The 57,224-nt window shown below is 71.0% G+C and carries 51 protein-coding genes and 1 tRNA gene; 24 read left to right on the forward strand and 28 right to left on the reverse strand.

What is annotated here, in order from left to right; genetic code table 11:
- Positions 1 to 56 precede the first annotated feature (56 nt).
- From ABZ899_RS14575 to bldG, 5 genes are all read right to left on the reverse strand, one after another.
- On the reverse strand, positions 57 to 1,580 hold the full coding sequence (locus tag ABZ899_RS14575) for a class I SAM-dependent methyltransferase (protein WP_361345787.1): 1,524 nt from the start codon (positions 1,578 to 1,580) through the stop codon (positions 57 to 59).
- A 59-nt stretch (positions 1,581 to 1,639) separates the two neighbouring features.
- Entirely contained in the window at positions 1,640 to 2,221 is a 582-nt protein-coding gene (locus ABZ899_RS14580) for a small secreted protein (RefSeq protein ID WP_361345435.1), read from the reverse strand.
- A 215-nt stretch (positions 2,222 to 2,436) separates the two neighbouring features.
- On the reverse strand, positions 2,437 to 4,842 hold the full coding sequence (locus ABZ899_RS14585; protein WP_361345437.1) for a sodium-translocating pyrophosphatase: 2,406 nt from the start codon (positions 4,840 to 4,842) through the stop codon (positions 2,437 to 2,439).
- 319 nt (positions 4,843 to 5,161) lie between these two features.
- Entirely contained in the window at positions 5,162 to 5,593 is a 432-nt protein-coding gene (locus ABZ899_RS14590) for an ATP-binding protein (RefSeq protein WP_361345439.1), read from the reverse strand.
- A gap of 125 nt (positions 5,594 to 5,718) precedes the next feature.
- Complete coding sequence (gene bldG / locus ABZ899_RS14595) at positions 5,719 to 6,060, reverse strand: anti-sigma factor antagonist BldG (RefSeq protein WP_010986038.1); 342 nt, start codon at positions 6,058 to 6,060, stop codon at positions 5,719 to 5,721.
- 81 nt (positions 6,061 to 6,141) lie between these two features.
- On the opposite strand from bldG, the gene ABZ899_RS14600 reads away from it, so the two are divergent.
- Entirely contained in the window at positions 6,142 to 8,877 is a 2,736-nt protein-coding gene (locus ABZ899_RS14600) for a DEAD/DEAH box helicase (RefSeq protein ID WP_361345441.1), read from the forward strand.
- A gap of 271 nt (positions 8,878 to 9,148) precedes the next feature.
- On the opposite strand, the gene ABZ899_RS14605 is transcribed toward ABZ899_RS14600, so the two are convergent.
- The 7 genes from ABZ899_RS14605 to ssd all read right to left on the reverse strand — a co-directional run bounded on the left by ABZ899_RS14605 (position 9,149) and on the right by ssd (position 14,733).
- A complete protein-coding gene (locus ABZ899_RS14605; protein WP_361345443.1) occupies positions 9,149 to 9,625 on the reverse strand; it encodes an Rv3654c family TadE-like protein in 477 nt (158 codons plus the stop codon).
- Entirely contained in the window at positions 9,622 to 10,014 is a 393-nt protein-coding gene (locus ABZ899_RS14610) for a TadE family type IV pilus minor pilin (protein WP_361345445.1), read from the reverse strand. The genes ABZ899_RS14605 and ABZ899_RS14610 overlap by 4 nt, the downstream gene beginning before the upstream one ends.
- Positions 10,015 to 10,063: 49 nt before the next feature.
- Positions 10,064 to 10,273, reverse strand: a complete 210-nt coding sequence (locus ABZ899_RS14615) for a DUF4244 domain-containing protein (protein WP_361345447.1) — start codon at positions 10,271 to 10,273, stop codon at positions 10,064 to 10,066.
- 101 nt (positions 10,274 to 10,374) lie between these two features.
- On the reverse strand, positions 10,375 to 11,178 hold the full coding sequence (locus ABZ899_RS14620) for a type II secretion system F family protein (RefSeq protein ID WP_361345449.1): 804 nt from the start codon (positions 11,176 to 11,178) through the stop codon (positions 10,375 to 10,377).
- A 39-nt stretch (positions 11,179 to 11,217) separates the two neighbouring features.
- Positions 11,218 to 12,099 carry a type II secretion system F family protein gene (locus ABZ899_RS14625; RefSeq protein ID WP_361345451.1) on the reverse strand — a complete coding sequence of 294 codons (882 nt, stop codon included), beginning with the start codon at positions 12,097 to 12,099 and terminating at the stop codon, positions 11,218 to 11,220.
- Complete coding sequence (locus ABZ899_RS14630; RefSeq protein WP_361345788.1) at positions 12,092 to 13,273, reverse strand: TadA family conjugal transfer-associated ATPase; 1,182 nt, start codon at positions 13,271 to 13,273, stop codon at positions 12,092 to 12,094. The genes ABZ899_RS14625 and ABZ899_RS14630 overlap by 8 nt, the downstream gene beginning before the upstream one ends.
- Before the next feature lie 347 nt (positions 13,274 to 13,620).
- Positions 13,621 to 14,733 carry a septum site-determining protein Ssd gene (ssd, locus tag ABZ899_RS14635; RefSeq protein WP_361345453.1) on the reverse strand — a complete coding sequence of 371 codons (1,113 nt, stop codon included), beginning with the start codon at positions 14,731 to 14,733 and terminating at the stop codon, positions 13,621 to 13,623.
- A 574-nt stretch (positions 14,734 to 15,307) separates the two neighbouring features.
- On the opposite strand from ssd, the gene ABZ899_RS14640 reads away from it, so the two are divergent.
- Positions 15,308 to 16,141 (forward strand): HAD family hydrolase, encoded by an 834-nt coding sequence (locus ABZ899_RS14640; protein WP_361345455.1) that lies wholly within the window; start codon positions 15,308 to 15,310, stop codon positions 16,139 to 16,141.
- A gap of 425 nt (positions 16,142 to 16,566) precedes the next feature.
- Here the strand turns inward: ABZ899_RS14640 and ABZ899_RS14645 are convergent, their stop codons facing one another.
- A complete protein-coding gene (locus tag ABZ899_RS14645; protein WP_361345457.1) occupies positions 16,567 to 17,391 on the reverse strand; it encodes an oxidoreductase in 825 nt (274 codons plus the stop codon).
- Positions 17,392 to 17,536: 145 nt separating this feature from the next.
- On the opposite strand from ABZ899_RS14645, the gene ABZ899_RS14650 reads away from it, so the two are divergent.
- Positions 17,537 to 18,547 carry an ATP-binding protein gene (locus ABZ899_RS14650; RefSeq protein WP_361345459.1) on the forward strand — a complete coding sequence of 337 codons (1,011 nt, stop codon included), beginning with the start codon at positions 17,537 to 17,539 and terminating at the stop codon, positions 18,545 to 18,547.
- Positions 18,548 to 18,601: 54 nt separating this feature from the next.
- On the opposite strand, the gene ABZ899_RS14655 is transcribed toward ABZ899_RS14650, so the two are convergent.
- Positions 18,602 to 19,870, reverse strand: coding sequence for a hypothetical protein (locus tag ABZ899_RS14655; protein WP_361345461.1), 1,269 nt, complete (start codon positions 19,868 to 19,870; stop codon positions 18,602 to 18,604).
- A gap of 388 nt (positions 19,871 to 20,258) precedes the next feature.
- On the opposite strand from ABZ899_RS14655, the gene ABZ899_RS14660 reads away from it, so the two are divergent.
- From ABZ899_RS14660 to ABZ899_RS14685, 6 genes are all read left to right on the forward strand, one after another.
- Entirely contained in the window at positions 20,259 to 22,811 is a 2,553-nt protein-coding gene (locus ABZ899_RS14660; protein ID WP_361345463.1) for a SulP family inorganic anion transporter, read from the forward strand.
- A 330-nt stretch (positions 22,812 to 23,141) separates the two neighbouring features.
- A complete protein-coding gene (gene acs / locus ABZ899_RS14665; protein WP_361345464.1) occupies positions 23,142 to 25,097 on the forward strand; it encodes an acetate--CoA ligase in 1,956 nt (651 codons plus the stop codon).
- Positions 25,098 to 25,278: 181 nt separating this feature from the next.
- Complete coding sequence (gene nhaA / locus ABZ899_RS14670; protein ID WP_361345466.1) at positions 25,279 to 26,712, forward strand: Na+/H+ antiporter NhaA; 1,434 nt, start codon at positions 25,279 to 25,281, stop codon at positions 26,710 to 26,712.
- A gap of 77 nt (positions 26,713 to 26,789) precedes the next feature.
- Entirely contained in the window at positions 26,790 to 27,287 is a 498-nt protein-coding gene (locus ABZ899_RS14675; protein WP_361345468.1) for a phage holin family protein, read from the forward strand.
- Positions 27,284 to 28,219: an alpha/beta hydrolase gene (locus tag ABZ899_RS14680; RefSeq protein WP_361345469.1), complete on the forward strand. Its 936-nt coding sequence runs from the start codon at positions 27,284 to 27,286 to the stop codon at positions 28,217 to 28,219. The genes ABZ899_RS14675 and ABZ899_RS14680 overlap by 4 nt, the downstream gene beginning before the upstream one ends.
- A gap of 131 nt (positions 28,220 to 28,350) precedes the next feature.
- Positions 28,351 to 28,533 (forward strand): hypothetical protein, encoded by a 183-nt coding sequence (locus ABZ899_RS14685; RefSeq protein ID WP_361345471.1) that lies wholly within the window; start codon positions 28,351 to 28,353, stop codon positions 28,531 to 28,533.
- A gap of 31 nt (positions 28,534 to 28,564) precedes the next feature.
- Here ABZ899_RS14685 and ABZ899_RS14690 read toward each other — a convergent pair whose 3' ends face one another.
- From ABZ899_RS14690 to nth, 3 genes are all read right to left on the reverse strand, one after another.
- Positions 28,565 to 29,764 carry a MarP family serine protease gene (locus ABZ899_RS14690; RefSeq protein ID WP_361345473.1) on the reverse strand — a complete coding sequence of 400 codons (1,200 nt, stop codon included), beginning with the start codon at positions 29,762 to 29,764 and terminating at the stop codon, positions 28,565 to 28,567.
- 106 nt (positions 29,765 to 29,870) lie between these two features.
- Complete coding sequence (locus ABZ899_RS14695; RefSeq protein WP_361345475.1) at positions 29,871 to 30,566, reverse strand: CoA pyrophosphatase; 696 nt, start codon at positions 30,564 to 30,566, stop codon at positions 29,871 to 29,873.
- A gap of 70 nt (positions 30,567 to 30,636) precedes the next feature.
- On the reverse strand, positions 30,637 to 31,614 hold the full coding sequence (gene nth, locus ABZ899_RS14700) for an endonuclease III (RefSeq protein WP_361345477.1): 978 nt from the start codon (positions 31,612 to 31,614) through the stop codon (positions 30,637 to 30,639).
- Positions 31,615 to 31,864: 250 nt separating this feature from the next.
- On the opposite strand from nth, the gene ABZ899_RS14705 reads away from it, so the two are divergent.
- From ABZ899_RS14705 to ABZ899_RS14715, 3 genes are all read left to right on the forward strand, one after another.
- Entirely contained in the window at positions 31,865 to 32,539 is a 675-nt protein-coding gene (locus ABZ899_RS14705) for a Crp/Fnr family transcriptional regulator (RefSeq protein ID WP_015658871.1), read from the forward strand.
- 277 nt (positions 32,540 to 32,816) lie between these two features.
- Positions 32,817 to 33,683: an NUDIX hydrolase gene (locus tag ABZ899_RS14710; protein WP_361345479.1), complete on the forward strand. Its 867-nt coding sequence runs from the start codon at positions 32,817 to 32,819 to the stop codon at positions 33,681 to 33,683.
- Positions 33,684 to 33,738: 55 nt separating this feature from the next.
- Positions 33,739 to 34,587 carry an MBL fold metallo-hydrolase gene (locus tag ABZ899_RS14715; protein WP_361345481.1) on the forward strand — a complete coding sequence of 283 codons (849 nt, stop codon included), beginning with the start codon at positions 33,739 to 33,741 and terminating at the stop codon, positions 34,585 to 34,587.
- Between the two features lie 73 nt (positions 34,588 to 34,660).
- Here the strand turns inward: ABZ899_RS14715 and ABZ899_RS14720 are convergent, their stop codons facing one another.
- Complete coding sequence (locus tag ABZ899_RS14720; protein WP_361345483.1) at positions 34,661 to 35,128, reverse strand: RidA family protein; 468 nt, start codon at positions 35,126 to 35,128, stop codon at positions 34,661 to 34,663.
- A complete protein-coding gene (locus tag ABZ899_RS14725; protein WP_003975360.1) occupies positions 35,125 to 35,286 on the reverse strand; it encodes a DUF4177 domain-containing protein in 162 nt (53 codons plus the stop codon). Before ABZ899_RS14725 ends, ABZ899_RS14720 begins: the two co-directional genes overlap by 4 nt.
- A 105-nt stretch (positions 35,287 to 35,391) precedes the next feature.
- Between ABZ899_RS14725 and ABZ899_RS14730 the strand changes: the two genes are divergently transcribed.
- Together ABZ899_RS14730 and ABZ899_RS14735 are read left to right on the forward strand one after the other, a co-directional pair.
- A complete protein-coding gene (locus ABZ899_RS14730) occupies positions 35,392 to 36,372 on the forward strand; it encodes an ArsA-related P-loop ATPase (RefSeq protein ID WP_361345485.1) in 981 nt (326 codons plus the stop codon).
- Positions 36,373 to 36,430: 58 nt separating this feature from the next.
- Positions 36,431 to 37,906, forward strand: a complete 1,476-nt coding sequence (locus ABZ899_RS14735; protein WP_361345487.1) for an ArsA family ATPase — start codon at positions 36,431 to 36,433, stop codon at positions 37,904 to 37,906.
- An 85-nt stretch (positions 37,907 to 37,991) separates the two neighbouring features.
- Here the strand turns inward: ABZ899_RS14735 and wblA are convergent, their stop codons facing one another.
- Positions 37,992 to 38,330 (reverse strand): transcriptional regulator WblA, encoded by a 339-nt coding sequence (gene wblA, locus ABZ899_RS14740; protein ID WP_055625082.1) that lies wholly within the window; start codon positions 38,328 to 38,330, stop codon positions 37,992 to 37,994.
- Between the two features lie 479 nt (positions 38,331 to 38,809).
- On the opposite strand from wblA, the gene ABZ899_RS14745 reads away from it, so the two are divergent.
- The gene (locus ABZ899_RS14745; protein ID WP_361345489.1) at positions 38,810 to 41,125 is read left to right on the forward strand and encodes a transglycosylase domain-containing protein; all 2,316 of its coding nucleotides are present in this window, start codon (positions 38,810 to 38,812) and stop codon (positions 41,123 to 41,125) included.
- 97 nt (positions 41,126 to 41,222) lie between these two features.
- On the opposite strand, the gene ABZ899_RS14750 is transcribed toward ABZ899_RS14745, so the two are convergent.
- Positions 41,223 to 41,687 carry a GatB/YqeY domain-containing protein gene (locus tag ABZ899_RS14750; protein WP_361345491.1) on the reverse strand — a complete coding sequence of 155 codons (465 nt, stop codon included), beginning with the start codon at positions 41,685 to 41,687 and terminating at the stop codon, positions 41,223 to 41,225.
- 141 nt (positions 41,688 to 41,828) lie between these two features.
- Here ABZ899_RS14750 and ABZ899_RS14755 point away from each other — a divergent pair, with 141 nt between their 5' ends.
- The 5 genes from ABZ899_RS14755 (at position 41,829) to ABZ899_RS14775 (ending at position 47,998) form a co-directional block, all read left to right on the forward strand.
- A complete protein-coding gene (locus ABZ899_RS14755; RefSeq protein ID WP_361345493.1) occupies positions 41,829 to 42,755 on the forward strand; it encodes a metallophosphoesterase in 927 nt (308 codons plus the stop codon).
- Between the two features lie 388 nt (positions 42,756 to 43,143).
- Entirely contained in the window at positions 43,144 to 43,962 is an 819-nt protein-coding gene (locus ABZ899_RS14760) for a Pr6Pr family membrane protein (protein WP_361345495.1), read from the forward strand.
- A 33-nt stretch (positions 43,963 to 43,995) separates the two neighbouring features.
- Positions 43,996 to 44,069 (forward strand) — tRNA-Pro (locus ABZ899_RS14765).
- A 485-nt stretch (positions 44,070 to 44,554) separates the two neighbouring features.
- On the forward strand, positions 44,555 to 44,869 hold the full coding sequence (locus tag ABZ899_RS14770) for a YrhB domain-containing protein (protein WP_361345497.1): 315 nt from the start codon (positions 44,555 to 44,557) through the stop codon (positions 44,867 to 44,869).
- A 669-nt stretch (positions 44,870 to 45,538) separates the two neighbouring features.
- On the forward strand, positions 45,539 to 47,998 hold the full coding sequence (locus ABZ899_RS14775) for a PA14 domain-containing protein (RefSeq protein WP_361345499.1): 2,460 nt from the start codon (positions 45,539 to 45,541) through the stop codon (positions 47,996 to 47,998).
- A 93-nt stretch (positions 47,999 to 48,091) separates the two neighbouring features.
- Here ABZ899_RS14775 and ABZ899_RS14780 read toward each other — a convergent pair whose 3' ends face one another.
- Complete coding sequence (locus tag ABZ899_RS14780) at positions 48,092 to 48,460, reverse strand: hypothetical protein (protein ID WP_361345501.1); 369 nt, start codon at positions 48,458 to 48,460, stop codon at positions 48,092 to 48,094.
- Between the two features lie 298 nt (positions 48,461 to 48,758).
- On the opposite strand from ABZ899_RS14780, the gene ABZ899_RS14785 reads away from it, so the two are divergent.
- Entirely contained in the window at positions 48,759 to 49,793 is a 1,035-nt protein-coding gene (locus ABZ899_RS14785) for a glycoside hydrolase family 5 protein (RefSeq protein ID WP_361345502.1), read from the forward strand.
- Positions 49,794 to 50,147: 354 nt separating this feature from the next.
- On the opposite strand, the gene ABZ899_RS14790 is transcribed toward ABZ899_RS14785, so the two are convergent.
- Positions 50,148 to 50,930 carry a DUF5707 domain-containing protein gene (locus ABZ899_RS14790; protein WP_361345504.1) on the reverse strand — a complete coding sequence of 261 codons (783 nt, stop codon included), beginning with the start codon at positions 50,928 to 50,930 and terminating at the stop codon, positions 50,148 to 50,150.
- A gap of 421 nt (positions 50,931 to 51,351) precedes the next feature.
- On the opposite strand from ABZ899_RS14790, the gene ABZ899_RS14795 reads away from it, so the two are divergent.
- A complete protein-coding gene (locus ABZ899_RS14795; RefSeq protein WP_361345506.1) occupies positions 51,352 to 52,335 on the forward strand; it encodes a sporulation protein in 984 nt (327 codons plus the stop codon).
- 78 nt (positions 52,336 to 52,413) lie between these two features.
- On the forward strand, positions 52,414 to 52,869 hold the full coding sequence (locus tag ABZ899_RS14800) for a tellurite resistance TerB family protein (protein WP_361345508.1): 456 nt from the start codon (positions 52,414 to 52,416) through the stop codon (positions 52,867 to 52,869).
- A 66-nt stretch (positions 52,870 to 52,935) separates the two neighbouring features.
- Here the strand turns inward: ABZ899_RS14800 and ABZ899_RS14805 are convergent, their stop codons facing one another.
- From ABZ899_RS14805 to ABZ899_RS14815, 3 genes are all read right to left on the reverse strand, one after another.
- A complete protein-coding gene (locus ABZ899_RS14805) occupies positions 52,936 to 54,303 on the reverse strand; it encodes an LCP family protein (RefSeq protein ID WP_361345510.1) in 1,368 nt (455 codons plus the stop codon).
- Positions 54,304 to 54,481: 178 nt separating this feature from the next.
- Positions 54,482 to 55,414 (reverse strand): M56 family metallopeptidase, encoded by a 933-nt coding sequence (locus ABZ899_RS14810; RefSeq protein WP_361345512.1) that lies wholly within the window; start codon positions 55,412 to 55,414, stop codon positions 54,482 to 54,484.
- A gap of 6 nt (positions 55,415 to 55,420) precedes the next feature.
- Positions 55,421 to 55,828, reverse strand: a complete 408-nt coding sequence (locus ABZ899_RS14815) for a BlaI/MecI/CopY family transcriptional regulator (protein WP_361345514.1) — start codon at positions 55,826 to 55,828, stop codon at positions 55,421 to 55,423.
- A 168-nt stretch (positions 55,829 to 55,996) separates the two neighbouring features.
- Between ABZ899_RS14815 and ABZ899_RS14820 the strand changes: the two genes are divergently transcribed.
- Positions 55,997 to 56,209, forward strand: a complete 213-nt coding sequence (locus ABZ899_RS14820) for a twin-arginine translocase TatA/TatE family subunit (protein WP_361345516.1) — start codon at positions 55,997 to 55,999, stop codon at positions 56,207 to 56,209.
- A 33-nt stretch (positions 56,210 to 56,242) separates the two neighbouring features.
- On the opposite strand, the gene ABZ899_RS14825 is transcribed toward ABZ899_RS14820, so the two are convergent.
- Positions 56,243 to 56,665, reverse strand: a complete 423-nt coding sequence (locus ABZ899_RS14825) for a hypothetical protein (protein ID WP_361345518.1) — start codon at positions 56,663 to 56,665, stop codon at positions 56,243 to 56,245.
- 63 nt (positions 56,666 to 56,728) lie between these two features.
- Positions 56,729 to 57,199 (reverse strand): SHOCT domain-containing protein, encoded by a 471-nt coding sequence (locus ABZ899_RS14830; protein ID WP_361345520.1) that lies wholly within the window; start codon positions 57,197 to 57,199, stop codon positions 56,729 to 56,731.
- Positions 57,200 to 57,224 lie beyond the last annotated feature (25 nt).

Genomic DNA, 57,224 nt, shown 5'->3' on the forward strand with positions numbered 1-57,224 from the left:
CCGGTTCCGGGAGGTTGGCCTGTTTCACCCGCCTCCCGGCCGCGTCCGGCCTCCCGTCACCGGGCCGGTTCGAGGAAGCCCTGCTCCACCAGCAGCCGGATCTGCGCGGGCGTACGGTCGCGCAGCACCACCGGGTCCTCGCTCATCAGCTGGGCGATGGCGTCCAGGATCCGGCCCGCGCTCAGCGAGCCGTCGCACACGCCGGCGAAGCCCGCCCCGACCGTGTCGACCTGGGTGGCCCGCCGCATGCCCCGGTGCTGCCGCAGCACCACGTGCTCGGGGTCCTCGGCGCCGGGCAGCCCGATCTGCTCCTGCACGACCTCGGACACCAGCCGGAAGCGGTCCTCCAGCAGCGCGGCGTCGTCCCGGCCGCGCAGGTAGTCGAGACGCTCGAAGTGCGCGCGCACGGTGTCCCCGAGCGGCTGCTCGACGGGGTGCGGCCACTCCTCGACCGTGATCGACGGCACGGCGGCCGACGTCCGGCGCAGGGTGATCCAGCCGAACCCGACGGCCTTCACCTTGCGGGCTTCGAACTCGTCCAGCCACGCGTCGTACCGCGCCTGGTACGCGGCCGTGTCCCCGCGGTGGTCACCGGCGTCCCGCAGCCACAGCTCCGCGTACTGCGTGACGTCCTGCACCTCGCGCTGCACGATCCACGCGTCGCAGCCGCGCGGCACCCACGCGCGGACCCGGTCCTGCCAGTCCTCGCCCTCCACGTGCTGCCAGTTGGCGAGGAATTGGGCGTACCCGCCCTCGTTCAGGCGGTCGCCCGCCCCCTGGACGACCGAGCGGCACAGGTCGTCGCCGCCCATCCCGCCGTCGCGGTACGTCAGCCGGGCGCCCGGCGAGATCACGAAGGGCGGGTTGGACACGATCAGGTCGTACGTCTCGCCGTCCTGGAGCGGCTCGAACAGCGAGCCTTCCCGCAGGTCCGCCGCCGGGGCGCCGGAGAGCGCCAGGGTGAGCGCGGTGATGTGCAGCGCGCGCGGGTTGAGGTCGGTCGCCGTCACGCGCGTGGCGTGCTGCGCGGCGTGCAGGGCCTGGATCCCGGAGCCGGTGCCGAGGTCGAGCGCGGAGGCGACCGGCGTGCGCACGGTGATCCCGGCGAGCGTCGTGGAGGCGCCGCCGACGCCGAGGACGACCTCCTCGGCCGTGCTCCCGATGCCGCCGGCCCCGCCGACCGCGCATCCCAGGTCGGACACGATGAACCAGTCCTCGCCCTGCGGGCCGCCGTACGGCCGGACGTCGACCGTGGCACGGACGTCGTCGGCGCCGGCCCGGGCCAGCCAGCCGCTCTCCAGGCACACGTCGACGGGCAGGACGTCCGCCACGCGCGCGTAGGGCACCGGCTGCTGGAGCAGGAACAGCCGTACGAGCGCCTCCAGCGGTGTCTCCCCGCGCGTGGCCCGGAGCGCGGGCACCGTCTCGCTGCGGGCGAGCGCCGCGTACGCGGGCGCGCCGAGCAGCTCGAGCAGCCCGTCGGCGGTGAAGGAGGCCCCGAGCAGGGCCTCCCGCAGACGGGCTGCGACATCCGGCCGCCCGGAGCCGGGCGGCGCGGGGAGGTCGGGCAGGACGGTCAGGTCAGGCTGGCTGGAGTCACTCACGCCCTCATTGTGACCCGCGCCGCCTCATCGGGCGGTCAGCCGGCGGAGCCGGACTCGACGGCCTGCTTGCAGCCCTCCTGCGAGGTGAGGGCTTCCTTCACGTCACCCGACTCGAGCTTTTTCAGCGAGGCGATGGCGCTCTGGCGCTGCGTCTCGACCTGCTTCATCTCGGCCGACACGTCCTTCAGGCCGGACGCGAACTCTCCCTGGTCCTTGGTGTTCAGCCCGTCGACCTGCTTCTTCAGGTCGCCGTAGGCCGTGGAGAGCTCGGTCAGCTTCTTGACGACGTCCTGCTGGTTCTTCGCGCCGTCCTCGACGCCGGGAGGCGTACCGGCGTCACGGATGAGCGTGGCGCGCGCCTTGTAGCCCTCGGCGAGGTCCTGGAAGGCCTTGGCGTCGGCCGCCTGCAGTTCCTTGGGCGTGCTGGAGGTGTCCTTGGCCGCCTTCGTGATCGCGACATAGGCGGCCGAGATCTTGGCGTTCTGGGCCGGCACCTGGTCGCAGACCTTCTTGGCCCAGGCGTCGAGCTCCTTGTTGCCCTCGTCGCTCGTGCAGCCCGTCAGCGCCAGTATCAGTACCGCACCGCCGGACAGCGCGGCCGCGAGCTTCTTGTTCACCGGTCTGGTCCCTTCGTGGCTCTCGGCCACGGGACCCTACACGGCGGGCAGATGATGACAGCGTGCTATTTGCGGTTTTTATTACCTCTTACCGCTGTTTACACCATGTGAGACAAGGGTCACGGCGTGGGGTGTGAACAAGCGCGGAGCGGGCGGCCGGCACGTCGATGCGCGCCGGGCCGCCCGCCCCTGGAGCCGGGCTGCCGTAAGACCGCCTACGAGACCACCGCGGAATCCGCCGGCTTGGACACCCTCTCGGCGTTGCCGTCGTCACCCATGGCGATGCCACGGCGCTTCGACACGTAGACCGAGCCGACGATCACCAGCAGCGAGGCGACGGCGATCAGGACGCGCACGGCGACGTTCTTGTCCTCGCCATAGCTGAACTGGATGACCGCGGGCGCGATGAGCAGCGCGACCAGGTTCATCACCTTCAGCAGCGGGTTGATCGCCGGTCCCGCGGTGTCCTTGAAGGGGTCGCCGACCGTGTCACCGATCACCGTGGCGGCGTGGGCCTCGCTGCCCTTGCCGCCGTGGTGGCCGTCCTCGACGAGCTTCTTGGCGTTGTCCCAGGCGCCTCCGGAGTTGGCGAGGAAGACCGCCATCAGCGTGCCGCAGCCGATGGCGCCCGCGAGGTAGGCACCCAGGGCGCCGACGCCGAGGGTGAACCCGATGAAGATCGGCGCCATCACGGCGAGCAGGCCGGGCGTGGCCAGCTCGCGCAGGGCGTCCCGGGTACAGATGTCCACGACCTTGCCGTACTCCGGCTTCTCCGTGTAGTCCATGATCCCGGGCCGCTCACGGAACTGCCGCCGCACCTCGTAGACCACGGAACCCGCCGACCGCGACACGGCGTTGATGGCGAGTCCGGAGAAGAGGAAGACGACCGCGGCGCCCGCGATGAGGCCGACCAGGTTGTTGGGCTGCGAGATGTCCATCATCAGGTTCATCGGCGCGCCCTCGCCGCTGAGCTTCTCGCCGACGTCCCGCGCACCCGTGGTGATGGCGTCGCGGTACGACCCGAAGAGCGCCGCGGCCGCCAGGACGGCGGTGGCGATGGCGATGCCCTTGGTGATGGCCTTGGTGGTGTTGCCGACCGCGTCCAGGTTGGTGAGCACCTGGGCGCCCGCGCCCTCGACGTCGCCGGACATCTCGGCGATGCCCTGCGCGTTGTCGGAGACCGGACCGAAGGTGTCCATGGCGACGATCACACCGACCGTGGTGAGCAGGCCGGTGCCGGCCAGCGCCACCGCGAACAGGGCCAGCATGATCGACGTGCCGCCGAGCAGGAACGCCCCGTACACACCGAGGCCGATCAGCAGGGCGGTGTAGACGGCGGACTCCAGGCCGACGGAGATGCCGGCGAGGATGACGGTCGCCGGACCGGTCAGCGAGGTCTTGCCGATGTCCCGGACGGGGCGCCGGTTGGTCTCGGTGAAGTAGCCGGTCAGCTGCTGGATGACGGCCGCGAGCAGGATGCCGATGCCGACGGCGACGAGCGCCAGGATCCGCGGGTCGCCGCCCTTGGCCGCGATGGCGTCGTCGGTGACCCCGTCGAGGTCCGCGTAGGACGACGGGAGGTAGGCGAACACGGCGATCGCGACCAGCACGATCGAGATGACCGCCGAGATGAAGAAGCCGCGGTTGATCGCGGTCATGCCGCTGCGGTCGGAGCGGCGGGGGGCCACCGCGAAGATGCCGATCATCGCGGTGATCACGCCGATCGCGGGCACGATCAGCGGGAACGCGAGTCCCAGGTCGCCGAACGCCGCCGACCCGAGGATCAGCGCGGCGACCAGCGTCACCGCGTACGACTCGAAGAGGTCGGCCGCCATTCCGGCGCAGTCGCCGACGTTGTCGCCCACGTTGTCGGCGATGGTCGCGGCATTGCGAGGATCGTCCTCCGGAATGCCCTGTTCGACCTTGCCGACCAGGTCGGCGCCGACGTCGGCGGCCTTCGTGAAGATGCCGCCGCCGACACGCATGAACATCGCGATCAGCGCGGCACCGAGACCGAATCCTTCGAGCACCTTCGGCGCGTCGGCCGCGTAGACGAGCACCACACAGGAGGCGCCCAGCAGACCGAGCCCCACCGTGAACATGCCGACGACGCCGCCCGTGCGAAAAGCGATCTTCATGGCTTTGTGCGAGACGGCGGTGAGATCCTTTTCCGGCTCACCTTCCGCGGGGGTCGCTTCCCGTGCCGCCGCGGCGACGCGCACATTGCTGCGCACGGCGAGCCACATGCCGATATAGCCGGTGGCCGCCGAGAACGCGGCGCCGATCAAGAAGAAGACCGATCGGCCGATGCGCTGATTCCAGTCGTCCGCGGGCAGCAGCATGAGCAGGAAGAACACGACGACGGCGAATACGCCGAGCGTGCGCAGCTGCCGGGCCAGATAGGCGTTGGCGCCTTCCTGGACCGCGGCGGCGATCTTCTTCATGCTGTCGGTGCCCTCGCCCGCCGCGAGCACCTGACGCACCAGGACGCCGGCGACGACGAGCGCCGCCAGGGCGACCACGCCGATCACCGAGATGATGACCCGGTTGTCATCCGTCAGTACGGCCGCCGCGAGGGTAGTGGGATGGTCAAGCTGATGAGGGGTAGAAAGCCCCGTCATTCGTCCTCCTTGACGCTGGGGCTGAGCTCAAGATGTGGACGGATTCTAGGTACCGGAACCTGATCAAAACAGATGGCGGTAAACGGAATCGGCCTTCACATGCCGTTCAGCAAATGATCGACATCCGGCCAGAGAACCCGAAAGTGCTAATGCCCCAAAACCATTGACGCCCCGATTGACCCTTGATCGGATGATCGCGACCTTGATCAATGATCGGACTATCGATCGTGAATTCCTTCACGAATTCGCGGCCGCCATACGATAAAACACGAAGGGGCCCTGCTCAGCAGGGCCCCTTCGGAAGAAGTGTGCGGATGCTTCAGGGCAGCACCACGGTCTGCGGCGCGGTCGGCCACGTCATACGGATGAGTCCGCCGTGCTCGCCCGCCGAGACCTCGACGTCGTCGACGAGTCCGCTGATGACCGCGAGACCCATCTCGTCCTCCTCGGCGTCGACCTCGTCGCCGCCGGCACCAGCGCTCCCCTCACCGGGAACGGTGTGCGGGGCCTCGTCGCCGACCTCGATGGAGAACTGTTTCTCCTCCTCGATCAGCGACACCTTCACCGGCGCCGTGATGCCGACGCTCTGGTGCAGTCCGACGGCACGGCTGCACGCCTCGCCCACGGCGAGCCTGACCTCGTCCAGGACGGCCTCCTCCACTCCGGCCCTGCGCGCCACCGCTGCCGCCACCAGACGGGCGGTCCTGACGTGCTCGGGCAGCGCGCTGAAGCGGAGTTCAACGGTGGCCATGCATCCCCCTCGGAACTTCGGGCGTGCTGTCAGGGGGACCGGGCCGCCGAAAGCCCAGTCCCCCGTCTCCTACCACTTCTCCCACCCCGGGCACGCGTCACCGCGCCCCCCGGGCGTGCGGTGACTCAGTCGGTCGCCGCCACCGCTTCCTCGACCGAGGTGTGGATCGGGAACACCTTGGTGAGGCCGGTGATACGGAAAATCTTGAGAATGCGCTCCTGGTTGCAGACCAGGCGCAGGGAGCCCTCATGGGCACGCACACGCTTCAGGCCGCCGACCAGCACGCCGAGCCCGGTGGAGTCGAGGAAGTCCACGCCCTCCATGTCGACGACGAGGTGGAAATTCCCGTCGTTCACCAGCTCGACCAGCTGCTCGCGCAGCTTGGGCGCGGTATATACGTCGATTTCGCCACCGACCTCGACGACCGTACGATCGCCGACGGTACGGGTCGACAGGGACAGGTCCACGGATCCTCCAGCACCTTGCTATCGAGCGGTCGCCCCTCGGGACACCTCGGCTTGCAACCCAAGGTCGGTTCGCCAGCCGCGATGGCATTCAATCACTTACCGGCAGGCGTGCACGACGCCTTGGTCCCATTGTCCGTCACGCCGGTGACACACTCGGTGCCGATGGCCAAGAATCACCGATCCGATCGATCCCCGACGGGCCCCGCTTCCCGGGTGGACCCGGGTGCCGTGCTGGGCCGACTCGCCTCGGGGCCGAGCCGGGCTTCGCGCATCACTCATACGGAGCATGTGCCCCCGCGAGCGGGCCGCCATGCCGTCTGGCCCGACCGGATCCGCGCCGAGGTCGTCGCCGCCGTGCAGAGCGCCGGGATCGAACATCCCTGGGCCCACCAGGCACGCGCCGCCGAGCACGCCCTCGACGGCGAGTCCGTGGTCGTCGCCACGGGCACCGCCTCCGGCAAGTCCCTCGCGTACCTCGTCCCGGTCCTCTCCACCCTCCTGGACGGCTCCGAGGCCCCGAACGGACGCGGCGCCACCACCCTGTACCTGTCGCCGACGAAGGCCCTCGCGGCGGACCAGTGCCGCTCCGTGAAGGAACTTTCACATCCGCTGGGCAATTCGGTACGGCCGGCCGTGTACGACGGCGATACGCCGTTCGAGGAACGCGAGTGGATCCGCCAGTACGCGAACTACGTCCTCACCAACCCCGACATGCTCCACCGGGGCATACTCCCGTCCCACCCTCGCTGGTCCTCCTTCCTGAAGGCGCTGAAGTACGTCGTCATCGACGAGTGCCACACCTACCGCGGTGTCTTCGGCTCCCACGTCGCCCAGGTGCTGCGGCGTCTGCGCCGCCTGTGCGCCCGCTACGGCTCCTCCCCCGTCTTCCTGCTGGCCTCCGCCACCGCCGCCGAGCCCGCCGTCGCCGCGCGGCGCCTGACCGGGCTGCCGGTGGTGGAGATCGCCGACGACGCCTCCCCGCGCGGCGAACTCGTCTTCGCCCTCTGGGAGCCGCCGCTCACCGAGCTCCGGGGCGAGAAGGGCGCACCCGTCCGGCGTACCGCCACCGCCGAGACGGCGGACCTCCTGACCGACCTCGCGGTGCAGGGCATCCGCTCGGTCGCCTTCGTCCGCTCCCGGCGCGGCGCCGAGCTCATCTCGGTCATCGCGCAGGAACGGCTCGCCGAGGTCGATCGTTCGCTCGCCGGGCGTGTCGCGGCCTACCGGGGCGGCTACCTCCCCGAGGAGCGCCGCGCCCTGGAGCAGGCCCTGCACTCCGGCGAACTCCTCGGCCTGTCCGCCACCACCGCCCTGGAACTCGGCATCGACGTCTCCGGCCTGGACGCCGTCCTGATCGCCGGCTACCCGGGCACCCGCGCCTCCCTGTGGCAGCAGGCCGGGCGGGCCGGCCGCTCCGGTCAGGGCGCGCTGGCCGTCCTGGTCGCCCGCGACGACCCGCTGGACACCTACCTCGTCCACCACCCGGAGGCCCTCTTCGACCGCCCGGTGGAGTCGACGGTCCTCGACCCCGACAACCCGTACGTCCTCGCACCCCACCTGTGCGCGGCAGCCGCCGAGATCCCCCTCACCGAAGAGGACCTGGTCCTCTTCGGTCCGGAGGCCGAGGGGCTGCTGCCCCAGCTGGAGTCCGCGAAGCTGCTGCGCCGCCGCACCAGGGCGTGGCACTGGACCCGCCGGGAACGGGCCGCCGACCTCACCGACATCCGCGGCGAGGGCGGCCGCCCGGTCCAGGTCGTCGAGGCCGGCACGGGCCGACTTCTCGGCACCGTCGACGCGGGCGCCGCGCACACGAGCGTGCACGAGGGCGCGGTCCATCTGCACCAGGGCCGCACCTACCTCGTCCGCTCCCTCGACCTCGAGGACTCGGTCGCCCTGGTCGAACAGGCGTCCCCGTCGTACTCCACGGTCGCCCGGGACACGACGGCGATCTCCGTCCTCGAGACCGAGACCGAGATCCCGTGGGGCGACGGCCGCCTCTGCTACGGCTCCGTCGAGGTCACCAACCAGGTGGTCTCCTTCCTGCGGCGCCGGCTGATCACCGGCGAAGTACTGGGCGAGACGAAACTCGACCTCCCTCCCCGGACGCTGCGCACCCGCGCTGTGTGGTGGACGGTCACCGAGGATCAACTGGACGAGGCCCGGATCAACCCGGAGATCCTCGGCGGCGCCCTGCACGCCGCCGAACACGCCTCGATCGGCCTGCTGCCCCTCTTCGCCACCTGCGACCGCTGGGACATCGGCGGCGTGTCGATCCCGCTGCACCCCGACACGCTGCTCCCGACGGTCTTCGTCTACGACGGCCACCCCGGCGGCGCGGGCTTCGCGGAGCGCGCCTTCCACACGGCCCGCGCCTGGCTGACGGCCACCCGCGAGGCCATCGCCTCCTGCGAGTGCGAGGCCGGCTGCCCGTCCTGCATCCAGTCCCCCAAGTGCGGCAACGGCAACGACCCACTGCACAAGCGGGGGGCCGTACGGCTGCTGACGGTGCTGCTGCGGGGGGCGGCGGAGGGGGAGGCCGGGGCGCAGAGGGAGGCCCGGGCGCAGGGCGCGGCCGGGGCGCAGGGCGCGGCCGGCGAGGCGGCCGACGGCAAGGGAGCGACTTCGGCCTCGGGCGCCCTGATCGCTCCGGACGGGGGGAACTCTTCGGCTTCGGCCTCGGGGACCGCTCCGGCTCCGGACGGGGGGACCTCGTCGGATCCGGCCGCGGGGACCACACCGGCTGCGGACGAGGGAACCACTTCGGCTTCGACCGCGGGGACCCCTCCGGCTCCGGACGAGGAGGAGGCGCGGGCGTAGGCGGTGGACGTCAATGCCCGCGGTCGCTGCCGGCGAGGCGGCCGACGGCGAGGGAGCGGCTTCCGCCTCGGGCGCCCCTACCGCTCCAGAGGGGGGCGCCCATACCGCTCCGAACGGGGACCTCTTCGGTTCCGGACGCGGGAACCACACCGGCTCCGGACGGGGGACCACCTCGGCTTCGACCGCGGGGACCCTCCGGCCCCGGACGAGGAGGAGGCGCGAGCGTAGGCGGTGGGTGTCAGTACCCGCGGTCGCTCCCCCCGGGAGGCTTCTACGGCTCCACGCCGCCCGGCGGGCCTCCTCCCTCTGGCGCGCCGGGCCCATCCGATCCCTCAGGGAAGCCGGCTCCTCCAGGCCCGATCGGTCTCCCGGGACCCGCCCGGGCCCTGACCTCTGCGGTGAAGGGCCCCCGCCCGGACGTCGCTGTCACGTCGGACACGTCGCCCACAACCACGCACCGCACCAGGTGTGCCCCGGTCGCCTCGGCGATCCGCTCCGCCCGGGCGCAGGCCCCGGCGGTGCCCTCCGCCCAGTGGTCCGCCGCCGCGAGGGCGGCCAGATCCGCACCGCCCGCCGCACGGTGCCGGATCACCACCGCCTGCCCGAGGGCCAGCACTACGCCGAACACGACGCACAGGACGGCGATCAGGCCGAGGCTCCAGGCGGTGGCCGAACCCCGATCGGAGCCGGGACCTGTGCGGTACGCCTCGGCGACGCGCCTCCGCCCTCGTCCGTCCCCCGCGCTCACGGCTCCACCCCCACCATCTCCTCCGCCGCCGCCACGGCCTCCTCCCGCACCTCCAAGGGGAGCCTGCTCAGCACGGGCGGTCTGGCCACCACGACCACACGGACCACGCCCCCTTCCCGGGCGACCGTGACCTTCGCACCGTTCGGTGCCACGTCGCCGGCCACCTCGATGACGGAGTCGTCAGGTTCCTGCCGGGCTGCCGCGCGGGCCCCGGTGCGGGCCGCGTCCACGCACTGGATCTGCGCCGCGACCACGAGCAGACCCCACACCAGCGCCATGGCGAACATCACGAGCACCGGCAGCACGACAGCCGACTCGGCCGTCACGAACCCCCGGTCCGAACCCAGGGCGCCGACCGGCCCCCTCGACCGGCCCTCCCTGCCTCCCACGGGGGCCCCGCGGGCCGGACGACTGCCCGGCCCGCGTCCGGCATCCCCCTCACGCCCCGCCATCGAGCGCCCGCTTCACGATGCCCTGGAGCTCCGCACTGACCTCCCCGCTCGTCACGACCTTGTAGAGCACCACGGCGAAGGCCACCGCCGCCACGATGCCCATCGCGTACTCGGAAGTGACCATCCCCGCGTCCCTCCGCGCCGCCCGCGCCCTGCCCACCAGGGCCGCCATCCGTACCCATACCGCCTTGAACATCCGTAACCCCCGTAAGGTCCGCTTCTGTCGATCCAGGTCCCACACACATCCGCGCTCGACGCACTCTCGCCGCGCGCCGCGCGTCCGCATCGTTCACACCGTCACGTGCCGCCTCCTCCCAACACGCCGCCCGCCAGCCCGATCACCACGGGCGCCACCCCGACCGCGATGAACGCGGGCAGGAAGCACAGGCCCACCGGCGCGGTGACCATGACGGCCGCCCGCCTGGCCCGCTCCGTCGCCGCACGCGTCCAGTCGGCGCGGGCCTCCGCCGCGAGCCGTGCGACCGGTGCGGCCGCCGGGAGACCGGAGACGCCGGCGCGTTCCAGCAGCCGTGCCAGCGCCGCGGCGCCCGGCATGGAGGCCAACCGCCGCCAGGCGTCGCCCGGTTCACCACCGAGTCGGCATTCCGCGGCGCCCCTCGCCAGCGCATCGCCGACCGGACCGCCCAACGCCTCGCCCACGGCCTGCGCCGCGATCACCGGACTGGCGCCGGCGGCGATACAAGCCGCCAACAGATCGGCGGCGAGCGGAAGTCGACCTGACACCTCACTCGCGTCGACCGCGTCCACCTCCGGGCCCGCCGCACCTCCGCCGGCGCCCTGCCTCCGACGCCACCACCACAGGCCGACGGCCCCGGCCGACCCGACCAGCAGCCCTGCCAGACCGCCCACCAGGGCCCAACCGGCAGTCCCGACAGCCGCCACAGGAGCCCACCGCCGCATCCCGCGCCGGACGTCGAGCCGTCTGCGAACCGGCACCAGGTCGGCTCTTCTCATCAGGCCTACCAGCCGCCCCCTGACCCGGCGCTCCCGGCGGACGTCCGCCCACCACCGCACCAGCCAACCGGCGATCAGCGCCGCCCCCACAACCATCCCCAGCCTGTGGACAACTTCCCCGCTCACACCACTGCCTCCTTCGCGTCGAAACCCCGCGTCGCCGCCTCACCCCGCCTCCGCTCCCCGCACGATGCGGGCCGCCCACCACATACCGGCCCCTTCCAGCACGGCGCCGACTGCCAGGCACCCGAATCCCGCGCCGGTGTGCAGCAGCACGTGCAGTGGATCCGCGCCCATGGCCGCACCGAGCAACAGCCCGAGCACCGGCAGACCGGCGAGCATCACCACCGTCGATCTGGCGCCCGCCAACTGGGCGCGCAGATCGGCACGTTGATCGCGCTCCGCGCGGAGTGCCGCCTCCAGCCGGTCCAGTCCGGCCGCGAGACCGGCGCCCTGGTCGACGGCAACCCGCCAGCACGCGCCCAGCCCCGACAGCCCTTCGGCACCGGGCTGCCGCGCCGCGGAGGCGAGCGCGCCGGGCACATCACCGCCGAACCGCGCCGCCGCCAGCACGGCGGACTGCGCCGCGCCGAGCCCGCCGGAGTCACGCGCCGCCCGCAGCAACGCCTCACCCGGCTGCCGCCCCGCCCGCACCTCACCGGCCAGTGCCCCGCACAGCGCGATCACCGCACCTGCGCGCAGTTCACGCGCGCGCCGCGCCTCCTGGGCCAGCCGCATCCGCCTCAGCAACGGCACCCCGCCCGCCCCCGCGACCAGCGGCAGCACCGACGACCCGAGCACCGCCAGCACCAGACCGGCGACCAGAGCCCACCCCTCGGCTCTCAGGCGCCCCCGCACCCGGCGCAGTGTCCCGGCCACCCGTCGCCAGTCGGACGGCCCGGCGTCCAGACCGTCACCGCCCGCGAGCAGCACCCGAGCCCGCCGCACACCCTGGTCCCGCCCGCCCACCAGACAGACGGCCGCCGCTCCGAGGCACACACCGGCCGCGCCCAACCCGTCCAGCGCGCCGGAGGCCAGCTCACCCATGGCTTCCACCTGCGCCACTCCTGATGTCACCGCCCCCGCGCAGCAGCGGCTGGAGCCGCTCCCAGCCCCGCTCGGCCACGAACCCCTCCGGTGCCCAGCGCAGCGCCGGCACGGTCCGCACCAGCCCGGCCGGGTCCCGCTCCAGCACGTGCACCTCGGCGATCCGCCGACGCCCGGCCCGGTCCCGTACAAGATGGAGGACGACCGACAACGCGGCGTCCAACTGGCTGTGCAGGGCAGCCCGGTCGAGCCCCGCCGCCGTCCCGAGGGCTTCGAGACGGGCGGGCACATCGGCGGCCGCGTTGGCGTGGACCGTCCCGCAGCCGCCCTCATGACCCGTGTTCAGGGCGGCGAGCAGATGCACCACCTCGGGTCCGCGCACCTCGCCCACGACCAGCCGGTCCGGCCGCATCCGCAACGCCTGGCGCACCAGGTCCTCCAGGGTGACCAGTCCGGCTCCCTCCTGGTTGGCGGGCCGGCTCTCCAGCCGTACGACATGGGGATGGTCCGGCTTGAGCTCCGCCGAGTCCTCGGCGAGCACGATCCGCTCGTCCGGCCCGACCAGCCCCAGCAGGGCGCTCAGCAGCGTCGTCTTGCCGCTGCCGGTCCCCCCGCTGATGAGGAAGGACAACCGCGTGCCGACCAGGGCCCGCAGCACCCTGTCCCCGCCCGGCGGCACCGTCCCCGCAGCGACCAGTTCGTCGAGCCTGAACGCCCGTGGCCGCGCCACTCGAAGCGACAGACAGGCACACCCCACGGCCACCGGTGGGAGCACCGCGTGCAGACGGGTCCCATCGGGCAGCCGGGCGTCCACCCAGGGCCGGGCGTCGTCCAGGCGCCGGCCGGCCACCGCGGCGAGGCGCTGAGCGAGACGTCGTACGGCGGCCGCGTCGGGGAAGGACACGGAGGTCAGCTCCAGGCCCCCGCCCCGGTCGACCCAGACCCGGTCCGGTGCCGAGACCAGCACGTCGGTGACGGCGGGATCGGCGAGCAGCGGCTCCAGCGGGCCGCTTCCGACCAGCTCGGACCGTAACCGCTCGGCCGCACCGAGCACTTCGGCGTCGCCCAGCACCCTGCCCTGTTCCCGCAGTGCCTGCGCGACCCGGGCCGGAGTCGGCTCGGCCCCGCTCTCCGCCAGCCACTGCCGCACCCCGTCGAGCAGCCCCGCCGGCATGTCCGCCGCCCCGCCGGCTCCGCTCGGCGCCCAGCGCCCACCGGGCGCGACCGCCATGTCACCCGGCCGGGCTCCCACTTCACCGACTGCCGTCCGGGCAGGCACCCCACCGGCGCCCCCGGCCCACCCTTCCGAACCTTCCGGCACCCCTCTCAAGCCCACCTGCCCCGGCCGCCGACCAGGACCACTCACCGCCCAACGAGGCACCCGTGCCCGTGCACCCGCACCCGCACCCACACTCACACTCACTGCCGACACCATGCCCGCGCCCCCGCACGCCGCGTCCGCACTCACCCGGCCACCGCCTACCTCTCCCACCGGCTCAGCCCTCCTCTCCATGTCGCCCCTCACGCCGCCCTCGCCTCGCACAGCGCGCGCTCCCAGAACTCCCGGCAGAAGCGGGCGAGCGGACTCCGCGCCGCCGCGCCGGGCGGCTCCCTGTGCTCGTGGGGCCGCACCAGCCCCGGGTCCACCGGCACCTCGCCGACCAGCGGCAGATCCAGGAGCCGGGCCACTTCCCGGTCGTCGAGTCCGGGCGGGTAGGGCCCTCGTACGGCCAGGCGCAGATCCCTCAGCAGCAGTTGGACCGCCGAGGCCACCTGCCGTGCCGCGGCGACCGCGCGCAGCTCGGCGGGGACGACGAGGATGCCGACGTCGAGCTGGGCCAGGGCTTCGGCGACACCGTCGTCGATCCGGCGGGGCAGGTCGACGACGACGGCTCCGCCGCGGCGCCGGGCCGCCGCCAGTACGGCGCGCATCGCCTGCGGAGGAACGGCGACGCTGTCGCCCCGGTCCCAGCTGAGCACCCGCAGGGAGTGCAGTTCGGGCAGGGACTCCTCGAGGGCGCCGCTGCCCAGCCGTCCGCGTGAGCCGGCGAAGGCCGGCCAGCGCAGGCCCTCCACCGCCTCCCCACCGAGGACGACGTCGAGTCCGCCGCCCAGCGGATCGCCGTCCACCAGCAGCGTGCGCACTCCCTCGCGCGCGGCGGTCACGGCGAGGGCACACGCGAGCGTGGAGGCCCCGGATCCGCCGCGGCCGCCGATGACCCCGACGGTGAGGGCGGGCCGGCCGACGCCTTCGGCGACGTCGGCGATCCGGTCGACCAGCCACTGCTCGCCGTCGGGAAGCATCAGGACATGGTCGGCACCGATCTCGACGGCCCGGCGCCAGACCCCCGAGTCGTCCTGGTCACGGCCGACGAGGAGCACACCGCCCCGGCGTCCGGCGCCGCGCACCCGGCGGGCGGCGTCGTCGCCGACGAGCACGAGCGGCGCGGCCTCCCAGCTGCTCCAGGGCTCGGGCACCCCGTGGTGGACCTCGGGTGTGGCGCCGGCCGCCGCGCACAGGCGCAGCAGATCGTCGAGCAGATCGGCGTCCTCGGTGACGATCAACGGCTTTCCGGGCCGCTCGTAGGCGGGCTCCGGCGGATCGTGTGTGACGGCTGCGGTCACGGTTTCCATCCCCCATCGCTGCATCGCTCGCGCGGCCCCGCGGCCACGCCATTCCCAAAGGTGTGAAGAGCCGGTAAGCGGCCTCCACATGAACGGCCGATAGGAACCGGCCAATCACGCCCGACAAACCGGAACCGGCCATGAAGTCGGACCGCCGGGACGCGTCGGAATCACGATGCAGCGATCCGGCAAATCGTGTGGATCTTGGTCAATAACTGTGGACAACTCGGTAGTTGTGAATATGACCGTCACCCGAACCGGTGAGCCTTGCACCCATCTCTGGACGATCTCCCGGCAGTGGCGCGACGATTACGCAGTGTCACGGATCAGAAGCGTGCCGAAAGCGCGGCCACAGCCGCCCGGCTCCGGCCTCGCGGCCACGCTCATAAGGGGAAAACGGCCCCGGACATGCGACGACCCCCGCCGGGGGGGGAGAGCGGGGGTCGTCTCCACGGCCGACTCGGGGGGGGGAGGAGTCGGACCGGGTTAGCACGGTCGCGAACGATCCGTGACTTCCATGGTGTACCCGAGAGCCTTCTCAAGCAAACCCACGCGCCCACCTTACGCCGAATGGGCTGCGCCTATGCTCGGGGGCGTGGAAAACCACTCCTTGCCCCGCACAGCCGCCTTCTTTGACCTGGACAAGACGGTCATTGCGAAGTCGAGCACGCTCACGTTCAGCAAGTCGTTCTACCAAGGGGGCCTGATCAACCGCCGGGCCGCCTTGCGGACCGCCTATACGCAGTTCGTCTTCCGCGTGGGTGGTATGGACCACGACCAGATGGAGCGCACCCGCGAGTACCTCTCGGCGATGGTCCGCGGCTGGAACGTCCAGCAGGTCAAAGAGATCGTCGCCGAGACGTTGCACGACCTCATCGACCCGATCATCTACGACGAGGCAGCGTCCCTCATCGAGGAGCACCACACGGCCGGCCGCGACGTCGTGATCGTGTCGACGTCCGGTGCCGAGGTCGTCGAGCCCATCGGTGAGCTGCTCGGCGCCGACCGCGTGGTGGCGACGCGCATGGTCGTCGGCCACGACGGCCGCTTCACCGGAGAGGTGGAGTACTACGCGTACGGCCCGACCAAGGCCGAGGCGATCCGGGAGCTGGCCGCGTCCGAGGGCTACGACCTCGCTCGCTGCTACGCCTACAGCGACTCGGCCACCGACCTGCCGATGCTGCAGACCGTCGGGCACCCGCACGCCGTGAACCCGGACCGCGCGCTGCGCCGCGAGGCACTCGCGCGCGGGTGGCCGATTCTCGACTTCCACCGGCCGGTCCGGCTCAAGCAGCGCCTCCCCGCCTTCTCGGTACCGCCGCGGCCCGCCCTGGTCGCGGCGGCCGCCATAGGCGCGGCCGCGGCCACCGCCGGCCTCGTCTGGTACGCGAGCCGGCGCCGTACGGCGCTCGCCTGAGCCGCGCGCCCGCCGCCTCTCCCGTCACGTGCGGATATCGATGCCCGTTTGGCCCATATTTGAGAGTAAAAGTAAAGAACTGCAGCGAGGGCTTCCGCTTGGTTGCGGTTCGGAGTACAAAGGACTCAACGGCCCGCGAGAGCCAAGGACATCCGAGAGGATCACCTCAGCTACGCATTTTGGCCCCACGGACCGAGCATGGACATCGAGCACCCACGCGACGTCGACCCGTCGAATACGGGCCAGCCGCACCAGGTGACGGGCAATGTTCCCGACCTGATGGGCAATACATCGAGGACGCTTGGTAACGCGATGAACATGCCAGCGGCGGTACGAATCCTCGTACCGCCGCATTTCGTCGCCCGTGTTCTCCGCGGCTCACGCGGCTCACGGAATTCACTTCGCGCCACGCGGCCAAGCGCCGCTCACGCGGCTCCGCGCTGAAGCGCCTCGCAGACCGCCGTCGACTCGCGCGCGCCCAGCTCGACCGCCTTGCCGCAGTGGGCGATCCAGGCCGCCACGCCCTCGGGGGTGCCGGAGACGTAGCCGTCGAGCGCCGCCAGATAGGCCGCACGGCCCAGCTCGGCGTGCCCCACCTCGGCGGCGCACACCGACTTCGGGTCGAGCCCGCTGCCGACCAGGACGACCCGCTCAGCCGTACGCGCGACCAGGCCGTTGCGGGAGGTGAAGGGGCGCAGCGCGAGCAGTTCGCCGTGCACGACGGCGGCCGTCACCAGCGCGGGCGCCGATCCGCCCGCGATGATCAGCTCGGAGAGCCCCTCCAGCCGGCCGTGCGCCTCCGCAGCGCTCGGCAGGGGCAGCTCGATCAGCGGTTCGTCGACCGCCTCGCCCTCCTGCCGCGGCCGCCCGACCCGCTCGTCACCGTCCGCCGCGGCCACCAGGTGCAGCCGGGCCAGCACCCGCAGCGGCGACTGACGCCAGATGGACAGCAGTTGACCGGCCTCGGCGGTGAGCCGCAGGGCCGCGCCCATCACGCGCGCCTCGTCGTCACCGCTGAAGTCGGTACGCCGGCGCACCTCCTCGAGCGCCCAGTCCGCCCCGGACAGCGCCGCGGAGCCACGGGCGCCGCGCAGGGCCGCCTCGGACGTGATCTCGTTGCTGCGGCGCCGCATGATCCGGTGCCCGTACACCCGGTCGACCGCCTTGCGCACCGACTCCACGGCCTCGGGCACACCGGGGAGCGACCCGAGGGCCGCGAGCGGATCGGTGGACGCGCCTGTCGTACTCATGAGTACGACATTACGCGCCGCCCGCGATCCGGCCGCCACCCCGTCCGGCTTCTCGCCCGCCACGCGCCTGCCTCCACCCCTCGATCGGGTGGCCTTTCGGGCACGCCTGCCACGTACAGCTATCTTCCGACTACTCTTGGTGAACATGAAAATTGCTTTCGTCGGGAAGGGCGGCAGCGGAAAGACGACGCTGTCCTCCCTGTTCATCCGCCATCTGGCGGCGGCCGGAGCGCCGGTCGTCGCCATCGACGCCGACATCAACCAGCACCTCGGAGCCGCGCTCGGCCTCGACGAGAGGGAGGCCGCGGCGGTCCCCGCGATGGGCGAGCGGCTGCCACTGATCAAGGACTACCTGCGGGGCCACAACCCGCGCATCGCGTCCGCCGCGACGATGATCAAGACGACTCCGCCGGGTGAGGGGTCGCGGCTGGTGCGGGTGCGCGAGCCGAACCCGGTGTACGACGCCTGCGCCCGGCCGGTGGAACTCGACGGCGGCGCCGTCCGTCTGATGGTCACCGGCTCCTTCACCGACTCCGACCTCGGGGTCGCCTGCTACCACTCCAAGACGGGAGCGGTGGAGCTGTTCCTGAACCACATGGTGGACGGCCGCGGCGAGTACGTCGTGGTCGACATGACGGCGGGCTCGGACTCCTTCGCCTCCGGGATGTTCACGCGCTTCGACATCACGTTTCTCGTCGCCGAGCCGACCCGGAAGGGAGTCTCCGTCTACCGCCAGTACCGGGACTACGCGCGCGACTACGGAGTCGTCCTCAAGGTCGTCGGGAACAAGGTCCAGGGGCAGGACGACCTGGACTTCCTGCGCTCCGAGGTCGGGGACGACCTGCTGGTGACGGTCGGGCACTCGGACTGGGTGCGGGCCATGGAGAAGGGCCGTCCGCCGCGGTTCGAGCTCCTGGAGGACGCCAACCACACGGCTCTGCACCGTCTGCGGACAGCCGCCGACGACACGTACGAGCTGCGCGACTGGGAGCGCTACACCCGCCAGATGGTGCACTTCCACCTGAAGAACGCCCAGTCCTGGGGGAACGAGCGCACCGGGGCCGATCTGACCGCGCAGATCGACCCCGGGTTCGTCCTCGGCGAGCACCTCGTCGCGCGCTCCGGGGCGGAATCCTCCCTGTCCCCCACCGCCTGACCTGCCGGCCCGCCCGTCCGGCCCCGCTCCGCAGCCGGCCGGGCGGCCGGGGTCCTACCGCCCGGCCGGCGGCGCCCCCGGCACTCCCTTCGGAGCCGGGGCCCCACCGCCCGACAGGAAGGACGCCCAGCCCTGCCTCGGGGCCTCGCCGACGCTCAGCGTGCGCAGCTTGCGCAGGGTGGCGGGGTCCTGGGCGTCGAGCCAGTCGACGAGCTGGCGGAAGGACACGCAGCGCACGTCGGGCTTGTTGCAGACGGCTTCGACGACCTCCTCCACGGCACGCATGTAGGTGCCGCCGTTCCAGGACTCGAAGTGGTTGCCGATGATCAGGGGGGCGCGGTTGCCGTGGTACGCCCGCTGGAAGCCCATGAGCAGCCCGTCCCGCATCTGGTCCCCCCAGAACTCGCGCTTGGCGGGGTCGCCCTGGGTCTTGGTGCCGGACTGGTTGACCATGAAGTTGTAGTCCATGGTGAGCTGTTCGTAGGAGTGCCCGGGGAACGGCACCAGCTGCATCGACAGGTCCCACACGCCGTCCTTCTCCGTGGGCCAGAGCTGGTTGTTGACGCCGCTGGAGTCGTAGCGGAAGCCCATCTCCCGGGCGGCCCTCACGAAGTTCGAGCGGCCTTCCAGGCAGGGGGTGCGGGCGCCGATGAGTTCCTTGTCGTAGTCGAAGGGCAGGGGGTCCGCCTGTGCCATCCCGGTGTTGGTCTTCCAGGACTTCACGAACCTCTTGGCCTGGGTGATCTCCTCCTTCCACTCCTTCACCGACCACTCGCCGACCCCGCCGCCCTTGCCGCAGAAGTGCCCGTTGAAGTGGGTGCCGATCTCGTTGCCCTCCAGCCACGCGAGGCGCAGCTGCCGCACGGTGTCGGCGATCCCCTGCTGGTCGTTGAAGCCGATGTCCGAGCGGCCCGGGGAGTGCTGCGGCGGCCGGTACAGGTCGCGCTTGTCCTCCGGCAGCATGTACACGCCGCTGAGGAAGTACGTCATGGTCGCGTTGTTGGCCTTGGCGACCTTGCGGAAGTGGGAGAACAGCCTCTGGCTGTCCTCACCGGCGCCGTCCCACGAGAACACCACGAACTGCGGCGGCTTCTGGCCCGGCTTCAGCCTCTCCGGCCGCGGCAGATGAGGCTGTGCACCGGTGTACGCCGTGGAGCCGTCGCCGATCAGACGGATCGCGCTCTTCGGGGCGGGAGCCACCGGCTTCTGCTTCTGCGGCCCGGGCGCGGCCTGCCCGTCCGGGTCGGATCCGATCGCGCATCCCGCGAGCGACGCCGCGCAGACGGCGGCGATCGCGGTGCCCGCGGCGATCCTGCGGGGCACGGCTGACCGATGCGGTGGGGCGCATCCGCGGGATGTGGCCGACCTGGCGGGTGTGGCGGTGGCGCGGTGAGGAGCGGTCCTGCGGGTGGCGGCCATGTCCCTCCACCTTCTTCCTTCTCTCGGGTCCGGCGGCGCCGCAAAGATCGCACGGGTCGAAGGTGGAATTAATACGACAAGCCGACTAATCGGCGACTTCACCCCTCAGAGGGATTTATTAGTCCATTTGCTCGGACACTCCATTCCCTCCCTTTACTCTCCATTACGATTCGTTTACCGACTGTCACTACCCGCCGCTGCACGCCGTGCCCACACGGCCGCGACAGACCCCTGGCCCACCGCCAGGTGCCCCCACGATCCGCGACCGCGCTGCCCCGGAGGAGACGGGAACATGTCAGCCTGCACCCCCACACGCCACGAAGACGCCAACCGAAAGGAACACAGCCACGAGCCGCACAGTCCGCCGCGCCGGCCCCGCGGCCCCCGCCTCACCGGCGCCGACGCATCGGCGTCCATCGCGGTCTTCCTGATCGCCCTCCCGCTTTCCCTGGGCATCGCCCTCGCCACCGGCGCCCCCCTCCAGGCCGGCCTCGTGGCCGCCGCCGTCGGCGGAGTCGTCGTCGGACGACTCGGCGGCGCCCCCCTCCAGGTCAGCGGCCCCGCCGCCGGGCTCACCGTCGTGACCGCCGAGCTCATCCAGCGCTACGGGTGGCGCACGACCTGTGCCATCACCGTCCTCGCCGGTGTCGCCCAGCTGGGCCTCGGACTCCTGCGCGTGGCGCGTGGCGCTCTCGCCGTGAGCCCGGCCATCGTGCACGGCATGCTCGCCGGCATCGGCGTCACCATCGCCGTGGCCCAACTGCACATCGTGCTCGGCGGCACCCCGCACAGCTCGGTCCTGCTCAACCTGCGGGACCTGCCGGCCCAGCTGGCCCAGGTACAGACCGCCGCCCTCTCGGTGAGCGCGCTGACCCTCGCGCTGCTGCTGGCCTGGCCCCGCATCCCGGGCCGCGCCGGACGGCTCCTGCGGGCCGTGCCCGCGCCCCTCGTCGCCGCCACCGGGGCCACCGCCTGCGCGGCACTCCTCGGGTTCAGCCTGCCCAAGGTCGACCTGCCCTCCTGGAGCAGCCACGCCCTGGCCGGTCTCCCCGAAGGCCCCGTGCTGGGCCTGATCGCGGCCGTGCTCACGATCACGCTGGTGTGCAGCGTGCAGTCGCTGCTCGGCGCGGTCGCCGTGGACAAACTGGTCGCCGCCCGGCCCGAGCTGTCCGCCCGCGTCGGCCGCGCCGACCTCGACCGCGAACTGCTCGGTCAGGGCGCCGCCAACGTCGTCTCCGGCGCCCTCGGCGGCCTGCCCATCGCGGGAGTGGCGGTCCGCAGCACGGCGAATGTGAACGCCGGCGCCGTCAGCAGGAACTCCACGATGCTGCACGGCGTTCTCGTAGTGATCGCCGCGCTGCTGATGGTCCCGGTCCTCGAGCTCATCCCGCTCGCCTCGCTCGCCGCCCTGGTGATGGCCGTCGGCATCCAGATGGTGTCCCTGCACCACATCCGCACGGTGACCCGCCACCGCGAAGTGCTCGTCTACGCCGTCACCACCCTCGGCGTGGTGTTCGTCGGCGTCCTCGAAGGCGTGACGCTGGGGATCGGCATGGCCGTCGCCGTCGCCCTGCACCGCCTCACCCGCACCCGGATCACACATCACGAGGAGGAAGGAGTCCATCACATCCGCGTCAGGGGGCAGTTGACGTTCCTCGCGGTGCCCCGGCTCAGCCGGACCCTGCATCTCGTCCCCCACGGCGCCCACGCCGTCGTGGAGTTGGACGGCTCGTTCATGGACCACGCCGCGTACGAGTCCCTGCAGGACTGGCAGAACACCCAGGCGGCGCACGGCGGCACCGTCGAACTGGTCGGCCGCCGCGCCGGCGTCCGGATCGGCGAACCGACGGGATCGGCGGGCTTCCACCTGGACGGCAGGCCCGGCACACCTGACGTGTCCGGCTGCCGCTGCCACCCGTGGACGCCGTGGCGCAACCACCAGTGCGCCATCCCGGAGACGAGCACCTCCGACCGCCCGACCAGCACCCCCGCCCGCCCCGACACCACGGGCGAGGGAACACATGCACCCCGGGACACCGATCCCTCCGGGCCCACCGACCGACTCACCGCGGACGCCGCATCGGCCGGGACACCGATGGTTCCGACGACCTCCTCCGGCCCCGGCGACCCAGCCGCCGACGGGGCCGAGACGATCGGCGCCACCGGCAGCACCGGCACAGCCCGGCAACTGGCCCGCGGCATCAGTGCGTTTCAGCGCAACACCGCGCCGCTCGTGCGGGGCGAGCTGGCGCGGCTGGCACGGGAGGGGCAGCAGCCCTCGCAGTTGTTCCTCACCTGTGCGGACTCGCGCCTGGTCACCTCGATGATCACCAGCAGCGGCCCCGGTGACCTGTTCGTCGTCCGCAACGTCGGCAATCTCGTCCCGCCTCCCGGCGAGGAGAGCGGGGACGACTCGGTGGCCGCCGCGATCGAGTACGCGGTGGACGTGCTGCGGGTGCGGTCCGTCACGGTGTGCGGGCACTCCGGGTGCGGGGCCATGCAGGCCCTGCTCGCCTCCGGCCAGGACGCCGTGGACACCCCGCTCCGCAGATGGCTGCGGCACGGCGGACCGAGCGTCGCCCGGATGGCCGACGGGAGCTGGCCCACGGCCAGGCTCGCCGGGCGGGCGGCGGCCGACGCGGTCGAGCAGCTCTGCCTGACCAATGTGATCCAGCAGCTGGAACATCTGCGCGCCCATGACTCGGTGAGCCGGGCCCTGCGGGCGGGAGAGCTGGAGTTGCACGGGATGTACTTCCACGTCGGTGAGGCACAGGCGTACCTGCTGGCGGAAGGCGGGGAGGACGAGGTGTTCGACCACGTGGGGGCGGCCGACCTCTCGGCCTGAACCGGCGGATGCGCGGCCCCGCCCCCGCCGGCGCGGGCCGCGCATCCGGTGAGCGGCATGACGCGGGAGCGGGGGCCGCGAGGGGCGGGGCCGTCCGGGCGACTCGTGCGGGGGTCCGCACAGGGCTGGGCGCCGGAGTGTGAAAGGGATTACACACCTGAACCGCGTGCGTACGGCGTCCGTGGGAACGGATGACCCCCGGCGCCGACAGCAGGTGCACACCCGCCGCACAGGTCTAAACCAATTATCCGTCGACCCTTGTCAGCGGGCCCTCGGGTCTGATGAGCTGTGGCCTGGGACACAACGGACACCCTGGGAAAGGGAGATGTCGTGAGCAACGAAAGCCTGGCCAACCTGCTCAAGGAAGAGCGCAGGTTCGCACCCCCCGCCGACCTGGCTGCCAACGCCAACGTCACGGCGGAGGCGTATGAACAGGCCAAGGCTGACAGGCTCGGCTTCTGGGCCGAGCAGGCCCGCCGCCTGACCTGGGCCAAGGAGCCGACCGAGACACTGGACTGGTCGAACCCGCCGTTCGCCAAGTGGTTCAAGGACGGCGAGCTCAATGTCGCCTACAACTGCGTGGACCGGCATGTCGAGGCCGGACACGGCGACCGGGTGGCCATCCACTTCGAGGGCGAGCCCGGCGACAGCCGCGCCATCACCTACGCCGAGCTCAAGGACGAGGTCTCCAAGGCGGCCAACGCGCTGCTGGAGCTGGGCGTGCGCAAGGGTGACCGGGTCGCCGTCTACCTGCCGATGATCCCCGAGACGGCCGTCGCGATGCTGGCGTGCGCGCGTATCGGCGCCGCCCACTCGGTCGTCTTCGGCGGCTTCTCCGCCGACGCGCTCGCCACCCGGATCCAGGACGCCGACGCCAAGGTCGTCATCACCTCCGACGGCGGCTACCGGCGCGGCAAGCCGTCCGCGCTCAAGCCCGCCGTGGACGAGGCGGTCTCCAAGGTGGACAACGTCGAGCACGTGCTCGTGGTCCGCCGCACCGGCCAGGACGTGGCCTGGGACGACAGCCGTGACGTGTGGTGGCACGAGGTCGTCGACCGGCAGTCCGCCGAGCACACCGCGGAGGCGTTCGGCGCCGAGCAGCCGCTCTTCATCCTCTACACGTCCGGGACGACCGGTAAGCCCAAGGGCATCCTGCACACCTCCGGCGGCTACCTCACCCAGACCGCCTACACGCACCACGCCGTCTTCGACCTCAAGCCGGAGACCGACGTCTACTGGTGCACCGCGGACGTCGGCTGGGTCACCGGTCACTCGTACATCGTGTACGGACCGCTGGCGAACGGCGCGACCCAGGTCATGTACGAGGGCACGCCGGACACGCCGCACCAGGGCCGCTTCTGGGAGATCGTGCAGAAGTACGGGGTGACGATCCTCTACACGGCGCCGACGGCCATCCGGACGTTCATGAAGTGGGGCGACGACATCCCCGCGAAGTTCGACCTGTCCTCGCTGCGCGTCCTGGGGTCGGTCGGCGAGCCGATCAACCCCGAGGCATGGATCTGGTACCGCAAGAACATCGGCGCCGACCGCACCCCGGTCGTCGACACCTGGTGGCAGACCGAGACCGGCGCCATGATGATCTCGCCGCTGCCCGGTGTGACGGAGGCCAAGCCCGGCTCGGCCCAGCGGCCGCTGCCCGGCATCTCCGCGACCGTCGTGGACGATGAGGCGAACGAGGTGCCCGACGGCGGAGGCGGTTACCTGGTCCTGACCGCGCCCTGGCCGTCGATGCTGCGCACCATCTGGGGCGACGACCAGCGGTTCATCGACACGTACTGGTCGCGCTTCGAGGGCAAGTACTTCGCCGGTGACGGTGCGAAGAAGGACGACGACGGCGACATCTGGCTCCTGGGCCGGGTCGACGACGTGATGCTGGTGTCCGGGCACAACATCTCCACCACCGAGGTGGAGTCGGCGCTGGTGTCCCACCCGTCGGTCGCCGAGGCGGCCGTCGTCGGCGCCGCCGACGAGACCACCGGCCAGGCCATCGTGGCCTTCGTCATCCTGCGCGGCACGGCCGCCGAGACCGAGGACCTGGTCGCCGACCTGCGCAACCACGTCGGCACCACCCTCGGCCCGATCGCCAAGCCCAAGCGGATCCTGCCGGTGGCCGAGCTGCCGAAGACCCGCTCCGGGAAGATCATGCGCCGGCTGCTGCGGGACGTCGCAGAGAACCGCCAGCTCGGTGATGTGACCACGCTGACCGACTCGACCGTCATGGACTTCATCCAGGCGAAGCTGCCCACGTCGTCCAGCGAGGACTGAGCACGCCCCGAGGGCACCCGGCGCCAGGCGCGCCGGGTGCCCTCGGCGTTCGTACGATGAGACCCGGATGCACCCCCGTGCACCCGTGAGTAGGCTGAACGCAGCGAGACTCGTTCATAGGTGCGCCGGGAAGTCTGGTCGGCATGTTCTCCGTGATGCCCACCGACCGGAGGTAATCCCCGTGGCCGCGTCCCCTCCCCCCGCCCGCAAGGCCTTCGGCCGGCTCTCACTGCCCGAGCGGAATTTCGTGGCGGACGCGTTGCGCACCGAGACCGTCGGCGGCGTCCTGCTCCTCGTCGCCGCGATCGCCGCCCTGCTGTGGGCGAACCTTCCGGCCCTGCAGGACAGTTACGAGAGCGTCGGGCACTACCACGTCGGCCCCGAGGCCCTGGGCCTGCATCTGTCCGTGGAGCACTGGGCGGCCGACGGGCTCCTCGCGATCTTCTTCTTCGTCGCCGGGATCGAGCTCAAGCGCGAACTGGTCGCCGGCGATCTCAAGGACCCCGGCAAGGCCGTCCTGCCGGTCGTCGCGGCGCTGTGCGGCATGGCGGTACCGGCCCTCGCGTACACGCTGACCGTGGTCACCGGCGGCGGCTCGCTGGCGGGCTGGGCCGTGCCGACGGCCACCGACATCGCGTTCGCTCTGGCCGTGCTCGCGGTCATCGGCACCTCGCTGCCGAGCGCGCTGCGCGCGTTCCTGCTGACCCTCGCCGTCGTCGACGACCTCTTCGCCATCCTGATCATCGCGCTCTTCTTCACCGAGCAGCTGAACTTCGCCGCGCTCGGCGGCGCCGTCGCGGGCCTGGCCGTCTTCTGGCTGCTGCTGCGCAGGGGAGTACGCGGCTGGTACGTGTACGTGCCGCTCGCCCTCGTCATCTGGGGGCTGATGTACAACAGCGGCATCCACGCCACGATCGCCGGTGTCGCCATGGGCCTGATGCTGCGCTGCACCCGGCACGAGGGCGAGAAGGAGTCTCCGGGCGAGCACATCGAGCACCTGGTACGGCCGCTGTCGGCGGGCTTGGCCGTGCCCCTGTTCGCGCTGTTCAGCGCCGGGGTGGTGGTCTCCGGGGGAGCGCTGCGCGACGTGTTCACCCAGCCGGAGACGCTCGGGGTGCTGCTCGGGCTGGTCGTCGGCAAGGCCGTCGGCATCTTCGGCGGCACCTGGCTGACGGCGCGCTTCACCCGGGCCTCGCTCAGCGACGACCTCGCGTGGGCGGACGTGTTCGCCGTGGCGACCCTCGCCGGGATCGGCTTCACCGTCTCCCTGCTGATCGACGAACTCGCCTTCGCGGGCGACACCGCGCTCACCGACGAGGTCAAGGCGGCCGTCCTCCTCGGCTCCCTGATCGCGGCGATTCTCGCGACCGTGCTGCTGAAGGTCCGGAACGCCAAGTACCGCCGGATGTGGGAGGAGGAGGAGCGCGACGAGGACGCCTCCGGCGTGCCGGACATCTACGAGCAGGACGACCCCGAGTACCACCTGCGCATGGCCGCCCTGCACGAACGCAAGGCCGCCGAGCACCGCCGGCTCGCCGAGGAGAAGGCCGCCGCACGCCACGCGGTTGCCGAAGGGGCGGGCAGGGCAGGCGATGAGGGGCACCGTCGGGCATGATCTGACGGGACGGTACAAAAGACGGAACCGTACTCGGTCAGGCGGAAGACGGAACCGTGACTACGAGGGAGACCGCGATGAGCGCACCCGACGGCAGCCCGGTCGGCGCCGAACGCAGCATCGGCCAGCTGTTCGCCTCGGCGACGACCGAATTGTCGGCGCTGGTGCATGACGAGATCGCCCTGGCCAAGGCGCAGCTCAAGCAGGACGTCAAGCGCGGCGCGACCAGCGGCGGGGCGTTCTCGCTGGCGGGCGCGGTGCTGGTGTTCTCGCTGCCGATGCTGAACTTCGCCTTGGCGTACGGCATCAGGACCTGGAGCGACTGGAACCTGGCGCTCTGCTTCCTGCTGTCCTTCGCCGCCAACGTCCTCGTCGCGGTGGTTCTCGCGCTGATCGGCGTCGTCTTCGCGAAGAAGGCCAAGAGGAGCAAGGGCCCGCAGAAGGTCGCGTCGTCGATGAAGGAGACGGCGGGCGTCCTGCAGAACGCCAAGCCGCATCCGCGGCCGGCTCCCGCGGCCGAGCTGGAGGACCGGGCCCCCGCGGCCATCGAGGCTGTGGCACGCTCGTCGTCATGACGGATCCCGCCCCTTCGGCACAGCCCGGCTCGGTCGTACGGCTCGACGGCCCCTGGACGCACCGGGACGTCGCCGCGAACGGCGCGCGCTTCCACATCGCCGAAATGGGCGACGGCCCCCTGGTCCTGCTGCTGCACGGCTTCCCGCAGTTCTGGTGGGCGTGGCGGCACCAGCTCGTCGCGCTCGCCGACGCGGGTTTCCGTGCCGTGGCGATGGACCTGCGCGGCGTCGGCGGCAGCGACCGTACGCCGCGCGGCTACGACCCGGCCAACCTCGCCCTCGACATCACCGGTGTGGTCCGCTCGCTCGGCGAGCCGGACGCCGCGCTGGTCGGTCACGACCTGGGCGGCTATCTGGCCTGGACGGCGGCCGTGATGCGCCCCAAGCTGGTCCGCCGGCTCGCGGTCGCGTCCATGCCGCACCCCCGGCGCTGGCGTTCGGCGATGCTCTCGGACGTGAAGCAGACCAGCGCCGGCTCCTACATCTGGGGGTTCCAGCGGCCCTGGATCCCCGAACGGCAGCTGACCGCCGACGACGGGGCGCTGGTCGGCCGGCTGATCCGGGACTGGTCGGGTCCGCGCCTGCCGGACGACGAGGCGGTGGAGACGTACCGGCGGGCCATCCGCATCCCGTCCACCGCGCACTGCTCGATCGAGCCGTACCGGTGGATGGTGCGCTCGCTGGCACGGCCCGACGGCATCCAGTTCAACCGCCGGATGAAGCGGCCGGTGCGGGTGCCGACGCTGCATCTGCACGGCTCCCTCGACCCGGTGATGCGTACGCGCAGCGCCGCCGGTTCGGGCGAGTACGTCGAAGCGCCGTACCGCTGGCGCCTGTTCGACGGTCTGGGGCACTTCCCGCACGAGGAGGACCCGGTCGCCTTCTCCACCGAGCTCATCAACTGGCTGAAGGACCCCGAGCCCGACCGGTGACCGGGCCGGCCCGCCCGCCCGCTATCCGGTTCTGAACACCTGTTCTTCGAACAGCCAATTGCCTGGCGCATAGGCCAATTGGGGCCTTCCGGCGCGGTTATCGACCTTGGGGCGGGGGCAGACGTCGGGGTATGGGCTGGACGCACGACTACAGTGACGCGGCACGCGATCGGCGCTCGGCCGGCGGGCTGAGCTCCCACCAGCGAGGCAGCGCCCCGCAGATGCCGGTGGCGGACCCCCGGGTGGGGATTCCGCGCATCCTCCGCCGCAGGGCCCGCTGGGTCTCGGTACGCCTGCGCCACCCACGCGGCTGACGGGCGGCGCCCGCTCACCACGGCACCGGGCTCACAGCGCGCAACTGTCGCTGTCCACCTGCTGCTTGGCGGTACGCCCCTTGGCGATGTCCTCCCGGATCTCGTCCGCGGTCAGCGCGTACCCGGTGTCCGCGTCGTCGAGGGACTTGGCGAAGACCACGCCGTACACCTTGCCCTTGGGGGTGAGCAGCGGGCCGCCGGAGTTGCCCTGGCGCACGGTCGTGTACAGGGAGTAGACGTCACGGCTGACGGTGCCGCGGTGGTAGATGTCCGGACCGTTCGCCGGCAGACGCCCGCGCACCCGCGCGGCCCGTACGTCGTACGCGCCGTTCTCCGGGAAGCCCGCGATGATCGCGCCGTCGCCGCTCCCGGCGTCGGTGGCCGTGAACCGCAGCGCGGGTGCGTCGAGATCGGGCACGTCCAGTACGGCGATGTCGCGCTTCCAGTCGTACAGGACGACTGTCGCGTCGTACCGCCGGCCCTCGCCGCCTATCTGGACCGTGGGTTCGTCGACGCCGCCGACGACATGCGCGTTGGTCATGACGCGGCGCTCGGAGAAGACGAAGCCGGTGCCCTCCAGAACCTTGCCGCAACTGGAGGCCGTCCCCACGACCTTGACGATGGAGCGCCGGGCGCGGGTGGCCACCGGGCTGTTCGCCAGGGCCGGGTCGGGCGGCTGGACCTCGGTGATGGGCTCGTTCGAGAACGGGCTGAACACCTGCGGGAAACCGTTCTGCGCGAGGACGGAGGAGAAGTCGGCGAACCAGGTGTCGGCCTCGGCGGGCAGCGCCCGTGAGACACCGAGGAGCACCTTGGAGCCGCGGACCTCCTTGCCGAGCGTCGGCAGCGTCGTCCCGGCGAGGGCCGAGCCGATCAGCCAGGCCACGAGGAGCATCGCCACGACGTTGACGAGGGCGCCGCCGGTGGCGTCCAGCGCACGGGCCGGCGACCAGGTGATGTAGCGGCGCAGCTTGTTGCCCAGATGGGTGGTCAGCGCCTGCCCGATGGAGGCGCAGACGATGACGACGACGACGGCGACGACGGCCGCGGTGGTGCTCACCTCGGCGTTGTCGGTGAGGGCGTCCCAGATGACCGGAAGGAGGTACACGGCCACGAGACCGCCCCCGAGAAAGCCGATCACCGACAGGATGCCGACGACGAAGCCCTGGCGGTAACCGATGATCGCGAACCAGACGGCGGCGACCAGCAACAGGATGTCCAGCACGTTCACCGGTTCTAGCCTCGCCTCATCATTCTTCGCTCACCAGGTCAGCCATGGACCCGGCGGCATTGCGGACACGAGGCCCCCGGGACGGCACAGCACCGCAGACACCCTGTCATGACCGCCAGTCGAGCGGGACCTGCTTCCCCCGGTCCCAGGGCCGCTCCCAGCCGGAGAAATGGAGCAGCCGGTCGATGACACCGGCCGTGAAGCCCCACACGAGGGCCGATTCGACCAGAAATGCCGGTCCTCGGTGGCCGCTGGGGTGGACCGTGGTGGCACGGTTGTCCGGGTTCGTGAGATCCGCCACGGGGACGGTGAAGACGCGGGCGGTCTCGTTCGGATCGACGACGCCGACCGGGCTCGGCTCACGCCACCAGCCCAGCACCGGGGTGACGACGAATCCGCTGACCGGGATGTACAGCCGCGGCAGCACTCCGAAGAGCTGCACACCGCCCGGATCGAGGCCGGTCTCCTCCTCGGCCTCGCGCAGGGCGGCCCGCAGCGGCCCGTCGGTCCCCGGATCGCCGTCCTCGGGGTCGAGCGCACCGCCCGGAAAGGACGGCTGCCCGGCGTGCGACCGCAGGGAGCTGGCCCGCTCCATGAGCAGCAGCTCGGGTCCGCGCTCACCCTCCCCGAAGAGGATCAGTACGGCCGACTGGCGCCCGGCCCCGTCCTTCGGCGGCAGGAAGCGGCTCAGCTGCAACGGCTCGACGGTGTCGACGACCCGCGCCACCGGCTCCAGCCAGCCCGGCAGCCCGTCCTTGCTGAGCACCACCGGGCCGTCCTGCGTATCGCTCACCCGCGCCATCGCCACCCCTGTCGTCCTGCCTGCTTCAACGCGGGACGCTCTTCGGATCGTTCCGTACACCCGCACCGCGTCACGCGGCCCCCAGCGGCGGAGCCGGCTTGCCGCCCGCGTCCAGATAGGACTGCGGCGGCTTCAGACGCTGCCCGGGGAAGCCGCCCTTCTCGTACTTCAGCAGCTTCTGCGCCTTCTCCGGGTCCGTCTCGCCCTCCCCGTACGCCGGGCACAGGTGGGCGATGGGGCAGGCGCCGCACGCGGGCTTGCGGGCGTGGCAGATACGGCGGCCGTGCCAGATGACGTGGTGCGACAGGTCCGTCCAGTCGCTCTTCGGGAACAGCGAGCCGACCTCGGCCTCGATCTTGTCCGGATCGGTCTGCTCGGTCCACTGCCAGCGCCGCACCAGCCGCTGGAAGTGGGTGTCGACGGTGATACCGGGCCGCCCGAACGCGTTGCCCAAGACGACGAAAGCGGTCTTCCTCCCCACGCCGGGCAGCTTGACCAGGTCTTCCAGCCGCCCCGGGACCTCCCCGCCGTAATCCTCCACCAGCGCCTTGGACAGCCCCATCACCGACCGGGTCTTGGCCCGGAAGAACCCGCACGGGCGCAGGATCTCCTCGACCTCCTCCGGATTGGCGGCGGCCAGGTCCTCGGGGCCGGGGTACTTGGCGAAGAGCGCCGGTGTCGTCTGGTTGACGCGCAGGTCCGTGGTCTGGGCGGACAGGACGGTCGCGACAAGAAGCTGGAAGGGGTTCTCGAAGTCCAGCTCGGGATGGGCGTACGGATAGACCTCGGCGAGCTCCCGGTCGATCCGGCGGGCCCGCCGCACGAGAGCGGTCCGCGAGCCCCCCACCGCCTTGGCGGCGGAGGCACTCTTCACCGGCACGGCGCCCTTCTCGGGAACAACGGCGGGCTTCTTGGCGACAGCCTTCTTCACCGCCGCTTTCCGGCCGCGCGCAGCGGCTCCACCCGGCGCCTTTTTCGCCGTTCGCGCCGTCCTCTTCGCTCCACCAGGGCCCTGTTCGCCCACAGCGGAATCATGACGATCAACCACCCACCCAGCCCCCTCGGCCTGTGCTCTCACCGGCGATTTGGACACCCGGCCAGCCTAAAGCCCGCCACCGACATCCGCCCTGGACCGCGAAGATCGGCGCCCAATTGGACCCCTGCCGCGTACCCCCGGACATGTGTGCGGCATCCTTGTGACAGATCACACTGTTTGGACCGTCCGGCAAAATGGGGAACACGGTCCCCTGGCACGCGGGGGAATCGACCCCCTGAGCAGGTCGACAAGGAGAGAACTCGTGGACGACGTTCTGCGGCGCAATCCGCTCTTCGCGGCTCTCGACGACGAGCAGTCCGCGGAACTGCGCGCCTCCATGAGTGAGGTGACGCTCGCACGGGGCGACTCCCTCTTCCACGAGGGGGACCCGGGCGACCGGCTGTACGTCGTCACCGAGGGCAAGGTCAAGCTTCACCGCACATCCCCCGACGGCCGCGAGAACATGCTCGCCGTCGTCGGCCCCGGAGAGCTCATCGGCGAGCTCTCCCTGTTCGACCCGGGCCCGCGCACGGCGACCGCCACCGCGCTGACCGAGGTCAAGCTGCTCGGCCTCGGCCACGGCGACCTCCAGCCCTGGCTGAACGCCCGCCCCGAGGTGGCCACCGCGCTCCTGCGCGCCGTCGCCCGGCGCCTGCGCCGCACCAACGACGCGATGTCCGACCTCGTCTTCTCGGACGTCCCGGGCCGCGTGGCCCGCGCCCTGCTCGACCTCTCCCGCCGCTTCGGGGTGCAGTCCGAGGAGGGCATCCACGTCGTCCACGACCTGACGCAGGAGGAGCTGGCCCAGCTGGTCGGCGCCTCGCGCGAGACGGTCAACAAGGCCCTGGCCGACTTCGCCCAGCGCGGCTGGCTCCGCCTGGAGGCCCGCGCCGTGATCCTCCTGGACGTCGAACGCCTGGCCAAGCGCTCGCGCTGACACAGCCGTGGAACGGGGTCCCGCCTCCCACCGAGGCGGGACCCCGCTGCGTACGTACGACGACGAACCGCATCCCGCCACGGGCAGGCCCCTCCCGTACGGCGAAGCCGAACCGCGACCCGCCACGGACTGGCCCCCGCCCACGGCGGTGAGGGGACGTGCCGAGGGCGTCCGCCCACAAGGGTCGTCGCGGACACAAACCCGCACCTCACCTCCACACACCCCCACCCCCAGAGCCCCCTCGAACATCTGCGCGTCACGAGATAGCCTCGCGCCCATGGCAAACGGGCAGTGGTACCCACCGGAGTGGCCGGACCGCATCCGCGCACTCGCGGAAGGAGGCCTCACCCCGGTCGTCCCCAGACGCGCCGCCACGGTGATGCTGCTCAAGGACTCGGACCAGGCGCCCCTCGTCCACATGCTCCGCCGCCGCACCTCGATGGCCTTCGCCGCCGGCGCCTACGCCTACCCCGGCGGCGGTGTCGACCCCCGCGACGAGCAAGAGATCCGCTGGGCGGGCCCCCCGCGCGCGTGGTGGTCGGCCCGGCTGCGCGTCGAGGAGGCCACGGCCCAGGCGATCGTCTGCGCGGCGGTCCGCGAGACCTACGAGGAGGCGGGTGTCCTGCTCGCCGGCCCCACCGAGGACACCGTCGTCGGCGACACGACGGGCGACGACTGGGAGGCGGACCGCGCCGCCCTGGTCGCCCGCGACCTGTCGTTCGCCGAGTTCCTCGACCGCCGCGGCCTCGTCCTCCGCTCCGACCTGCTCGGCGCCTGGACCCGCTGGATCACCCCCGAGTTCGAGCCCCGCCGCTACGACACGTGGTTCTTCGTCGCCGCCCTCCCGGAAGGCCAGCGCACGCGCAACGCCTCCACCGAGGCCGACCGCACCGTCTGGATCCGCCCCGCCGAGGCCGCCGCCGCGTACGACAAGGGCGAACTGCTGATGATGCCGCCCACCATCGCGACCCTGCGCCAGCTCATCCCGTACGGCAGCTCCGCCGAGGCCCTGGCCGCCGCCCCCGGCCGCGACCTCACCGCCGTCCTCGCCCAGGCGAGCCTCGTGAACGGCGAGATCGTGCTCGCCTGGCCGGGCCACGACGAGTTCACCAAGCACATCCCGACCGGCGGAGCCCCCGCATGACCGCGACCGCGCGGACGCTCGCGCCCACGCATCGAGCCCCGGAAGGCCCCCTCGTATGACGGACGCCGCAGCCCTTCCCGGCCAGCCGCGCGACGCGGTCGTCTCCGGCCCGGCCACCGCCCGCGCCGTCAACGTCCTCGCCCCCAACGCGTCACCGATGACCCTGGACGGCACCAACACCTGGATCGTCTCGGAGCCGGACTCCGACCTCGCCGTCGTCATCGACCCGGGCCCGCAGGACGAGGGGCACCTGCGCAACGTCGTCGCCACGGCCGAGCGGTCCGGCAAGCGCGTCGCCCTGACACTGCTCACGCACGGGCACCCGGACCACGCCGACGGCGCCCTGCGGTTCGCCGAACTGACCGGCACACGCGTGCGTGCGCTCGACCCGGCGCTGCGGCTCGGCGACGAGGGGCTCGGCGCCGGGGACGTGGTCACCGTCGGCGGCCTGGAGCTTCGGGTGGTCCCGACGCCGGGCCACACCGCCGACTCGCTGTGCTTCCATCTGCCGGCCGACCAGGCCGTCCTGACGGGCGACACGATCCTGGGCCGGGGCACGACCGTCGTGGCACACCCCGACGGCCGCCTCGGCGACTACCTGGACTCCCTGAGGCGCCTGAGGTCCCTCACGGTCGACGACGGCGTCCACACGGTCCTGCCGGGCCACGGCCCGGTCCTCGAGGACGCCCAGGGCGCGGTCGAGTTCTACCTGGCCCACCGCGCCCACCGCCTGGCGCAGGTCGAGACGGCGGTGGAGGACGGCCACCGCTCCCCGGCCGAGGTGGTGGCCCAGGTGTACGCCGACGTGGACCGCTCGCTGTGGCCGGCGGCGGAGCTGTCGGTCCGGGCGCAGCTGGACTACCTGGAGGAGCACGGCCTCATCGAACCGCGCTCGACCCTCTGACCACGCGCCCCGAACAGGCGGCGGGAGCCGGACGACCGAACCCGGAACCGTCCCCGGCCGCATCGTCGGAGACCTACGCCCCGCTCAGCTCCACCTGCACCTCGACCTCCACGGGCGCGTCCAGCGGAAGCACCGCCACACCCACCGCGCTGCGCGCGTGGACGCCCTTGTCGCCCAGGACCTCGGCGAACAGCTCGCTGGCGCCGTTGATGACACCCGGCTGCCCGGTGAAGTCCGACGCGGAGGCCACGAAGCCCACGACCTTCACGACACGCGCGACACGGTCCAGGTCGCCCGCGACCGACTTCACCGCGGCCAGGGCGTTCAGGGCACAGACGCGCGCGAGGTCCTTGGCCTCCTCGGCGGTGACCTCGGCACCCACCTTGCCGGTCACCGGAAGCTTGCCGTCCACCATCGGCAGCTGGCCGGCGGTGTAGACGTACACGCCCGACTGCACGGCAGGCTGGTACGCGGCCAGCGGAGGGACGACCTCCGGCAGCGTCAGGCCCAGCTCGGCCAGCCTGTCCTCGACCGCGCTCACGCCTGCTTCTCCCGCTTCAGGTAGGCGACGAGTTGCTCAGGGTTGTTCGGCCCGGGCACGACCTGGACGAGCTCCCAGCCGTCCTCGCCCCAGGTGTCCAGAATCTGCTTCGTGGCGTGGACGAGCAGCGGCACGGTTGCGTATTCCCACTTGGTCATGCGGCCGACTTTATCCGCTGCCCCGGGCGACCCGGACGGCCGACCGCGTCACGTTGTCCACAGGCTGCCGCGTGCTCGGCGCGCCGACTGGTTAGGCTCGAAGACGTGAGCAGGCTCCAGGTCGTCAGTGGCAAGGGCGGGACCGGAAAGACCACGGTCGCCGCCGCACTCGCGCTCGCCCTCGCGACGGAGGGGAAGCGGGCACTCCTCGTCGAGGTCGAGGGCAGGCAGGGCATCGCACAGCTTTTCGAAACGCAGGCGCTGCCCTACGAGGAGCGGAAGATCGCCGTCGCGCCCGGGGGCGGGGAGGTGTACGCCCTCGCCATCGACCCCGAACAGGCCCTTCTGGAGTACCTCCAGATGTTCTACAAGATGGGCGGCGCCGGCCGGGCCCTGAAGAAGCTCGGCGCCATCGACTTCGCCACCACCATCGCCCCGGGGCTCCGGGACGTCCTCCTGACCGGCAAGGCCTGCGAGGCCGTCCGCCGCAAGGACAAGGCGGGCCGCTACGTCTACGACCACGTGGTCATGGACGCGCCGCCCACCGGGCGCATCACCCGCTTCCTGAACGTCAACGACGAGGTGGCGGGCCTCGCCCGCATCGGGCCGATACACAATCAGGCGCAGGCCGTCATGCGGGTGCTGAAGTCGCCGGAGACAGCGGTGCACCTGGTGACGCTGCTGGAGGAGATGCCCGTCCAGGAGACCGCAGACGGTATCGCCGAGTTGCGGGCGGCGCGGCTGCCGGTGGGCCGGATCATCGTGAACATGATGCGGCCCCAGGTGTTGGACGCGATCGATCTGGAACTCGTCCGCAGTGTCCCGCGCGCCGCCGTGGCCAAGTCGCTGTCGACGGCGGGACTCGGCGGGGCGCGCCGTGGCGGACTGGCCGAGCGACTGGTCGACCCGCTGCTGGGGCAGGCCGCGGAGTACGCCGAGCGGCACGCCCTGGAGCGCGAGCAGCGCACGGTGCTGGCCGACCTGGGGCTGCCGGTGCACGAACTGCCCCTGCTCGCCGAGGGCATGGATCTGGCGGGCCTGTACGCCCTCGCGCGCGAGCTGCGGGAACAGGACCTGTCATGGTGACCCGCCGCGGGCCGGAAGCTGGACCACGGGCGTCCGCCCCAGAAGCAGAGGGGAACTCATGAGCCGTCCGAATTCCGCGCAGACCCACGAACAAGCGCAAGCGCCATCGCAGTCGCAGTCGCAGAATCGGGCGGAGGAACCGGCACAAGGGCAGGACACCGCCCGCCGCCCCCACCACCTCTCCGCGTCACGCGTGCTCGATCTGGACCCGCTGCTCGACGACCCGGCGACCCGGATCGTGGTGTGCTGCGGCTCGGGCGGGGTCGGCAAGACCACGACGGCGGCGGCCCTGGGCCTGCGGGCCGCCGAGCGGGGGCGGAAGGTGGTCGTGCTGACCATCGACCCGGCCCGCCGGCTCGCCCAGTCCATGGGCATCGACTCGCTGGACAACACCCCGCGCCGGGTGAAGGGCGTCGAGGGCGTCGGCGAGCTGCACGCGATGATGCTCGACATGAAGCGCACCTTCGACGAGATCGTCGAGGCGCACGCGGACCCGGAGCGCGCGGCCGCCATCCTGGGCAACCCCTTCTACCAGTCGCTCTCGGCGGGCTTCGCGGGCACGCAGGAGTACATGGCGATGGAGAAGCTGGGCCAGTTGCGCTCCAAGGACGAGTGGGACCTCATCGTCGTGGACACCCCGCCGTCCCGCTCGGCGCTGGACTTCCTGGACGCGCCGAAGCGGCTCGGCTCGTTCCTGGACGGCAAGCTCATCCGCGTCCTGCTGGCTCCGGCGAAGGTCGGTGGCCGCGCGGGCATGAAGTTCCTGAACGTCGGCATGTCGATGATGGCCGGCGCCCTCGGCAAGCTCCTCGGCGGACCGCTGCTGAAGGACGTGCAGACGTTCGTGGCCGCGATGGACTCGATGTTCGGCGGCTTCCGCACGCGCGCGGACGCCACGTACAAGCTGCTCCAGGCGCCCGGTACGGCGTTCCTGGTGGTGGCGGCGCCGGAGCGGGACGCGCTGCGGGAGGCCGCGTACTTCGTGGAGCGGCTGGCCGCCGAGGACATGCCGCTCGCCGGGCTGGTGCTCAACCGGGTCCACGGCAGCGGCGCCGACCGCCTGTCGGCCGAGCGGGCGCTCGCCGCCGCGGAAAATCTTGAAGAGCCCCGCATTGTGGATCAGGAGGCCGGGAAAGCTGGTCTTCGTAACTCTCCCGACACGTACGACAGTTCAGGCACGGCCGCTCCCGAGGCACCAGTTCCCGACGCAGGCTCCCCCGCCGCCACGGACATGGAGCGCATCGCGGCCCCCGACCAGCCCGAGACCGGCGCTCCGCATGTGGAGCGGACCGTCGACCAACTCACGGCCGGCCTGCTGAAGCTGCACGCCGAACGTATGCAACTGCTCTCCCGCGAACAGCGCACGCGCGACCGTTTCGCCGCGCTGCACCCCGAGGTGGCGGTGGCCGAAGTGGCCGCGCTCCCCGGCGACGTGCACGACCTGGCCGGGCTGCGAGACATCGGGAACAGGCTCGCGGCCAACCGGCCGGAGCTTCCCGCTCCCGAGCCACCCGCCCAGGCGCCCGAGGCCTGACGGCCGACTCCTTGGGCGTGCCTGGGCACCCGTACGGCCTGCCTGGGCCCTGTCCCTGTATCAGGGCCCGGTGACCGGCCGCGCCTCAGCCCACGGCGGCGTAGTCCTCGTAGACCTCGTCGTCGTCGAGGGGCAGCAGTCCCGCTCCCCGCTCGTACTCCGTGCGCGCCGTCTCCAGCAGCCGGCGCCACGAGGTGACGGTGGGCCGCCGGCGCAGCAGTGCGCGACGCTCTCGCTCCGTCATGCCTCCCCACACGCCGAACTCGACGCGGTTGTCGAGCGCGTCCGCCAGGCACTCCGTACGCACCGGGCATCCGGTGCACACCGCCTTGGCCCTGTTCTGCGCTGCTCCCTGAACGAACAGTTCATCCGGATCGGTAGTGCGGCAGGCCGCCTGCGCACTCCAGTCGACTACCCAGCCCATACCGGCGCCGTCCTCTCCCGAATCGAGGCTCCCCCACGGCGGCAGCGGCATATTCACCGCCGCCAGTTGAGGACGTTACGGAAGGTGGGCACAGCGCAACACCCCCAGCGGGCCCAATCTTGAATGGTCCGAACGGACTATGGGTAAGCGGCAGATCACCCGGGGGAGTGAGCTGGCGACATGCGCGACCTTCCCGGCAAACCGGGACAGTTACCTTGCGCCACAACGGACGCCGGATGACACACGAGGCGGATTCGGACACGCCCTCACCGGAAAAGTGGGGATCTCCGGAACGATTCGGGGTCGCCCGACGTATTGATACGTGGCCGCGCTGCTGTGACAGTTGAGAGCAGCTTAGGCCAAGGCCTGTGCGCCTGTCCGGCGAATGGGAAGGCACCGTGGCCCGCGTCACCCCGCCATGCCATCACCTGGCATGGTCGGCCCTCGGTTCGCTCATCTCTACGGTTTAGGCTTCCCCCATGCCAAAGAAGCGCTCGGGCGGTGGTCTGTCGCCAACGCAGCAGGCCGCGAAGTTCCTCGGTGTCAGTGTGCTCGCCGGAGCCGTGCTGGCGGGCATCGCGCTGCCCGCCGTCGGCGCGCTGGGGCTCGCGGCCAAGGGGTCGGTGGAAAGCTTCGACGAGCTCCCGGCCAATCTGAAGACCCCGCCGCTGAGCCAGCGGACCACGATCCTGGACGCCGACGGCGGCATGATCGCCTCGGTCTACTCACGCGACCGTACGGTGCTGGAGCTCAAGGACATCTCGCCGTACATGCAGAAGGCGATCGTCGCGATCGAGGACGCCCGCTTCTACCAGCACGGCGCGGTCGACCTGAAGGGCATCCTGCGCGCCCTCAACAAGAACGCGCAGAGCGGCGGCGTCTCCGAAGGCGCCTCGACGCTCACCCAGCAGTACGTGAAGAACGTCTTCGTGGAGGAGGCGGGCGACGACCCGACCAAGGTCGCGCAGGCCACCCAGCAGACCCTCGGCCGCAAGATCAGGGAGCTGAAGTACGCGATCCAGGTCGAGGAGGAGCTCGGCAAGAAGAAGATCCTCGAGAACTACCTGAACATCACGTTCTTCGGCCAGCAGGCGTACGGCGTCGAGGCCGCCGCCCAGCGCTACTTCTCCAAGTCCGCGAAGGACCTCGAGCTCCAGGACGCGGCGCTGCTCGCCGGCATCGTGCAGTCACCCAGCCGGTACGACCCGGTCAACGACGAGGCCGAGGCCACCAAGCGGCGCAACATCGTCCTCCAGCGCATGGCCGACCTGGGTGACGTCTCGCAGCAGGAGGCCGACGCGGCCAAGAAGGCCCCGCTGGGCCTGAAGGTCCGCAGGCCGGAGAACGGCTGCATCACCGCCGTCGAGGGCGCCAGTTTCTTCTGCGAGTACGTCAAGCACGTCTTCCTCAACGATCCGGTCTTCGGCAAGAACCGCGAGGCGCGCGCCAAGATCTGGAACCGCGGCGGTCTGACGATCAAGACGACCCTGGACCCGAAGTCCCAGACGTCGGTGCAGGCCTCGCTCAAGCAGCACGTCTACAAGTCGGACAAGGTCGCCGCGGCGGCCACCCTGGTCGAGCCCGGCACCGGCAAGATCCTCGGCATGGGCCAGTCGAAGCCGTACGGCTCCGGCAAGAACCAGACCGAGCTGAACTACTCGGTGGACGCGGCGTACGGCGGTTCCAACTACGGCTTCCCGACCGGTTCGACGTTCAAGCCGTTCGTGGCCGCGGCCGCCCTGGAGGAGGGCCGGCCGCCGACGCAGGAGTACTCCTCGCCGTACCAGATGGAGTACCCGAGCCCGGTCCAGACGTGCGACAGCAAGCCGTGGACCAACCTGCGCGGCGAGAAGCTGGAGAACGAGAGCGAGTCGGAGCACGGCCCGTACCGCCTGCGCAAGGCGATGGAGCTGTCGGTCAACACCTACTTCGTGCAGATGATCGCCGACATCGGGCTGTGCCCGGTGGTCGACATGACCGACCACCTCCAGGTCCGCCAGGGCAACGGCGACAAGCTCCCCGAGCGGCCCGCCATCGCCCTCGGTTCCGTCGGTCTCTCCCCGCTGACCATGGCGAGCGCCTACGCCGCCTTCGCCTCCCGCGGCATGTACTGCACGCCGGTCGCCATCGAGGCCATCACGCAGAAGGTCGGCGACCAGGAGAAGTCGCTGGAGGTCCCCAAGTCGACGTGCTCGCGGGCGATGTCCGAGAAGACCGCCGACACCGTCAACAGCCTGCTGCAGGGCGTGGTCGACTCCGGTACCGGCAAGGAGGCCGGCCTCACGTCCCGGGACAGCGCCGGCAAGACCGGTACGACGGACGAGCGCCGCAACGCGTGGTTCGTGGGCTACACCCCGAACCTCTCGGGCGCGGTCTGGGTCGGCAGCGCGACCCAGAAGGTCAAGATGCGCAACATCTACATCGGCGGCGAGTACCACGACCTCGTCTACGGCGGCCGGGTCCCGGGACCGATCTGGCGGGACGCGATGTCGGGCGCGCTGGAGGGCAAGCCGGCCGAGCAGTTCCACACCGTGCACATCCCGGACGAGGACGAGGACGGGGAGCACGGCCGCGGGGACGAGGACGATGACGACGACCACGGGCGCGGGCGCGGCGACGACAACGGCAACGGTGACAACTTCATCGGCGGCCTGGTCGGCGGAGCCAACGACGGCGGGAACGGCAACGGCGGCGGGAACAGCAACGGCGGCCCCGAGCCCGACCCGTCCTTCTCCATCCCGGAGGGCTTCTGGCGCGGCCAGTCGAACGGGAACGGGACCGGGGGGCGCGGCTGACGGCCGACGCGAGTGACAGGACGAGGGGCCCGGTACATGTGCCGGGCCCCTCGTCCTGTCCGGTGGGCGGGGGCGCTGCCCCGCTCCCCCGTGGTCCTCAGCCGGCGAGGAGCTTCTTCACCGCTGCGGCGACGCGGCCGCCCTCCGCCTGACCCGCCACCTTCGGGTTCACGATCTTCATGACGGCACCCATGGCCCGGGGGCCCTCGGCACCGGCGGCCTTGGCCTCCTCGACGGCCTGCGCCACGATCTGGTCCAGCTCGTCGTCGCTGAGCTGCTTCGGCAGGTAGGCGGCGAGGACCTCGCCCTCCGCCTTCTCCCGCTCGGCCTGCTCGGCACGCCCGCCCTGCGCGAACGCCTCGGCCGCCTCACGGCGCTTCTTCGCCTCGCGGGTGATCACCTTCTGCACCTCGTCGTCGGAGAGCTCGCGCTTCGTCTTGCCCGCGACCTCCTCCTTGGTGATCGCGGCGAGCGTCAGCCGGAGCGTCGCGGAGCGGAGCTCGTCGCGCTCCTTGATCGCGGCGTTGAGGTCTTCCTGCAGCTTCGACTTGAGCGTGGTCATGGGACCGATTGTCGCAGGTGCGGGGACCGGAACGCCCCTTGATTTCAAGGGAGCTGCGCCAGAAGGCCCTACCGGGGGCGGGCTCGGCCGGTCCGGGACCGCCGGGCGCGGGGCACTTCCGCGGTCTGACACGATGGTCGTATGCGCGCGCGATACGGAGTACCCCTTGGCATCACGGCGGTCGGCGCCGCCGGTCTGCTCTACTCGGCCGGTTTCGAGGCCCGTTCCTTCCGCCTCCGACGAGTGACGGTCCCCGTCCTCCCGGCCGGCATGCGCCCCCTGCGCGTGCTCCAGGTCTCCGACATCCATATGGTCGGCGGCCAGCGCAAGAAGCAGCGGTGGCTGCGCTCCCTGGCCGGGCTGCGCCCCGACTTCGTGATCAACACGGGCGACAACCTGTCCGACCCGGAGGGCGTGCCGGAGGTGCTGGACGCGCTGGGCCCGCTCATGGAGTTCCCGGGCGCGTATGTGTTCGGCTCCAACGACTACTACGGCCCGAAGCTGCGCAATCCCGCCCGCTATCTGCTGGAGAAGGCCCAGGGCCGCCACGGCCTGAACGGCAACGCGCCCGCGGTCGACGCGATCCACAACCCGTGGGAGGACCTCCGCGAGGGCTTCGACGCGGCGGGCTGGCTCAACCTGACGAACACGCGCGGGACGCTCAAGGTCGAGGGCGTGTCCGTCGAGCTGACGGGCCTCGACGACCCGCACATCAAGCGGGACCGGTACAAGCAGGTGGCCGGCGGCCCGTCCGGCGCGGCGGACTTCGCGATGGGCGTGGTGCACGCGCCGTATCTGCGCGTGCTGGACGCGTACACGGCCGATGGCTATCCGCTGGTCCTGGCCGGCCACACGCACGGCGGCCAGCTCCGCGTCCCCTTCTACGGCGCCCTGGTCACCAACTGCGACCTGGACACGGACCGGGCGAGGGGCCTGTCCACGCACACGGCGGAGGGCCGCAGGTCCTACCTCCACGTCTCGGCGGGCTGCGGCGCGAACCGCTACACCCCGTTCCGCTTCGCCTGCCCGCCGGAGGCGACGTTGCTGACGTTGGTGGGGCGGGAGTAGGGCGGGGGGCTGGGGCACGGGGGGCTGGGGCCGCCGGGGGGCTTGGGTCGGGGCTGGGGGCCCGGGGGGCTGGAGCTGCAGGGGCTTGGGTCGAGGGCTGCGGCCCCGGGGGGGTAGGGCCGCTGGGGCTTGGGTCGGGGGGGTGCGGCCCCGGGGGCATGGGTCGGGGGCTTTGGCCCGGGGCTCCGGAGTGGCCTGACCGGGTGTGCGGCCGGTGTGACCGGTGTGCACCGGTCAGGCTGGTGTGACCGGTGCGACCGAACGCATGCCGGTGGGACTGGTGGGGCCGTGGAGAGCAGGTGTGGCTGCTGGGGCGAGGTGGGGGATCCGTAACCCACCTGGCCCACCCATATCGCCCATTTCCCCCACGCTCCCTAGCGTGAGGTACATGAGCGCCCCGATACCCCCGATACCCAGGGACATCCCGGATCTGCCCGCGATACCGGGCGTGCCCATACTGATGCCGTCGCACGTCCCCGCCACGGCGGTGGCGACCCCGGCGCCCCGCCGTCTGGCGGCAGCGTTCCGCCTGGTCATCGCCGTACTCGCGACCGCGGCCGTGATCATCGAACTGACCCTGGGCAGCCCCGTGCGCCTCCTGAGTCACTTCGCGATCCAGAGCAACATCCTCCTGGCCCTGGTCTTCGTCTCATCGGCTCGCCGCGCCTGGACGGCCCGCCGCCCCCTCCCCTCGTCGCTGACGGGGGCGACCCTGCTCTACACACTGATCACGGGCCTGGTCTACCACCTGCTCCTGGTGAACAGCGCGAGCCCCTTCACCCTGCCCGGCGTCCTCTCGGGCGAGGCGGCCGCCCCGACCGGCTGGCACGCGGTGACCACCCAGATCCTGCACACGGTGACTCCCCTGGCGGCCCTGCTGGACTGGCTGCTCCTCACACCCCCACGTGACCTGCACCTGCGCCAGGCCGCGCCCTGGCTCCTCTACCCGGTGGCCTACCTGGCCTTCGTCCTGACCCGGGGCGAGTTCCTGGTCCCCACCGAGCCGGCCCGCTACCTGTACCCGTTCCTCGACGTCGCCGATCACGGCCTCAAGAGCGTCCTGGGCAACGCGCTGCTCCTCGGCCTGGCGATGTACGCCCTGGCGCTGCTCCTGGTGGCCCTGGACCACGTCCGCCCGAACCCGCTGCGCGGACGTGTCCACCACCGCTCACAAACCGGATTTCGTCTCCGGCCACCGGTGGGCTAAAGTAAACGACGTCGCCGCGACGAGCAGCGACATCGGGGTGTAGCGCAGCTTGGCAGCGCGCTTCGTTCGGGACGAAGAGGTCGTGGGTTCAAATCCCGCCACCCCGACAGTGAGACACCAGGTGAGGCACCTACCGAATTCGGTAGGTGCCTCACCTGTTTCGTCTGCGTGCCTACGGCTGCTGCGGATCAGCGCCGAGGATCCCGTGCCAGGCACCGTCGAGCGGGCGGAACCCGGTGTCACGCAGCTTGGGCGCGTGGCCGACGGCATGCAGCCATGCGGCGGCGATGAGGAGATCCCGGTCCGCCTGGGACACAGCCCCGTAAGGCTCGCGAGCCCGAGCGGCCACGGCCTGGGTGTGCAGCCAGCGGTTCCCGAGCGGAGGCGCAGGCACTCGGCGAGTTCGGCGCTCCCTGGGGCGTGTGCGGGGCGTGTGCGGGGCGTGTCCAGTGCAGAAGGCATGGAACGGGAACGGTAGCTCGGCCGAGCAGTGAGCCGACAGGCGACGATCGAGCGGTCGCCGGCCAGAGCGCGGTAAGAGCTCCAGCCCAGTGCCGCTCCGCCGAGCTCTCACCCTGCGTAAGCTCGCGTTGTGATCACCGCCGAGCAAGCTAAAGAGATCTTTGACGCATTCCTTGCCCAGACAACGCCCTACCCCGCGGAACCGGGCGTTACTGCTGTGTTCATCAGTGTGCAGGAGCACCGCTTCGGCTGGGAGTTCCGGTATCAAAGCTCGACGTACGCGCAGACGGGTGATCCCCGAGACTTGTGGATCGGGACCGGGCCCGTTGTTGTTGACCGCCGTGACGGCCACATAGAGGAACTCGGCGGCAAGCAGTTCGGTGACACGGTCGCCGAGTACCAGCACCAGTACGACCAGCAGACGTCTACCGACGTGGTCCCATAACCGTGCCACACCCCTGCCGGATTCAGCGGGGAGCCACGGGGAACTGCAGTGGCCGACGGGTGGCTGACCCACAGTTCGCCCATGCAGACAGTTGGCACATCAGAGGGGCACGCACCTCACCTCGCTCCTGAAGCGGTGATGCACGATGCCTGTTGAGACCTCTGGGAGTGACAGACGCTCAACTGCCCGCGCGGTGGACTTTTCAGTGGATCCGTGACGTGTCCTCAGATCAAGAGGCTGTCGCTCTGGACACCGAACGGACGGTGAAGTGGGTGGCCGGCCCCGAAGTCCACCCTGTCCTGCGCCCAGAGATCGTTCTCGGGTCCACGGCCTGTGCCTCGTAAAGCCCGTCGACGGCGCTGACTGGTACATGGGCAGCCTGTACGACGACGGAAGCATCGACTGTTGGGCCGCACACGGTGACCTGTACGGGGCACTACGACGCTGGATAAGAGCGAGGGCACGACCGTACGAGAAGCTTGTCGCCCGGCTGGAGGCGCGGAGGTGTCTCGGACGACCCGGAGCGGAACGAATCCGCGCTCCCGTCCGAGGACACTCGTCAGCAGCGGCGATCAGAGATCCTTGGCCGTACAACCTAAAGCCGCTCTCATGCATCCCACCTCTCGTACGACTGTCCGTGGGGCGGTCACGCGCCTAAAAGGGGATGCAGTGAGCAGTGTTCGAAAGTCCCGCCTGGCGGCCGCGGCTGTGGCGGTGGCCGCGGTGACGGGTGGTCTTGTCTTGGTCACCACTTCGCCGGCGTCGGCGGCGAACTGCGCCGAGAATGCCTATACCCGCCAGTTCTTCGCGAACACCTCCTTCTCCGGCACTCCGAAGCGCACGGATTGCGACACCGCGATCAGCGAGAACTGGGGCACCAGCTCCCCCGGCGTCTCCGGCATCGCCACGAACGACTTCGGCGTCCGCTGGCAGATCACCCGCGACTTCGGCTCCGGCGGACCCTTCGCGTTCACCGCCTCCGGCCAGGACGGCATCCGCGTATACCTCGACGGCGCACGCAAGATCGACCTCTGGAAGAACGGGTCCAGCACCGTCTCCCGGACCGTGAACCTGACCATCCCCCGCGGCACCCACACCCTGCGCATCGACTACGTCAACTGGACCGGCGCCGCCGCCGTCAAGTTCGCCTACACCCCCCGTACCGCCCCATCCGTGGACCGCGTCGCACCACTCACACCCACCGGGGTGTCGATAGCCCGTGACGCTGGCACCGGACGGAACTTCCTGCGCTGGTCGGCGAACAAGGAGATGGACCTCGCCGGTTACCGCGTCTACCGCCGCACCTCCGACCAGACGTCCTTCGGCAGTCCTGTCGCCACGGTCACCGGCACGACCTTCACCGATACCACCGCCGGGGGCGCCAGCCACCTCTATGAGGTCCGCGCCGTCGACAAGTCCGGCAACGTGTCCGCCGGGACGCCCGACGTCTCAGTCACCGGGAACCCGACCTTCCTGCGCCAGTTCTTCGCGAACACCTCCTTCTCCGGCACTCCGAAGCGCACGGACACCGACACCGCGATCAGCGAGAACTGGGGCACCAGCTCCCCCGGCGTCTCCGGCATCGCCACGAACGACTTCGGCGTCCGCTGGCAGATCACCCGCGACTTCGGCTCCGGCGGACCCTTCGCGTTCACCGCCTCCGGCCAGGACGGCATCCGCGTATACCTCGACGGCGCACGCAAGATCGACCTCTGGAAGAACGGGTCCAGCACCGTCTCCCGGACCGTGAACCTGACCATCCCCCGCGGCACCCACACCCTCCGCGTCGACTACGTCAACTGGACCGGCGCCGCCGCCGTCAAGTTCGCCTACACCCCCCGTACCGCCCCATCCGTGGACCGCGTCGCACCACTCACACCCACCGGGGTGAAGGTGGTGTACGACAAGGACACGGACTCCGCCACCTTCTCCTGGGCGCGCAACAAGGAGATGGACCTCGCCTACTACCGGGTCTACCGGGAGACCGCAGTCGGTGACTGGGCTCCCATGGTCCTGACCGACAAGACCACCTGGACCGACACCGGACTGAACCGCGACGGCAAGCCCATCCGCTACTACATCGCCGTCACCGACCGCGCCGGGAACCTGTCCGAGGGCACCCCAGCCCTGACGGTCAACCCGATCGACACCGTCGTGCCGACGGCGCCCGTCATCGCCGTATCTCACCTGTCGAACACCCCCAGCTCGGTGAAGATCAACTGGGACTTCCGGACCGAGGAGGAGATGAGGAACGGCGGCACCATGCGCATCTACCGCTCCACCGGCGACACCCTCGGCGACAGCCCCGAACTCATCGCCACCACGTCGATGCAATCGACGCCGCGATCGGTCGACGTGTACGTGGACGACCTGCCGGCGTTCGACGGCACCACCTACACCTACGGCGCCGTGGTGACCGACGCCGCCGGCAACGCGTCCGGGATGTCCGCGCCGGATTCGGTGACCCCGGAGAGCGTTCCCCCGGCTCCGCTCACCGGCCTGACCGCCACACCCCGCGCCGACGGCGTCCTGCTCAGCTGGGACGCCCCTGCCGAGAGCGGCGTTCGCTACAGCGCCGCCCGGGTCGTACGGCGAGCGGACGGCAGCACCGGTTACAGCACCACCGGGTGCGTCGACGCCGTCGACCCCAGCAGGCCCACCGCCCTGCCGAACGCGATGCTGTGCGCCGGACCGGCGGACGGCGAGACTGTCACCTTCCTCGTCGTGGCGGTCGACGAGTGGGCCAACCACATCGCCCTCGACCAGGCCCCCACCGTCACCACCACCGAACTCGACACCAGGCCCGACGACGCCCGCGGCGACGACACCGGCCCGCTCACCGTCCTCGACACCGCCAACATGGCCGGTACCGGCGGCCGCCTGGAGTGGACCTGCTCCGACGAGACGGCCTGCGCCGGCATCACCACGTACCGCGTGGAGAGCTGGAACGCGACCACCAGGGCATACGAAAGGGTCGCCTCCGTCACGGCGGTCCCGGGCCGCATCCACCGCGCATACGTGCCCATGCAGCTCGGCCAGACGTCCTACTACCGGATCACCGGCCTCCTCGCCGACGGCACATCGGCCGCCTTGGTCCACGCCTCGGCGGCCAGGGGCGTCTTCGTGTGAGCCCGGGGAACCGTGGTGACGAGGGCACATACCAATTTGGGTATGTGCCCTCTGTCGTGCTCGGGGGCCGGACAGGGGGCCGAACGAATTTGATCAGGCCACCGCGTCGCCCTCTTCGTCGTCCCCCGCGGCCTCCCCTTCCTGATCTTCGGCGAAGATGTCATCCGTCGCTTCGGCACCCTGCGTGATCACAGGCCGGAGCTGCTTACGGTAGACCGCCTCTGTCGTCGCCTGGCTGCTGTGGCCGACCAAGAGCACGATCCGCTCCCAAGGGATGCCGTGGTCAGACAGCAGGGACACGAAGCTGGTGAAGACGCGGCCGGTCGGGCTCCACTCCATTCCTCTCGATGCCCGCTCCTGCCTCTGCCATCGCATGTGCTCTTCGAGGACGTCGACCACCTGCTGGGGCAGAGCGATGGTCCGGCGGCTCCTCCTGGTCTTCGGCTCGCCCTGCTTGCGCACCGAGCGCCACATTGCGACCTGGGGCGGGATGCCATCACGCGGCTCCAGGAAAACGTGATCCCGTGATCCCAGGTGAGGGGCCGACCACGTGCCAGTCGACCCAACACTTACCGCGGACGGCGGGTTTGTGGCGCACGCTGAGGGGTCGAGGACGTAAGGTCGGGGCTTCGCCATGCCGCCTCCATGAGGGTGAACATCCGGTCACTCCCGCGAAGCTCGTTGATATTGCGTAAATCTTCATGCATAACGTAATGTGCTTCGCTTTTTTCTGTCCAAGACTGTCGGACTGGTCCTTGTCGTGGCCGTCGAGCTCAGCCTCCTTGCCTTGAACTTGGCGGGGGACCAGGTCTCCGGAATCGTTGCCCATGCCAAGATTCCTCCCGCGGCCGGGGAGAAGACGGAGGTCGAGCTAAAGCCGATGACTCCGGTCGAGAAGGGCGGCAAGCTCCACGTCTGCGGCACTCGTCTGTGCAACGGGGCCGGGACACCGGTGCAACTGCGCGGCATGAGCACGAGTGGCACTCAGTGGTTCGGTAGTTGTCTGGTCGGTGGCATGTTGGACGCGCTCGCCGAGGACTGGGGTGCGAGCGTTCTGCGCATTGCCACGTATGCGGACAAGGAAGGCTACACAGGAAATCCAAAGAAGTTCACAGATCTGGCGAACCGATTGATCGACATGGCGAGTGCCCGCGGAATGTACGTTATTGTCGACTGGCACTGGGTCGACCCGGGCGACCCGAACCACGGCCTCCGCAATGCAATGACCTTCTTCAAGGAAATCTCCGCACGGAATCAGCACCGCCCCAATGTGATCTACGAGATCCTGAACGAGGCATTTCAAGCGAGCTGGTGGGAGATCAAGAGCTATGCGGAGAAGGTCATCCCCGTGATTCGCGCCCGGGATCCCGACAGTGTGATCCTTGTCGGCACCCGCGGCTGGTCCACGCTGGGTGAATCCGAGTACGCCAACGAAAATGAGGTTGTCGCCCACCCGGTACGCGCCTCCAACATCATGTACACGTACCACTTCTACGCGGCGGCGCACCGGGAACCTTTCCTGAAGACCCTTGACCGCGCCTCCTCCAAGCTCCCTATTTTCGTCTCGGAATGGGGCACACAGTCGTGGGACGGCTCCGGAAACGACTTCGCCATGTCGCAGAGATATGTCGACCTGATGGCCAGGAAGAAGATCAGCTGGACGAATTGGAGTATCAGTGACGGCGATGGTGACGGCGACATCTTCCGGAAAGGCACCTGCAGGAGTGGCCGGTTCGCCGGCACCAGTGTGCTCAAGCCCAACGGGGTCTGGATCCGGCAGCGGATCAGAGGCTGAGGGTAAAGCCGCCCCCGCAGCAGTACTGCCGGGGGCGGCTCGGTTCTTGGCTGCATGGGCGGCGGATGAGGGCTGAGCGCCCCGCGCGAAGTCCGGTACCCCCATGTGCGGGTGGTGGTGGTCCGGTCTCGCGGTTCCCCGCGCCTCTGCGGGGCACCGTCGTGCAATCGGTTCAGCGCGATGTGCTTCAGTCGGCCATCATCTTCGGTATGAGTCCCAGGCCGGCGATCTTCCACCATCCGCCGGAGTGCCAGACCTCTGCGGCCTTTGCGCTTTCCCTCTTCTCTGCAGCCTTCCGGTCGGTGCCGCCCAGGCACCTCAGTTCTCCCGGCGGAGGTCCGATGCCCCGAGGGACTACCGCACGTCCACGAAGTCGCCCGGTGCCTTTACGGCACTTGTCGTCATCGTGGGCCTGAATTCGTAGCGCCAGTAGCGGTCCGCCGTGGCTGTCTGCTTCGCGGTGGCCACGCCCGTCGAGTTCGTCGTCGTGTAGCCGAGCGACTCGTAGTAGTCCGTGCCCGGGCGGCGGAACTCCAGGTAGGCGCGCTGGCCGGTGTAGCCGCGGTAGTCGTGGGTGTCCCAATTGGCGCGGGACAGCTTGCCCGTGATCGTGAGGGTGCCGCCCTTGGCGACGGGTTCCGGTGAGGCGTTGGCCGTGAGCTTGGCGTAGCGCTTGAGGAAGAACGCGGTGTGGGCGTCGGTCGTGACGTAGTCACCGTCGTTGGCCTGGGCCTGGACGGCGACCTTCCACGTGCCGGCCATGAAGTTCTTCAGCGAGGCGCGCGGGTCGATCGTGTAGTGCTTGGTGCAGACGGACGTCGTGCCGCTCGCGGTGCAGGCCGCCGTCGCCTCCTTCGCCTTCAGCTTCGCGTCGGCTTTGGCCAGGCTGCTGCCGTGGTAGAGCGTGAAGTCCGCCGACTTGATGCCGGAGTTGTCGCTCGCCGTCAGCTTGACGGTGATCGTCCTCGGATCGGTGGTGCCGAGCACCACGTCGTTGCCGGAGCCGCCGCCGCCCGTGATCCTGAAGCTGCCGAGGTCGAGGTTGCCCACGACCTCGTCGGCCCGCGCGCCCGGCGTCAGGAGGGCGGCCAGCGCCACGGAGCCGAGCAGGGCCGAGCCGATCGTCGTTCTTCGCATGGAGTCCCCGAGGGGTCGGGCCCGCCTGGTGCGGCGGGCCGCCGATGAAAGTGCCCGCAGTGTATGCAGGCGGATGACCGGTGCGGCAGGGGCGCGGGAGATTTCCTGCAGGTCAGCGTCCTGCTCAGGGGTGTCCAGTACGGCCGGGGTCGCCGGCGCCGCGATCGCGAGGGGCCGGGGCGGGACCGGCGCACCAGGCGCCATGGCGGTGCCGTCGGGCGGGTGGCCTCTCGTGCCGATGCGTCCCCCTGTACGCGGTGCCACCGGTGCGGCTTCGGTGCGGAGCATCGCCCGCACCCTGATCACACGGGCGCGGCCGGTTTCCACCCGTGGCACCGGCCGCCCGGGCACGCCCGGCCTATTCTTCTACGCGCTTGTAGAAGCGCAACGCAGGTACGGACGTGAAGGAGTGGACGCCACGATGGTGTTCAAACGACTGCTCGGCTCGCTCGGTGTCGGGGGTCCCACGGTGGACACGGTGCTCGACCCGCGCCCGGCCCTCCCCGGTGGCACGCTCGACGGTCAGGTCCATCTCAGGGGCGGCACCGCCGACTTCGACGTCGAGCACATCACGCTGGAACTGGTCGCCCGTGTCGAGGCCGAGCACGCGGACGGGGAGAGCGAGGGTGTCGTCACCTTCGAGCGGTTCACCGTGGGCGGGGGGTTCCGGCTGGCCGCGGGCGAGGAGCGGTCGGTGCCGTTCGGTGTCGTACTGCCCTGGGAGACGCCGATCACCGAGCTGTACGGCCAGCCCCTCGGAGTCGTCCTGGGCGTGCGCACCGAACTGTCGGTCGCCGGGGCGAGGGACAAGGGCGATCTGGACGAGGTGAACGTCGGGCCCCTGCCCGTGCAGGAGGCCGTCCTGGAGGCGTTCGGGCAGCTCGGATTCGGCTTCCGGTCGGCCGACCTGGAGTACGGGCACATCGGCGGCACCGGGCAGCAACTGCCCTTCTACCAGGAGATCGAGCTCACCCCGCCGCCGCAGTACGCGCACCAGTTCGACGAGATCGAGGTGACGTTCCTCGCCGGGCCGGCCGGGGTCGAGGTGGTCCTGGAGGCCGACAAGCGCGGAGGGCTGTTCTCCGACGGTCATGACGCGCTCACCCACGTCACCGTCGGGCACCACGACATCCGGGACTGGAACGCGGAAGTCGAGGGGTGGGTACGACGGTTGGCCGAGCGCCGGGCGTCGTACGGGGACGGGCACGGGCACGACGCCTACCCCGGGCATCACGTCCCGCGGCCGCACGGGCACCACTCCGGGCCGGGGGTGGGGACCGCCGTCGCCGCCGGGGCGGCCGGGCTGGCGGTCGGGGTGGCCGGTGGTCTGGTCGCCGCCGAAGTCATCGACGAGGTGGGGGACTTCTTCGAGGGTGAGGACGAGGAGGGGGAGGGCGAGGACTAGGGCCTTGCCCGGCGGGGCACCTGATAACTTCTACATCGCTGTAGAAGTAACCGTGGCACGAGCGACCGAGGAGTCCGCATGGCCCTGTGGGACCGCATCAAGGAGTCGGCATCGACGATGCAGACCCAGCTGGTGGCGAAGAAGAACGACCTCAAGAGCGGCGCCTTCCGCGACGCGAGCATGGCCATGTGCGCGCTCGTCGCCGCGGCCGACGGCACCGTCGACCCGTCCGAGCGGCAGCGGGTCGCCCAGCTCATCGCCGGCAACGAGGTGCTGCAGAACTTCCCCGCCGACGATCTGCGCCGCCGCTTCGAGGAGAACCTGAACCGCCTCACCACCGACTTCGACTTCGGCAAGGTGAGCGTGATGCAGGAGATCGCCAAGGCGAAGAAGAAGCCCGCCGAGGCGCGTGCCGTCATCCAGATCGGCATCGTCATCGGCGGCGCCGACGGGCACTTCGACAAGGACGAGCAGGGCGTGGTCCGGGAGGCGTGCTACGCCCTCGGTCTGCCGCCGCACGAGTTCGACCTCTGACCGGCCGGAGCGCGGATGTGCCGGGCCGGCCCGTGACGGCACGGGTCGCCCGGCACGGACGCACCGTCAGCGGATGCGGGCCACGTCCAGATCGTCGCCGACGACCAGCGTGATCACGCCCGCCCCCGCGTTGCCGTCCGCCGCGCGCGGCGCCGGCGCGCCCGGCAGGTGCGCGGCCAGCGCCCTCGCCTGCTGCTCCTGGCCCGCCGGGTAGGTGATCTCGGAGGGGGCGGACGGCTCGGGCGCGTTGCCCGTGCCGGTGACCGTCAGGCCGGCCTCGCGCAGCTTGCCGGCGACCGTGCCGGCCAGGCCCGGGGTCGAGGTGCCGTTGAGGACCTGGATCCGTACCGAGGAGGCGTACAGCGGGACCTTCGTCTGCGCCTTCAGACGGTCTCCGTCGACCTCCTTGTCCTTCGCCAGGGCGCTGAACAGGTCGGTGGCGTGCGGGTACTGCCAGGCGACGTTGGCCTTGTCGGTGGGGACGTCGGCCTCGCGCGGGTAGTTGGGGACGGTGACGAAGGTGAGCCGGTCGCTCGGGATGCCCTTGAGCTCCGACGCGAGCGAGTACAGCGGCTTGATTCCGGCCAGATCGGGGTCGGTGGTCAGGGACTTGGTGGCGGACTTCAGGAAGCCGTAGAGGGACGTGGGGCTCGTCAGCCGGTCCTGCGCCTTCTCGACGAGGGCGTTCATGAACTCCTGCTGGCGTCCGATGCGCCCGATGTCGGAGCCGTTGCCGACGCCGTAGCGGACGCGGACGTAGCCGAGGGCCTTCTCGCCGGCGACGGTCTGGCAGCCGGCCTTCATGTCCAGGCGGGCCTTCTCGGAGTGGATGGCCTCCTCGGGGCAGACCTCGATGCCGTCGAGTGCGTCCACCATGCCCTTGAAGCCCTGGAAGTCGACGGACATGAAGTGGTCGATGCGCAGCCCCGTCCGCGCCTCGACGGTCTTGATGGAGCAGGCGGCGGCCCCGGAGACCTCACCGCTGGAACCGCCGATCGCGAACGCCTCGTTGATCTTGGCGTGGTGGGGGCTGGAGCTGCTGCCGTTCCCGCGGTCGCAGGCCGGTATCTCCACCCAGGAGTCACGGGGGAACGACACGACCGTGGCCCACTTCCGGTTCGCCGGCACATGGAGCACCATCAGCGTGTCGGACTGCATGGTGGTCAGGTCCTTGCCGTACACGGCGTTCGCGCCGTCGCGACTGTCGGAGCCGACGACCAGGATGTTCTTGGAGCCCGGGCTGAGGTTCGCCGGGCGGTCGCCGCCGATCTTGTCGTCCACGTCGGCCGAGCGGATGCTGCCGTCGAGGTCCTGGTAGACCCAGGCTCCGACGCCGGCCACCCCGAGGACGACCATCGAGGTGACGCCGACGGTCCAGGCCACTATCCGGCCCCTCCGCGTCAGCCGGGTCCTGCGCGCACCGGACGACGCCATGCGCCGCCTCCCTGTTCCGCTCACCGGTTCCCTCCCCCATGGGTCCGTCGACCCTACATGGATACGGACATACGACGACCGGACCGGCCGTGGGTCCCCCCTGTCACAGACGTCGATCCGCGTCCCTTCCGTTGCCCGGCGGCCGCGACCAGGTCACCTTCCCCGGTGGCGCGGGGAGTCAGAGCGGGGTCGCCGCGTGCAGGATCAGGACCATGGTCACCGCGGCGTTCGCGGAGGACATCGCGGACACGGCCGTCCCGGCGGCCGCGCACCACGCGGCGAGGCCCACCGCGGTGAACAGCGACGGCCAGCGGCGCACGACGGGTTCCGGGCCGAGCAGGGCGGCGACCCGGCGGGGCACCGGCCCGGGTGCCGCGAAGCCGGCCAGGGTGGGCGCGGGGGTGCCCCGGGACACCAGGGCGGCCTTGCCGATCGCGCGCGCCACGGTCCGGCGGCTTCCGATACGCCGCGCGGCCTCCTCGTCCGCCCAGCGTTCCGCGGTGTACGCGACCGCCGTGCGCAGCGGGCGCAGGAACGGGTTGGCCCGGGCGGCCAGTTGCACGGTGAGCAGGAACCGGTGGTGCCCGGCGGCCAGATGGGCCCGCTCGTGCGCGAACAGCGCCCGGCGTTCAGCGGGCCGCAGTCGCTCCAGCAGGCCCGTGGTGACCACCACGCGGTCCCGTCTGCCGCCGGGCAGGGCGTACGCGTACGGCGTCTCGTCGGGGAGGACGGCCACGCCGGTCGCGGGCAGCCCGGCCAGGGCGCGGTGGGCCCGGTGGCGTACCCGGGCGTGCCGCCACAGCGTCCGGGCGCAGGCCGCGACTACCGCGCACAGCGCCGGGATCGCGGCCTTGCCGACGACCTCGTCGTAGGGCACGGCGGCCCGCACCTCGGGGTCGGACCAGCCGTCGGGCAGCGGGTTGCCGGGCAGCTGGGCGGTGCCCACGACCATCACCAGGGCCAGGCAGACGGTGCTGCACGCCGCCATCACCGCGGCGACCGCGGTGACCAGCCGGGTCGCGGTGCGGGGGTGCAGATGCTGCTCGGCCAGCCGGGCGATCGGCCAGGCCGTGAGCGGCAGGACGAGCGGCAGAAAGACGAAGACCCCCATGAGGCGTCAGTCTTCCCCTTCGCCGTGCGTCCGATCCGTGTGTCCGGCCCGGCCGAGCAGGTCGCGCAGCAGCCGCTCGTCGTCGGGGCCGAGACCGGTGACGAAGCTCGCGAGGACCGCCTCCCGGTCGCTCTCGGCGTCGAGGACCCGGCGCATCCGGTGCGCGGCGAGACCGGCCTGGTCGGAGGCCGGGGTCCAGGCGAAGGAGCGGCCCGAGCGCTCCCGGGTCACGGCGCCCTTGGCCAGCAGCCGGGTCAGGATGGTGATGACGGTGGTGTAGGCGAGGTCGCCGCCGAGGCGTTCCTGCACCCAGCCGGCCGTCGCCGGGCCGTCCGCCTCGCCCAGCGCAGACAGGACGAGTGCCTCCAGTTCGCCCTGCCCCCGACGCCGGGAGCCTTGTCGTCGTTCCGCCATGCCCTGTTCCCCTCCCGACGGCCCGCGCGTCACGTCGGCCCTCTACAACGGTCCGCCGTAAGGAAAGCAGAGACGGTCTCCCGCCGCTATCTACACTGCTGTAGATTTCAGCCGGTACGGTCCGCCGTCGCGGCCGGGCCGCCCGGGTCACCAGGAGGAGCGGACCTCATGTTCGGACTGAGCGAGATCGCGATCATCTTCATCGTCGTCATAGCCGTCCTCTGCGCGAAGAAGCTGCCGGAGCTGGCCCGTTCGGCGGGCAAGTCGGCGCGCATCCTGAAGGCCGAGGCCAAGGCGATGAAGGACGGGGACGAGGGGCCGGCGCCGCGGGTGATCCAGGGCGAGGCGGTCACGCCGCGCACGGACGAGCCGAGGGCGTGAGAAGGGCCCCGGCCCGCCGCCGGGGCCGGGGGTTCAGTATGCGCGCGTGTCGTCCCGCCGGCCGACGCACAGGGCCCAGATCACGAATCCGGAGATCGCGATGGTCACCACGGACCACACCGGGTAGTACGGCAGCGACAGGAAGTTGGCGATCATGATCAGCGCGGCGATGACCACGCCGCCGACCCTGGCCCACATCGGCGCCTGGAACAGGCCGATGCCGATGATTACAGCGATCGCCCCGAGGATGACGTGGAGCCAGCCCCAGCCGGTGAGGTCCCACTCGAACACGTAGTTGTTGGTGACGAGGAAGACATCGTCCTGGGCGATCCCCATGATCCCGCGGAAGATCGCGATGAGACCGGAGATCGTGAGCATGACCGCGGCGAAGGTTGTCAGGCCGGCGGTCCACGCGTACTTGGTCGTCTGGTCCTGCCGCGAGTGTGAGGTGGCCATATGTGCCTCGATTCCTTGTTTCCCGGGGTCCCTCATGGGTCCCCGTGTGCTCGTCCCGGGCGGTCAGACCCGGGAGCCCGACGAGGGCGGGATGGAGGTGCCGGCCGACGGTCCGGCGCCGCTGAGGACGAGTTCCTTGGCCCGGCGGAACTCGTCGTCGCTGATGTCACCGCGGTTGCGCATGTCGGAGAGCTTGGCCAGCTCGTCCGCGCTGCTGCGGCCGCCGGACTCGCCGGCCCGCTCACGCACGTAGTCGTCGAACGCACGCTGCCGCGCCTGGGCGTGGGCGATCTCGCGGCCCCCCATCTCCTTGCCGCGGGCGATGAGGTAGACGAAGACCCCGAGGAACGGCAGCACGATCACGAAGATCAGCCAACCGGTCTTGCCCCAGCCGTTCAGCGAGTCGTCCCGGAAGATGTCACCGATGATCTGGAACAGCAGGACGAACCACATGATCCACACGAAGAACCACAGGAGCGTCCAGAACATGCTGAGGAGCGGATAGTCGTAGGCGAGGTAGGTGTGACCGGTCATCGCTCTCCTCCGTCGCGGCGTGCGG

It is taken from the genome of Streptomyces sp. NPDC046859 (genome assembly GCF_040645135.1).
Taxonomy (GTDB): Bacteria; Actinomycetota; Actinomycetes; order Streptomycetales; family Streptomycetaceae; genus Streptomyces.

Coding starts and splice junctions, on each gene's coding strand:
- ABZ899_RS14660 (WP_361345463.1), top strand. CDS start 20,259: ATGTCAGCCTGCACCCCCACACGCCACGAAGACGCCAACCGAAAGGAA.
- ABZ899_RS14790 (WP_361345504.1), bottom strand. CDS start 50,930: ATGCGAAGAACGACGATCGGCTCGGCCCTGCTCGGCTCCGTGGCGCTG.
- ABZ899_RS14685 (WP_361345471.1), top strand. CDS start 28,351: ATGGGCTGGACGCACGACTACAGTGACGCGGCACGCGATCGGCGCTCG.
- ABZ899_RS14585 (WP_361345437.1), bottom strand. CDS start 4,842: ATGACGGGGCTTTCTACCCCTCATCAGCTTGACCATCCCACTACCCTC.
- ABZ899_RS14715 (WP_361345481.1), top strand. CDS start 33,739: ATGACGGACGCCGCAGCCCTTCCCGGCCAGCCGCGCGACGCGGTCGTC.
- ABZ899_RS14695 (WP_361345475.1), bottom strand. CDS start 30,566: ATGGCGCGGGTGAGCGATACGCAGGACGGCCCGGTGGTGCTCAGCAAG.
- ABZ899_RS14760 (WP_361345495.1), top strand. CDS start 43,144: ATGAGCGCCCCGATACCCCCGATACCCAGGGACATCCCGGATCTGCCC.
- ABZ899_RS14750 (WP_361345491.1), bottom strand. CDS start 41,687: ATGACCACGCTCAAGTCGAAGCTGCAGGAAGACCTCAACGCCGCGATC.
- ssd (WP_361345453.1), bottom strand. CDS start 14,733: ATGGAAACCGTGACCGCAGCCGTCACACACGATCCGCCGGAGCCCGCC.
- ABZ899_RS14710 (WP_361345479.1), top strand. CDS start 32,817: ATGGCAAACGGGCAGTGGTACCCACCGGAGTGGCCGGACCGCATCCGC.
- ABZ899_RS14725 (WP_003975360.1), bottom strand. CDS start 35,286: ATGACCAAGTGGGAATACGCAACCGTGCCGCTGCTCGTCCACGCCACG.
- ABZ899_RS14755 (WP_361345493.1), top strand. CDS start 41,829: ATGCGCGCGCGATACGGAGTACCCCTTGGCATCACGGCGGTCGGCGCC.
- ABZ899_RS14650 (WP_361345459.1), top strand. CDS start 17,537: ATGAAAATTGCTTTCGTCGGGAAGGGCGGCAGCGGAAAGACGACGCTG.
- ABZ899_RS14810 (WP_361345512.1), bottom strand. CDS start 55,414: ATGGGGGTCTTCGTCTTTCTGCCGCTCGTCCTGCCGCTCACGGCCTGG.
- ABZ899_RS14820 (WP_361345516.1), top strand. CDS start 55,997: ATGTTCGGACTGAGCGAGATCGCGATCATCTTCATCGTCGTCATAGCC.
- ABZ899_RS14645 (WP_361345457.1), bottom strand. CDS start 17,391: ATGAGTACGACAGGCGCGTCCACCGATCCGCTCGCGGCCCTCGGGTCG.
- ABZ899_RS14675 (WP_361345468.1), top strand. CDS start 26,790: ATGAGCGCACCCGACGGCAGCCCGGTCGGCGCCGAACGCAGCATCGGC.
- ABZ899_RS14615 (WP_361345447.1), bottom strand. CDS start 10,273: ATGTTCAAGGCGGTATGGGTACGGATGGCGGCCCTGGTGGGCAGGGCG.
- ABZ899_RS14795 (WP_361345506.1), top strand. CDS start 51,352: ATGGTGTTCAAACGACTGCTCGGCTCGCTCGGTGTCGGGGGTCCCACG.
- ABZ899_RS14825 (WP_361345518.1), bottom strand. CDS start 56,665: ATGGCCACCTCACACTCGCGGCAGGACCAGACGACCAAGTACGCGTGG.
- ABZ899_RS14830 (WP_361345520.1), bottom strand. CDS start 57,199: ATGACCGGTCACACCTACCTCGCCTACGACTATCCGCTCCTCAGCATG.
- ABZ899_RS14640 (WP_361345455.1), top strand. CDS start 15,308: ATGCTCGGGGGCGTGGAAAACCACTCCTTGCCCCGCACAGCCGCCTTC.
- ABZ899_RS14745 (WP_361345489.1), top strand. CDS start 38,810: ATGCCAAAGAAGCGCTCGGGCGGTGGTCTGTCGCCAACGCAGCAGGCC.
- ABZ899_RS14735 (WP_361345487.1), top strand. CDS start 36,431: ATGAGCCGTCCGAATTCCGCGCAGACCCACGAACAAGCGCAAGCGCCA.
- ABZ899_RS14630 (WP_361345788.1), bottom strand. CDS start 13,273: ATGCCGGCGGGGCTGCTCGACGGGGTGCGGCAGTGGCTGGCGGAGAGC.
- ABZ899_RS14800 (WP_361345508.1), top strand. CDS start 52,414: ATGGCCCTGTGGGACCGCATCAAGGAGTCGGCATCGACGATGCAGACC.
- ABZ899_RS14600 (WP_361345441.1), top strand. CDS start 6,142: ATGGCATTCAATCACTTACCGGCAGGCGTGCACGACGCCTTGGTCCCA.
- ABZ899_RS14625 (WP_361345451.1), bottom strand. CDS start 12,099: ATGGGTGAGCTGGCCTCCGGCGCGCTGGACGGGTTGGGCGCGGCCGGT.
- ABZ899_RS14815 (WP_361345514.1), bottom strand. CDS start 55,828: ATGGCGGAACGACGACAAGGCTCCCGGCGTCGGGGGCAGGGCGAACTG.
- wblA (WP_055625082.1), bottom strand. CDS start 38,330: ATGGGCTGGGTAGTCGACTGGAGTGCGCAGGCGGCCTGCCGCACTACC.
- ABZ899_RS14590 (WP_361345439.1), bottom strand. CDS start 5,593: ATGGCCACCGTTGAACTCCGCTTCAGCGCGCTGCCCGAGCACGTCAGG.
- ABZ899_RS14680 (WP_361345469.1), top strand. CDS start 27,284: ATGACGGATCCCGCCCCTTCGGCACAGCCCGGCTCGGTCGTACGGCTC.
- ABZ899_RS14805 (WP_361345510.1), bottom strand. CDS start 54,303: ATGGCGTCGTCCGGTGCGCGCAGGACCCGGCTGACGCGGAGGGGCCGG.